The following is a 56285-nucleotide window of genomic DNA, read 5'->3' as shown; positions in this document are numbered from 1 at the left end:
GCGCACACGAGCCGCGGCAAGTGCCAGACTCGGGCTGCCCAGCGTCGCCATCTCGACCCAGCGGTCCAGTTGCGCATCGCCGTAGGCACGCCACCATTGCGCTGCGGGCCAATGGGCGTCGAGGGCAGCGCCCTGAATCGCCTGATCCGTGGCCAGGCTGTCGGCGTGCAGGACAGTGCCCTGCGGTTTGATTCCATGTGTTCCGATACAGCCGTTGAGGACCAGCGTAAAAGCCAGGATACCGACGGGCCAGAGCCCTCTGATGATGCGACGCGGCACAGCTGCAAGTTCCCGAACGAAGGTGACACACCTTGAATGGCGGCGATTCTAGGCGGCGCTCGACGCGGCGATAAGCGGGGAGATTTGTGAATCTTTGTTACTGAAACGGCGATAATCCTTTGGTCTGGATACATGCATCCGTTACTTCATGTCACAATTTGCCATCTACTCAGAGAAGTACCCATGGACACCCTGCAAAACATGCGTGCCTTCAGCTGCGTGGCGCAAGCGGGCAGCTTCACTGCTGCCGCCGCCGTGCTGGACACCACCACCGCTAACGTCTCGCGCGCGGTCTCCAACCTTGAAGCACATTTACAGACGCGCCTGCTCAATCGCACCACCCGACGCATTGCCCTCACCGAAGCAGGCAAGCGTTATCTGTTGCGCTGCGAACAGATTCTCGCCTCGGTAGAAGAAGCCGAGGCCGAAGCCAGCGACGCTCATGCCCGCCCGGCCGGGCAGCTCAAAGTGCATTCGATGCCCGGCGTCGGCCAGCATTATGTGATCGACGCCATCGCCCGTTACCGGCGTAACCACCCGGACGTCGCGTTCGATCTGACCATGACTCACCGCGTGCCGGACTTGCTGGAAGAAGGCTATGACGTGTCGATCGTGCTGGCCAGCGAACTGGCTGACTCGGGCTTTGTGTCTCAGCGCCTGGGCATTACCTACAGCATCGTGTGCGCGTCCCCCGAGTACGTGAAAACGTTCGGCATGGCCCACAAGCCTGCCGACCTGCTGAATCATGCGTGTCTGCGTCTGGTGAGCCCGGTGTTCCCGCTGGACAAGTGGCTGTTCGACGGCCCGGAAGGCCAGGAAATGGTCACCATCAACAGCTCGCCGCTGCTGGTCAACTCTGCGGATGCGATGAAAACTGCGATTTCCAGCGGCATGGGGATTGGCATTCTGCCGATCTACTCGGCGATCGAGGGGCTGCGCAACGGCACACTGGTGCGCGTATTGTCCGATTACCGCTCGCAAGAGCTGAACCTGTACGCCATCTACCCTTCACGCCAGTATCTGGATGCGAAGATCAGAACCTGGGTTGAATACCTGCGCGGTTCCCTGCCGGAAATTCTCGCTGCCGATGAAGCCGATCTGCATGTGCAGGCTCTCAAGTCATCGTACTGACATCGTACAACTGCAAAAAGCGGCTGCCAAAGAGCGGGGAGGAATGTTAGCGTGCTACTCATTCAACCGCTCGAGAGTGACTGCCCAATGAAAAAAACCGTACTCGCCTTCAGCCGTGTTTCTCCTGAAATGGCCGAGCGCCTGGCGCAAGATTTCAACGTGATCGTGCCCAACCCCAAACAGGGTGATATCAACGCGCAGTTTGCAGAAGCCTTGCCTGAATCCCACGGGCTGATCGGCGCAGGCCGCAAGCTGGGTCGCGAACAACTGCAGAACGCCACGAAGCTGGAGGTGGTGTCCAGCATTTCGGTGGGCTACGACAACTACGACGTCGACTACCTGAGCGAGCGCGGCATTCTGCTGACCAACACGCCGGATGTACTGACCGAAAGCACCGCCGACCTGGGCTTCTCGCTGATCATGAGCAGCGCTCGCCGGGTCGCCGAACTGGATGCCTACACCAAGGCCGGACAGTGGACGCGGAGCATCGAACCGCCGCACTTCGGCACCGATGTGCATGGCAAGACGCTGGGGATCGTCGGCATGGGTAACATCGGCGCAGCCATTGCCCGCCGTGGTCGTCTGGGTTTCAACATGCCGATTCTGTACAGCGGCAACAGCCGCAAGACCGAGCTCGAACAGGAGCTGGGCGCACAATTTCGCAGCCTGGATCAATTGCTGGCCGAAGCGGATTTCGTCTGCCTGGTCGTGCCGCTGAGTGAAAAGACCAAACACTTGATCGGCCGCCGCGAGCTGAGCCTGATGAAGCCCGGCGCCATCCTGGTCAACATCGCCCGCGGCCCGATCGTCGATGAACCCGCGCTGATCGAAGCGCTGCAGAACGGCACCCTTCGCGGTGCCGGTCTGGACGTCTACGAAAAAGAGCCGCTGAGCGAATCGCCGCTGTTCCAATTGAAGAACGCGGTGACCCTGCCGCACATCGGCTCAGCCACCACCGAAACCCGTCAGGCCATGGCCGACCGCGCCTACGGCAACCTGCGCAGCGCGCTGCTCGGTGAACGACCACAGGATCTGGTCAACCCGCAGGTGTGGAAAGGCTGAAGCCCGCGCCTCTGCCGATCTGCCGGAAAGGCACGATAGCCACCAACTCAGGCCAGTTTGCCGCCGACCACGACGGCAACCGGTCTGATCTTCCTGAACACCAGCACGTTGCCGACCATCACCAGCACCAGCCCCAGCAAGGCAGCCAAGGTCCACTGATAGCCTTCCACCCAGGCGGAGATATTCAGCGCCACGACCGGGAACAGCACCGTGCAGTAAGCCGCACGCTCCGGCCCCATGCGCCCGACCAGGGTCAGGTAGGCAGTGAACGCAATCACCGAGCCGGGGATCACCAGAAACAGCAGTGAGCCTACGTAGCGCGTGTTCCATTCGAAGGTGAACGACGTGCCGCTCAGCAGGCAATACATGCCCAGTATCGTTGCCCCGTAGAACATCCCCCACGCATTGGTGGTCAGCGGACGCAGACCGGCTTTCTGCTGCAGGCTCGACAGCATGTTGCCCGCCGAGAAGCACAGCGTGCCGAGCAAGGCCAGTCCCAGGCCGATCAGGGTCTGCCGGCTCGCGCCATGCGCGGACATTTCAGGCCAGAACAGACAGGCCAGACCGATCAGGCCCATGGCGCCACCGGCCAGTACATTGCTGGCGATTTTCTGACGAAAGAACACCCGTGCGTTCAGCGCATTCCACAGTGTCGAGGTCGAGAACACCACCGCGATCAGGCCACTGGGTATCCACTGGCTGGCCGTGTAGAAGCACATGAAGTTGACGCAGAACAGGCACACGCCCTGCGCCAGGCAAATCAACTGGCCACGACGATTGACCGGCTGCAGACGCTTGCTCAGCAACAGGAATGCAAACAGCACCAACGCTGCCAGAGCAAAGCGATAGACGATCGATACCGGAATCGCGACATCGCCGAGTTGGAGTTTCAGAGCGATCCAGGTGGTGCCCCAGATCAGCACGGTCAGCAGATAAAGCGAGAGGTTCATGGTGCAGGCTCCTTGATGAGCCATCAGTCTGCTGCGTGCCGGTCTGCCAGCGCTTGCACAATCTTGCGCATTTGCTTCAAGCGCTACTGGCAGCGGCGTCGCCAGCGAGTAGGATACAAATCCTAGAGGAATCGTCATGCCCACCATTGAATCCATCCAGGTCTTTCAGGCCCTGAACAGTTCGCCCAATGCCCATCTGGAGCAAAGCGCGCCGCTGGGCGACGGGTTGGTGGCGGCGTTGTGGAACAATCGGCATGACTCTCAGGAATATCACGCACCGACCCACCATACGCTGTCGTGCTATATCGAGGACGGTACCGGGACCTTTCGCCGCGGCAGACCCGACCAGAAAGGCGCGCCGGGCAAACTGTGCATCTTGCCTGCCGGCCATGAGTCCGCCTGGGTAGTGAATGGCGAGATCCGTCTGGCGCATCTGTATTTCAGCCCGGAACAGTTTGCGCTGGGCTGCGTGACCCTGCTGGACCGTGAGCCGCGCGAGATGCAACTGCGGGAAAACACCTTTCTGGAAGACCCCGCACAGGCGGCACGCTTCCGGCAGCTGATTCGCCTGAACTGGGCAGAACCCGGCGAGCGCCTGCTGACCAGCAGCCTGGCGCACGAGATGGTCAGCCATGCGCTGCTCAGCCAGGCTGGGCTGCGCGAAGGGCTGCGCTTGAAAGGCGGCCTGGCGCCGCACCTGCGCCGGCATCTGGTGGACTTCATCGAAATGCATCTCGCCGACCCGCTGAGCCTTGGCCAACTGGCCGGCCTGTGCGCGCTGTCGGAATACCACTTCGCACGCATGTTTCGCGAAAGCTTCGGTTTGCCGCCGCACCAGTACCTGCTGGCGCGGCGTATCGAGCGGGCGCGCCAGTTACTGCGCGGCACCGGCAAGCCGCTGGGCGAGATCGCGCTGGCCTGCGGGTTCGCCAGCGCCAGCCATTTCAGCAACCGCTTTCGTCAGGCCACAGGGGCGACACCGGGTGAATACAGAACGGCGTTAGGCCAATAACTGACCTACCGCGGCCAACGGGCTCAACAGCGCCCCACACCCCGCCAGTGCCAGCACCCAACGCGGACGGAACGACAGCAACGCAACCAGCAACACCGCGCTGCCCATCAGCGCAGCGAACCAGTACACCGTCCCCATCATCCAGCCACAGTCATGAACCGCAGCCCACGACGACAGTAACAGCGCCCCCCAGCCAGCCAGTTTGAGCAGCCATCGCCGCTGTTCGGTCAACGGCCCCTTGAGCAGTTCACCGTAATGTCGGGCCATGGACAGACACAGGCACGTGAACCCCACATAACAGAGCAAGGCCGCCAGCAGCATCAGGGGGCCTCCTGAGGCACGACCGGCAACGAGACGCGGGAGGTTTTACCGGCAGGCGCAGCCTTGAACTTCAGCGCCGCCCAGCCCAGGAACAGCCCGGTGACCAGCACCGTCAGGTCAAAAGCCGCCAACACCCGGTTTCCTGACATCAACGCATCCAGCAGATAGCGACCGCAGATCAGCAGATCGAGCACCGGCAGACCGGCGAACAGCAGCGCGCCGAGCCACAGTTGTTCTCGCCATGCGCTACGCCCCTTGCGCAGCGCAGCATGCATGACTGACACGGCCCAAACCGTGAAGAACACGCTGACCTCCCAATCAGCACGCCCGGCGAATCCGCCAGGCAGCAAACGATTGGCCCAGAAAAAGCTGGCCACGGCGATCATCAACCCGGACATGCTGGCAATGTTCAGCACTTCGACCACACGCAGTTCCAGCGGCAGCACGCCGGTCTTGGCGTGTTTGAGCTGACGCTTGCCCAGCCACATCACCAAGCCGGTGCCGATCATTGCAGTCCCGGCGACACCAAAAATGAAGTACAGCCAGCGCAGCAACGGTTCGGCGAAATGGCCCACGTGCAGGCCATACATCCCGCTGGAAATCAGCAGCGCCAGCGGGCGCTCGGGCACTTCGTTCAACAGTTCGCCGCTGGCACCGCTGAACGTCAGCGCCCCGCCCCGGTCCGGCACAATGCTGCCCTTGTCGTCACGCGTCAGCAGAATCGAAGCGGTGCTGTCGCCCGGATTATTAACGATAACCCGACCCACCTGACCGCTGTCCCATTTCGCATTCGCTGCGTTGACCAATGGCGCAAGCGCCACCAGCGGCGCAGCGGTGCCTTCGCGCTTGACCGTTTCCGGAAACGGATAGGCTTCGCTGTAGAAGGCCTGGACGGTGTCGTACTGGCTGAGAATGCTCGCGGGCATCACCATCGACATGAAGATCACCAGACTGCTGTAAGTGATCATCAGGTGAAACGGCAGCACCAGCACGCCCAGCGCGTTATGCCCGTCCAGCCAGGAACGCTGGCCCTTGCGCGGACGAAAGGTGAAGAACTCTTTGAAAACCTTCTTGTGAATGATGATGCCGGTGATCAGCGCGACCAGCATCACCATCGCGGCGCTGGTTGCCAACCATCGGCCCCAGGGATATGGCATCTGCAGTTGATAGTGAAACCGGTAGAAGAAATCGCCACCGCGTGTGTCACGCGCCTGCACCTCACTGCCGGTCTGCGGATCGAGCAGCTTGCGTACGAAGTTGTTGCGCTGGCCCTGTTTGCCTTCGGGCAGCCAGCCGACCATCAGGCCGGGCGTGCGCTGATCGGGCAGACTGATGAACCAGCGCGTAGCCCCGGCGGCATGGCTTTGCAGATAAAGCTGAGCCTGTTGCACGCTGGCGCCTGCATCAAGGGCGCGCACCGGAATCTCCGGCTGCATCCAGTGGGTAATCTCGTCCTTGAAATAGGAAAGCGTGCCGGTCAGAAAAATCGCGAACAGCAACCAGCCAAACAGTAAACCGACCCAGGTGTGCAACCAGGCCATCGACTGGCGAAAGCCCTCCTTCACAGCAACCACCGACCACAGGCGTAGGCCGCGCCCAGCAGTGCACAGGGCGTCAGCACCCCGACCCACGCCTGCAGCGCCGTGCGGCAGGCAAAACACCAGAGCACCGCGCCCAGATAGGCGAGAAACGAGAACATCATCCCCGTCACCACCGCTTCGGCGCGGGTAATCGGCAGCCATTGTGCGATGCAGGTACTGAACAACGACGCCAGCAGGTAACCGGCAAATACCGCAGCCAGTGTCCGCGAGACAATGGCAAGGCGATAGGCAGCCGTCACGCCCCTGGTTCTGGCTTTTGCCGTGCGCTTTTCCGGCAACGGGCGGCTTGCGGTGGTGACATCCATCAAAGGGTCTGCATTGATTCATGAAACCAGGGAAGCCGGTCACAAGCGGCCAGGAAGGGGTCGCAACGAAAGCCGGCGGTGTGCGCCATTCATCCCGAACGGGACAAATGAACCGCAATATTAATGATAAATATTCTCATACGCAAAAGAGTCTGCCAGAATCCACGCCATCAATGAGTCCCCGTGGATTGTTTCCCGTGATGCCCGTCGCCCACTCCGCTCTCAATCACACTGTCGAAGGCCTGTACAGGGCACACAACGTCTGGCTGACGACCTGGTTGCGGCGCAGGCTCGGCTGCCCGCACAGCGCGGCAGATCTGGCGCAGGACACCTTCATCAAGGTCCTGGGCGCACGCGATACGTCGCAGATTATCGAACCGCGTGCCTTTCTGACGACGATTGCCAAGCGCGTGCTGTGCAATCACTACCGGCGTCAGGACCTGGAGCACGCCTACTATCAGGCACTGGCCGCACTGCCGGAGAGCGTGGCGCCTTCGGAAGAAGAGCGGGCGATCATTCTCGAAACCCTGGTGGAACTCGATCAACTGCTGGACGGCCTGCCGACCCTGGTCAAGCAGGCGTTTCTGCTGTCGCAGGTCGACGGTTTGAGCCATGGCCGGATCGCTGCCGAACTGGGTATTTCCATCGCCACGGTCAAGCGCCATCTGCACAAGGCCGCCCTGCGCTGCTATTTCGCCCTATGAACACCAACAGCGAGTCCCTGAACAAATCCGACATCTCGCCCGCCGTGGCACAGCAGGCCGTTGGCTGGCTGCTGGAAATGCAGGAGGGCACGCTGGATGCCCGCCGTCAGCACGCCTGGCAGCTGTGGCTCAATGGCAACGTCGAGCATCAACGGGCGTGGGCGCACATGCAGCGGGTCAATCAGCGCCTGAGTGGACTGTCCTCGCCGCTGGCGCACGCGGCACTCAATGCGCCGAAGTCCGCCAGCCGTCGGCATGCGTTGAAGCTGCTGTTGCTGCTCGGCGCAGGCTCGGCAGCGGGCTGGAGCCTGCGCGAGCAGATCGCCCTGCAACCTTTGCTGGCCGACTACGACAGTGGCGTGGGTGAACAGCGCAAAGTGGCGTTGAGCGACGGCAGTCAGGTGCAGTTGAATACTGCCAGCGCGGTGGATGTGCGTTTTGATGCTCAGCAGCGCCTGATCGAACTGCTGCAGGGCGAAATCCTCATGACGGCCTCGGCGGACACGCGCCCGCTGAACCTGTTGAGTGCCGAAGGCTCGGTCAGGGCGTCGACAGGCGCCAGTCGTTTCAACCTGCGTCAACTGAATGGGCGCACGCAGTTGGCCGTGTTTGCCGGAGCCCTTGAAATAGTCCCTGCCGGCAAGAGCGGCCCCGGTTTGATGCTGCTGGCCAGCCAACAGGTGACGTTCAGCCGTGATGCCTGGGACAAGGTTCGTCCGCTGGACGCAGGCAGTGGCGCCTGGGCGGACGGGATGCTGGTGGCGTCGCGCATGAGGCTGGTGGATTTTCTCGCAGAGTTGGGCCGCTACCGCCGCGGTCGTCTCAATTGCGATGCGAAGGTTGCCGGGCTGCTTATTTCCGGCAGTTACCCACTGGCCGACAGCGAGCGCATCCTCGACATGCTCGAACGCGCCCTCCCGGTGCGCGTGCAACGCTTCACGCGGTATTGGGTGAACGTGCAGGCGCGGGTTTGATCGTGATTGCTCGTTTCCACGCCGGGTCCTCATGGTGACGTACACATCCTGAAGAGCCCGAAATACGGGACTGAAACTCCGCTGACTATCGTCCCCATGCTCCGCGTGGGAATGCCGTTCGTGACGCTCTGCGTCACACAGCGGTTTTTGGATGACAGCTGGATTTGCGCTGGCCGGCTAAAATTTTTCAAAAAGCGTGAGCCGTTTTTCGATCCTCGCGTGACAGACAGGGAAAGCCTCTCTCAACCTTCCGGTCAAAGGACTCCTGCATGTCAGCCCGCCCTACTCAACTTTCACCGCTGGTGCGCACATTGCGCCATGTCATTTTCGGTGCCAGCCTCTCGGTCGGCAGTCTGTCGATGGTGCAGGCTGCAGAGGTCGCACCCAAGGTGTATCACATTGCGCCGAGCGAGCTTGAAGCGGCGCTGAGCCAGTTCGGTCGTGAGTCTGGCGTGCTGATTTCGTATGGTTCGCAGATCACCAGCGGCCTGAAAAGCCGTGGCCTGGAAGGTCAGTACACACCTGAGCAGGGCCTCAACGCCTTGCTCGAAGGCACCGGCCTGCAGGCCATGGCCGATGGCAATAACGGCTTCACCCTGCAACCGGTCAATGCTGTTGGCGCGCCGATCGAGCTGGGTGTCTCCACGGTGGTAGGCGACTGGCTGGGCGCGGCGCAGCAAACCAACGTTTTCGAACATCCCGGCGCACGTGACGTGATTCGTCGTGAGGAGTTCGAGCGGGTCGGAGCGACAGCGGCGCGTGAAGTGCTCAATCGCATTCCGGGCGTCAATGCGCCGGACAACAACGGCACCGGCAGCCACGACATGGCGCTGAATTTCGGCATTCGCGGCCTCAATCCACGCCTGGCGTCGCGCTCTACCGTGCTGATGGACGGTATCCCGGTGCCATTCGCGCCCTATGGCCAGCCGCAACTGTCGTTCGCACCGATCAGCATGGGCAACATGGACGCAGTCGATGTGGTGCGTGGCGGTGGCGCAGTCCGTTACGGTCCGCAGAACGTGGGCGGCATCGTCAACTTCGTGACCCGCGCGATCCCTGATGCACCTACTCTCAAGGGCGGCATACAAACCGAGACCAGCCCGTCGTCCAGCCACGACGGCTTCAAGACCACCGGCAACCTGCTGGCCGGCGGCACCGCAGACAACGGCCTGGGCGGTGCGATTCTGTATTCCGGCGTGCGCGGCGGTGACTGGCGTGAACACAGCGATACCGAAATCGACGACCTGATCCTCAAGGGTAAATACCAGATCGACGAAGCCAACAGCCTCAACGCCATGGCACAGTACTACGATGGCGAAGCGCAGATGCCCGGCGGCCTGAGCGTCAAGGACTACGACGCCGACCCTTACCAGTCGACGCGCCTGAAGGACAAGTTCTGGGGCCGTCGCACGATGTTCAACTTCGGCTATCGCTACGAACAGGACGCGCGCGTCTTCACCGCCAACACGTTCTTCACCAAGACCCTGCGCAGCGGCTATCTGGATCAGGGCAGCTTCGTTTCCCTGTCGCCCCGCGAATACTGGGTACGCGGTCTGGAAACGCGCTTCTCGCAAGGCTTTGCGCTGGGCGAAACCTGGCATGAAGTCGGCGTTGGCTACCGCTACGTCAACGAAGCCGGTCACGAACTGCGCTACCGCGAACCGGTCACCGGCAACCTGCCGACCACCGCCAGCCGCAACGACCGCGACACACGCGGCGCGACCGAAGCGCATGCGTTCTACATCGACGACCGCATCGATATCGGCAAGTGGACCATCACGCCGGGCGTTCGCTACGAGATGATCGACACCGCGCAGAACAACAACCTCACCAACGCACGCTACCAGGGCGATTACAGCACTGCGTTGCCGGCGTTGAACGTGCTTTATCACCTGACCGACACCTGGAACCTGTACGCCAACACCGAAGGCTCGTTCGGCAGCGTGCAATACAGCCAGATGCCTAACCGCGTCACCGGGGATGAAGTCAAACCGGAAAAAGCCCGCACCTGGGAACTGGGCACACGCTACGACAATGGCAACCTGCGGGCCGAGATCGGCGCATTCCTGATCAATTTCGACAACCAGTACGACAGCAACCAGACCAACGACACGGTGATCGCACGCGGCGAGACGCGCCATCAGGGCATCGAGACCAGCGTCAACTATGCACTGGAAGGCCTGAGCCCGATGCTGGCCGGCTACGATATCTACGCGACCTACGCCTTCGTCGACGCCACGATCCGCGAAGACGGCCCGAACAAGGGCAATCGCGTGCCGTTCTCGTCAAAGCACAAGGGAACGATGGGCGTCAGCTACACCGAAGGGCCGTGGAAGCTCAATTTCGACAGCTCCTTCCAGAGCGACCAGTTTGCCGACAACGCCAATACCTCGACTGAAAGCGCCGATGGCAGCACCGGCAAGATCCCTGGGTACATGCTGTTCAGCACCCGAGCCAACTACGATTTCGGCCCGCAACTGTCTGACCTCAACGTAGCGGTCGGGATGAAGAACATCTTCAACCGCCAGTACTACACCCGCTCGTTCGACGACAACAACCGCGGCAAATACGTCGGCGAACCGCGCACGGTGTACGTACAGACGTCGGTCGCGTTCTAGTTTCGGACGCCAGAGCGCCAGAGCAGTGTTCTCCCGGACACCTCTCGTTCCTCACGCTCCGCGTGGGAATGCCGTTCTGGACGCTCTGCGTCCGTTCCTGATTCGCAGCCTCGCGCCAGGGCAGCCATTTTTTGCTGCGAAATATTTCTTACACATTGGGGTTGAATTGTCAGGCCATTGCCGCCAACACTGTGAATGAGCGCAAACGAAATCGATTCCGCCAGGAATCGTGCAGTCCAGCCTCGCACGAGCAAGCCCTAATAAGGATTAACTATGCAAATCCAGGTCAATAGCGATAATCACATCGAAAGCAGTATCCGACTGGAGGAGTGGGTTCGTACCACCGTTGAAAGCACGCTCGAACACTACGATGAAAACCTGACCCGCGTGGAAGTCCACATCCGCGACGAAAACGGCGACAAGCCTGGCCCGCACGACATCAAGTGCCAGATGGAAGCTCGCCCCAAAGGACACCAACCCATTTCTGTTTCCCACAAGGCCGATACGGTAGATCAGGCTGTGGATGGCGCTGCTGTAAAACTCGATCACGCCCTCGAGCATCTGTTTGGCAAACTGCGCGGCAAACGAGGCGCCGCACCGACCATTGCCGAACAGGATGAAGATCCGGTCAGTCCGGACGCGCTGCTCGAAGAAGAATTTCTGGAAAAAGAGCAGGAGAAAGAAGCCGCTCGTCTGACCTGATGCTTCACTGACACGTTTTGCAAGAAAAGGGCGAACCGGCAACGGTTCGCCCTTTTTGTTCGCCATGGGTTCACGCCCCAATCAGTACGCACCACAAACGCTCGCTGCACAGCTTTGGCCACCTTGACCCGTCGCTAGCCTCGCCGCCATTTCGATCGCCGGGTGCCGTCCATCGAATTTAACATTCAGCGCCGTGCAGCCGAGCGCTGTACCTGAGCACCATCGGCGAGCAAAAAAACATGCTGCTCGCTTCCATGAGCAGGCAAGTCAGCCAGTCATACCGACAAGCGTTCAACACTCATCCCGCAGCTCCGCAGCACGACGCTCAACGTCAGAACCTGGACAGTGGGCGAGTACGGTTTCGACCCCGTCTTTACGAATCTCTGACGTCAAGATTCGGTTGTCGGAGTGTCAGACAATCACTCGAAAAAGTCATAAGCAAAACGCATTCGCGAGACGAGCAGGCCATGTCCGGGAGCTGTTTTTCGCCCGGCTTGGAAAGCACTTTTCTCAACCGAACTGAACGGCTCGACCTGTGGCAAAGCCAACCAGGAAGCGGCTGCGGAGTGCGCCCGCTCGGCGGCTTCTAGCGCATCGCCCCTGCAATATGGCCCGAACCATGCAAAGCCCTGTAGTACGCGCCACGAGGCAGGCCATCAGGACGGCCACTTTCTGGCGCGAACTGAACGTCGTGAATGCGTCAAAGCTTCTCTAAACGAAACCCTGTCATCAACGCGAAAGACGACAGCAACACCGTCAGCAGCAAGCGCAGGAGTAACGCAACCGCTGATCAGTCGTCGAGAACCAAAAGGACTAATACCCGGTCAACTTATGCAGACCATTGAGCAGGTGAATGATATGGACAATCCTTTTCAGATGATCACGGACACGTTTCACCCTGACTATCGGGTGAATCTGAGCATTCAAGGGCTGGACGGCAGCATCATGCTGACCTTGTCCAACGAATGCGGCGTCGTTGCCAAGCGCTTGATCAGCGCTGCCCAACGCAATGATCCACAACGCTTGCGCAAGCTGATAGAAAGCGTGCAATTCGGCATCGCCATCGAACGTGGCGACAGCGCGATCAAGATCCTTGCAGCGATGACTGACGGCGCGACGCTGAAAAAGACACCTGTCCCGGCCAATGGTCTGTGGCCACAGAGCCAGGCAACGGTGAATGCCGGGGTTTGATGCACGCCTGCCCTTCCCCACTGTGCAGTGCCGTTGTTGGCACTGCACAGAGCAAGACTATCCCGATGCCGCTCAATACTTTCCAGCCTGCTTGAACGGGCTTTCCCCCCAGTAAAACCGGCCTTTCGCTATCATTCCCCCTTCCTCCTCTTCAGCAAAAGTACAGATACATCCTGCTACAACAATCCTTGCGCAGAAACATTCGAGCGACTGGGCACTGAGCTCAGCGCCACTGCACCTGCGGTTGATTCCGAGGAGGCAACATGTACTTACGTTATGGGGTATTGATCGCATCACTTGCGATAGCGTCAGGCTGTGTCGAGGAGCGCGTGGTTCATGAACGGCCGCATGTCCATCACGAATACGTTGAAGAAGTGATCGCGCCACAACCGCCACCGGAACGCGTCGTCGAGGTGGAACCGGCGCCTCGTCCCGGCTATATATGGGCACGCGGTTACTGGCACTGGAACGGCCAGCGTTTCGTGCCGGTGCATGGCCACTGGGAAGCAGAGCGTCCCGGCTATCACTATGTACATCCGCACTGGGAAAGCGCCGGTGACGGCTGGCACTGGCGTGCCGGGGTCTGGCTGAACTGATTGGGCTCCTGTCCAGCAACATTGCTGGCGGCATCTTGCACAGATGCCGCCACTGCCTTCGATCAGATCTCGCCCTTTTCTTCCGTCACTGCACCTTTGACGGTGCTGGACGAATCGGGAATCTTCGCTGACGGGTACTTGTACGACGCATAGCGCACCACCAGAATCGCAAACGCCAGCAACAGGATGCCGCCACACAGGTAGATGATGCCGATGTCCGGCGGGTTGTGATGGGACACGTCGGAAATCAGCAGCCGGGTCAGTGCAGTGATCGCAACATAGATCAGGAAGCGCACGGGCATGTGGTTGGTCTTGAAATAAATCCCGGTCATCGCCCCCAGCTCGAGGTAGATGAACAGCAGCAGGATGTCATCGACCGTGACGTTGCCTTTCTCGACCATCCCCAGGAATGCGACCACTGACGCCCAGGCAGTGATCGCACCGATCGCGAACAGGGCGAGAAAGTGGAAGCTCTCCACACACAGGTTGCCCAGTGACTCGGCCTGCGCATGTACGCGGTGTCTTATCTTTACTGCCCATTTATTCCCCATGACGCGTTACCTCTGAACCTTCGTTTATGCCGACCGGATGATGCCGGGTACTCGTGACACCCTTGTGGCCTGCTTTTTAAAGCAGGAACAGGGCCATAGGCTATGGTTGAGAGCGCGGCGGGTTGTCGCAAGGCACATTTGCAGCGCAAAAAAGATGCGTAAACGCCACTATTCAGGCGGGGCTTGATTGGCACATGGCTTTTACTGTATAAAAACACAGTAATAGCGAAATCGCTTCCGCTGTTGCGTCGCAGGCCTGCCTCCCTAAAGGTCTTCACGCAGTGCCCCGCTACACCTGACCGGCGCGCTGGTCATGCACGATCAATGCTTTGCATACCCGCTGGTCAGAGCACGACGCCCTGAACGTCCGGGTCTAGCCCTTTCAACACTGGATAAGACGACGAGGCCAAAATGGCTGTTGAAACCCTTTACCGCAGTACCCGCGATCTGGAGACTACTTTCGTGGACCGTAAACTCGCCGATGCGCACGACCAAATGCTCGAGCTGGCCGAGCTTCTCACCGACGTCCTGATCAAGAACGTGCCGGGGATCTCGGAGAAGCATGCAGAGGACGCGAGCATTTACATGGCCAAGAATCGCGCCGTATTCGCCGCGGCGTTCAAGAACAACGCGACCGCGCTCAGCGAGCTGTCAGAACCGGCCGAGGCGAAAGACTGATTCCGCTGTGGGCTGCGACTCCCCTCATTGCGAGGGGGTCGCCAATCATTCTCATTTAATGGCTGGGCAATCACCCGTATTGCTGCTACAACTCAATACTGTATATGCCGCGCAAACTTGAACAGCATCTAAGCTAATTCCTAACATCCCGTCTGCCGCTCAGCGTGTCAAACTCGGTACATAATCAAAGTTCCCAAGCGTCATTATATCAGCGTCATTTTTGTGAACCCCTTCTCTCTTCCTGTCATTAAACAGGCGTCAGGATTCTGCTGTAGTGACGCACACCTCGCTGCTGATATTTTTGTTGGAACTTTTTGCCATCATCCAGAATTACAGCGAATAACCCAGCACTCAAAACAGCAGGAAAAGCGTTACCAAGAGCCCCCGAAGACCCCGCATTCATTGGCCTAAGCGCCTTTTTTCAAAAAATACAACCCTGTACTGACCGTGGTGAAAAACTAAAGTTCCTACCCATTGTTACTTTGAAAAATACTTAATAAAACGTTTTGCTTTATTATCTTGTTCTGCTAATAATCCCGACAATTCCGGGTAACAAGGCATATTGCTACATTCACACTGAAGTGAACATCGAGCCACAAACTCCGATCTTTCCGCCCGAGAAACTCATCAACTCGCAGTCTCACCAAGCTGTTCTCAGCCTGGTTTTTGCTGCTGTGCGGCGCGCTAAAGGCGCGGGAGGAAATAATGGCTGGTCTGCACCCCAGAATGAAGGTCCTTTCCATTTTCGGTACTCGTCCGGAGGCCATCAAAATGGCTCCCCTGGTCAGAGCATTGGCTGCAGAGCCGGGTATCGACTCAAGAATCTGCATTACCGGGCAGCATCAAAGCATGCTGCAACAGGTGCTGGACATGTTCGAGCTCAAAGCCGACTACAGCCTCGATGTGATGCGCCCGGATCAGACGCTGAATTCTCTGACGGCCGCGCTTTACGCGGCGATCGACCCGATTCTGGACGAGATGAAGCCGGACAAGGTGCTGGTTCATGGCGACACCACATCAGCGATGGTGGCGGCCATGTCGGCTTTTCATCGCCGCATCCCCATCGGCCACGTTGAAGCGGGTCTGCGCACCGGCGATATCCGTCAGCCGTGGCCTGAAGAGATGAATCGTCGCTGCATCGATCTGATTTCCGATCACCTGTTCGCGCCTACCGCCGAGTCGCGCCGCAACGTGCTGGGCGAACGCCTGCAGGGCATCTCGTTCGTGACCGGCAACACCGTGATCGACGCCCTGCACCTGACGGCCCAGCGAATCGACAGCAATCGCCAGTTGCGTCATGCCCTGGATCGCCAGTTTTCGTTCCTGGTGCCCGAGCGCAGGGTATTGGTGGTGACCGGGCATCGCCGTGAGAACTTCGGCGACGGCTTCCTCAACATCTGCAAGGCGCTGGGCGAACTCGCCAGGCGTGACGACATACAGATCGTGTACCCAGTGCATCTGAACCCCAACGTATTGGGGCCGGTGACCGAGCACCTGGGCGACCTGCCCAACGTGCACCTGATCAAACCGCTGGACTACCTGTCGTTCGTGCGCCTGATGCAACGTGCCCACGTCATCCTCACCGACTCCGGTGGCGTGCAGGAAGAAGCGCCGTCGCTGGGCAAGCCGGTGTTGGTCATGCGCGATGTCACCGAGCGCCCGGAAGCGGTCGCAGCGGGGACCGTGCGCCTGGTGGGCACCGAAACGGACGCCATCATTCGCGGCGTGAACGCCCTGTTTGACGACGACGCCCTGTGGCAGAACGCATCCCGCGCAGCCAATCCTTATGGCGACGGCAAAGCCAGCTCACGGATCGTCGATGCCCTGATGGGCCGTCCGGTGGATGAATTTGTCGCCGAGCTGCCGCGTCAGCGCCAGGACCCGGTGGACATGCAACTGGATACGCGAATCAAGCCTCAGCACGAACATGCAGAGTTGCGCTCGATGGCCAGTTAGCAAAAAGGACGCGCAGGCAGCGCAAACAAACCCTAAAACAATCCGCAGGAAGCAGTCCGCAAACGATACGGGCACCCGGTTCAGACCGAGTGCCCGAAAAACGTTGTAGCAGACCGGCAGCCTGTATCAAGACCCAATGGCCTTGAGCCTTTACCGAGATCTGCACGATGAAATCTTCCGTTGCCGTAAACATGGGCGCGTTTGGCGTACTTGCCTGCGGGATGAGCCTGCTGGCGCTGATGCCTGCATTCGCCCTGGCTGCCGAAAGCCCCCTGACCCAGGCGATCAACCGAATCACTGCCGACAATCGCCAGGAGCGCGTGATCGAGCTGAGGGAGCTGGGTATCGATCGCCCGATCATCCTCAATGCTACCGACGCACGCCGCGAGCTGTACCTGCCGGTGCCGGCCAATGTGCCATTGACCGAGGCCACGCTGAATTTCGATGCCAGCTACCTGAACGGCGAGGCTGGCCGCAACACGCTGCTGCTGTCGCTGGACGGATATCCGGTACGCGCGCTGGGCCTTAATGAAGAACAGGGCAACGCCAGCGCGACGCTGGGTGTCGACAAGGCAGCACGGGAAAGCGGTTCGGTACGACTCGGGATCGCCTGGTCGTCGGTGATCTCGAAAGTGCTTTGCGAAGACGAACGTGCGATCGGCAACGTGTTGCGCATCGACCCGCACACGCGCCTGACGTACAGCTATGATGCCAGCCAGTTGCAGGACGTCGGCGCGGTATGGAATGCACTGCCCGGCAAACCCGGCCTGCTGGTCGCACCCGGCACATTGTCGAACGCCAGCTACGATGCCGCTTGGCGTCTGGGCGTAGCGCTGGAGCGCATCGGCAAGCAGGCACGCATCCTGCCGTTTCCTGCGGTGCAGGACAGCGTGGACCTGAGCGGCCTGACTATTCCAGCGGAACTCAAGCAGATTCCGGCGTTTGCAGGGCTCGAAGGCAAGGGCCAGTACACCCTGCGCGACCCGGCGGAAATCGGTGCATTGTTGATGCTTGGCCAGACACCTGCGTTGCAGGCCGACCTGGCGATCAGCGATCCACAGCTGCTCAAGGCCATCGACGACGCCATGGACGCTCTCCAGGCGCAGGTGCAGGGTCTGGATGCTTCGGCGGCCAGCGCACTGGGCCAGTGGCGCGAGCGTCACATCAAGAAGCCGCTCGCCAACAGCACCGGGGATGACGTAAGCCTGGCCCTGCTGGGCAATCGTGCGCTGCTGATGATCAAGCCGGAGTCGGCCAACAAGGCCATTGGCCTGTTCAGTTCGGCGTGGAACAAACTGGCGCGCAATCGTCAGCTGACCATTGGCGAAGAAGCCGCCATGCCGCTGAGCGAAGACGGTCGCGTCGCGCTGACCCGTCTGGGCGGCAAGCCCGGCACGGTGGATGTGCTGGCAAAAACCGACTGGAGCGCCTCGTTCCCGCTGGGCAGCGTTGCCTATGACGGTCGCGTACCAGTGACTGCGATGATCGATATCGCTGCCGCCCCGGGCGCATCGGGTACACCACCGGTTGCCACGCTGTTCCTCAACGATTACTTGATCGGTGCGATGCAACTGACTGCCGATGGCAAGAAAGAGCGCATCGAAGCCCGCATTCCGCAGTACGCACTGGCGGCGCAGAACGTCCTGCGCGTGTCCTTCCAGCGTCAGCCGGTCAGCAACCAGTGCCTGGAAACGCCGCAAGCGTTCCCGATCTCGGTATTGCCGACCAGCCACATCGTGCTGGACAAGGTCACGCCTGACGAAAACTTCTCGGGCATGGCGGCACGCTTCGCCACCGACACGCAGATCATGGTGCCCAAGGGCTACCTTGAGCGCCCGGCCAGCAGCCTGCCGCAAGTCATCCGCATCGCCAGCGCTTCCGGCGTCTCGCCGTTGCGTGCACAGCTCAGCGTCAGCGATGACGCCAGCGTCGCCGTGACACCGGCCAAGGCGTTCCTGGCCTTCGAACTGCCGGTCAAGGACGGGGCCGAGTCGGTCAAGGCCAGCAACGACGGGCACCTGCTGATCAACCACAAAGAACAGACGCTGCTCGACCTCAAGTCGCTCAACCACCTGGCTTCGCTGCAAGTGATCGAAGCCGGCGGCCAGCACGGCATGGTCTATCGCTCGTTGGGCGGTCAGGCCCCGGTTTTCGAACGTCCGTTACTGCTGGAACGTGGCAACGCCGCGGTGCTGGCTGACAGCGGCCCGATCGCCACCTTCGACGCCAAGGACCCGACCGGCAGCCAGATGATCGAGGAGGAGGAAAGCACCGGCATCGACGCCTGGCGCAAACCATCGCTGCTGTGGCTGATCCCGGCCGGCATCGTACTTTTTCTCATTCTGTTGCTGGCTGGCCGTAGCGCCCGTCGCAATCGCTCGTAACAGGCCGCCGCAATGACGTCGCTCTATTGGCCTTACTGGCTGGCCCATTACTACAGCGTGCTGGAAGTCGCGACGATCGTTGTCGGGCTGATCATTCTGGTATCGAGTATCGATGACCTGTTCATCGATATCTGGTACTGGTCGCGGCGGCTGTACCGCAAGTTCACCGCCGAACGTCGCTACCGGCCACTGACTGCCGAGCAGTTGATTGCCCGCGACGAGCAGCCGCTGGCAATCATGGTCCCGGCCTGGCTGGAATACGACGTCATCGCGCCGATGATCGAAAACATGGTGTCGACGCTCGACTATCAGAACTACGTGGTGTTCGTCGGCACCTACATCAACGACCAGCGCACCATCGATGAAGTGGAGCGGATGCGTCGCCGCTACAAGCAGTTGCACCGCGTGGAGGTGCCGCACGCCGGCCCCACCTGCAAGGCCGACTGCCTGAACTGGGTGATCCAGGCGATTTTTCTGTACGAAAAGACTCACGCCGTACAGTTCGCCGGGACCATCCTGCACGACAGCGAAGACGTGCTGCACCCGCTTGAATTGCGCCTGTTCAATTACCTGCTGCCGCGCAAGGACATGATCCAGTTGCCGGTCGTGTCGCTGGAACGCAACTGGTACGAATGGGTGGCCGGCACCTACATGGACGAGTTTGCCGAATGGCACGGCAAGGATCTGGTGGTACGCGAAAGCATGACTGACACCGTGCCTTCGGCTGGCGTCGGCACCTGTTTCTCGCGGCGTGCGCTGATGGTGCTGGCGGATGAAAACCAGAACCAGCCGTTCAATACCGAAAGCCTGACCGAGGACTACGACGTCGGCGCGCGATTGGCTAAGTACGGTATGCAAGCGATCTTCGTACGCTTTCCGGTGCAATTTCGGGTGCTGCGCAAGTCCTGGTTCCGCAAGCCTTATGAGTCGACGCTGGAAATGCCGCTGTGCGTGCGCGAATTCTTCCCGGACACCTTCCGCACCGCCTTTCGCCAAAAGGCGCGCTGGACGTTGGGTATCGGCTTGCAAGGCTGGGAGCAAATGGGCTGGACTGGCTCGTTGGCCAACCGTTACCTGCTGTTTCGGGATCGTAAGGGCGTGGTGACATCGTTCGTCAGCATCCTCGCTTACTTTATCCTCATTCAATTGCTGGCGTTGATTGTGCTGCGCTCCAGCGGACTGTGGAACACCAGCTTTCCGACCCCGTTTGAAACCACAGGTCTGATTCAGTACCTGCTGGTGGCCAACGGCATCGCATTGCTGTGGCGGATCCTGCACCGCTGCTACTTCACTACCGTGCTTTACGGCTGGCAGCACGGTTTGCTGTCGATACCGCGCATGGTGGTCGGCAACTTCGTCAACTTCATGGCTGCAGCGCGCGCCTGGCGGATGTTTCTGGTGGGCAAGGTGCTCAACCGCAAGCTGGTCTGGGACAAGACCATGCATGACTTTCCGTCTTCCGACCTGATTGCCGTAGCGCCACGCCGTCTGGGTAGCGTGCTGCTGTCCTGGCAAGCCATCAACGACGAAAAACTGCAGACCGCACTGGCTGAACAACAGACCCGTCAGCTGCCGCTGGGCAGGATTTTGCTTAGCCACGGCTGGCTCGACGATGAAACCCTGGCTGAGGCCATCGCTTTTCAGAACGACCTGCCACGGGTATTCGACATTGCCGGCAAACGTGCGACAAACGATGTGCTGGCCGATGAGTTCTGCCTGCGCTGGCGTGTCGTGCCGTTGCAAATGAATGCGCTGGGTCGCCAGGAAATTGCCGTGGCCAGCCCGCTGCCGCCTGATGGTCTGCAACAGATTACCGAGCAACTGGGTGCCGAGCCGGTGCAGTTGATTGCCCGTGAAAGCGACATCGTCGCGCAGTTGCGTCAGCTTCAGGTGGTCGAGGGTCAGCCGCTTCCAGCCAGAGCGCCACTGCTCGGCGATCTGCTGATCGAGCAAGGCCTGCTGGACCGCGAAGTGTTCCAGAAAGCCATGCTCGGCTACCGCCCGCATGTGCATGGCCGGATCGGCGATTACCTGGTCGACATCGGCGTGCTGTCCAGAGAAACCATCGAACAGGCTGTGGCACGTCAGCACAACCATTACCGATCTGACGATCAAACGGAGCAGCCACTATGAAGCGCCCCTTCATCCTGTCGCTGCTGGTGAGCGGCCTGGGTCTTGTTGCACCGCTCAGCCAGGCGGAAACACTGCCCTTGCCGTTGACCGGACCCGCCTATGCCATCGCCAACGAAGCCTACATGGCCTACAACCGCAAGGACTACGACCTGGCCATCGCCAAGGCGCGCGAAGCGTTGCGTCAGCGTGCGGATGCCGATCAGTTGCGTGATCTGATTGCCCTGGCAGAACGTGACAAATACCGCCGCGATCACCCGGCCCGCTTCCCCAAGGCGCGCCCCAAGCCTGGCTACCTGGAAGGCAATCAGGCGCTGCGTGCCTACGCCAACCGCGACTACGACGGCTCGGCCAGTCATGCACGCAAGGCCATTGCCCAGGCACCTAAGAATCTCGATTACCGCATGATGCTGATCGAGGCGCTGCAACGTCAGCAGCGTCTGGACGAAGCGCAGGCAGCGATCAACGAGGCCGAGCAGGCACTGGGGCCGCAACAGGTCCTGACGCGTCGTCGGCAGGCGATTCAGGAGCAGGTGGCGGTCGACAAGGCAGCCACTGGCTATAAAGCATTGGCACGCGGCGATAACGACACCGCAGTCAGCGAGGCGCGGGAGGCTGTGCGCAGTTTTCCCAAACAGATGGCCTACCGCAAACTGCTGGTCAGCGCATTGATCGCTCAAGGGCAGTATGCCGAAGCGCGCTCTGCGGCCACCGAAGCGCTGGCGCTGAATGGTAACGACGCTACCCTGCTCGTCCAGCGCGGACAAATGCGTCAACGCCTGGGCGATCAGGATGGTGCACGTCAGGACTTCGCTCAGGCAATGGCGGTCGGCAACCTGCCGCTGCGTGAGCAGGCCTCGTTGTATGCCGCCATGGGCCAGCCGAGTGAAGCACTGCAACGTCTGCAGCAAGCTCGCGATGCGGGCGAACTGCAACCCGGCGATGAAGTGCAGATTGCCTATTTCCTCAGTCAGGCGGGCGATGATCAAGGCGCACTGGATACGTTCAAGCGTGTCGACCGTCAGTCCGGTCTCAAGCCCCGCGAAGTACAGGATGCCGCCTACAGCGCGATGCGCACATCGGATGATGCGCAAGCCATCGCCTATTTCAAACGCGTCCTCGATTATCAGCAGACCGGCGATCTGCAGATGCCCGCGCAACAGGTGTTCGACACCCGACGCGCCGTGTCTGATCTGTCCCGTGAATGGGGCCTGACCAACACCACGACTTATCGCGGTGCCAGCACCAGCAGCGGCCTGAGCGGCGCGCCCGGCGGCAGCAATGACAGCGTGCAGAACAGCACCGAAGTGTTCTGGCGACCCTTCGGTTACCGTAACGCGCGCTTCGTCGAGCTTTACGGACGCGTCACCGACACGCTGTGGAGCAAGGAAGGCTACTCCGACACAGGCGCGGACGCCTTGCAGGGCGCGCTCGGTATCCGGGTCAAACCGTTCAGCGCAGTCAACGTGATCGGCGCCTTCGAACGCACCTTTCCGCTCGGCAACTCGAACGCCGACGGCGACTGGCTGGTGCGCCTGGGCTACGGCTCGAGCATCGGCACCGACCTGCGCGTCGATGTACCGAGCTGGTGGACTTCGCAGCTGTACGCTGAAGGCGGGCGCTATCTGCAGGACAAGCGCAACTATTTCAACAGTGAATGGCAGGTCGGGCGCAGCTTCCGTCTGGACAGTATCAGCCCGCGGCTGGTGGTATTTCCCCACGTAGTCGCCGCAGTGGACTACGATTCAAAGATGCGCAGTGAAGTCGACAGCCTCGGCCGTAGCAGCACATCCTCCGGTAACGCTGGCGGTCTTGGTGTCGGTACGGGCGTGCGTTACTGGTTCCGTGAGGACAAATACAAGGCACCGCAGTCGTATGTCGATTTCTCCGTGCAGTATCGCGAGAAGGTATTTGGCGATGACCGTGCAGAAGGCGTCTTCGCGCGCATGACGTTCTCGTGGTGATCCACGCCCGTCATCCATCAGGGAGTAATGTTTGAAGGCTCTGGCCGCACTGCTGCGACAGGCAACATTGATCAAGACCTCGGTGGCCGCCCTGCTGGTGGGGGCGATCGCCCTCGGCACCAGCGAGCTGTATCTGCTGATCCAGCCCAAGGGCCCGGGGGTTGTCGGCATCGTCTGGCAACCGGATAACGCAACGGTAGGCATAAGCGGCAACTGGGACAGGCTCGGCGCACGGCAACTGCTCGTGCAGTGGACGGCGGTCGATGATCAGGCGTTCATACCGGGCACCCCGATGAGCAGTGTGCCGGTGTTGCCGGACTGGACACGGATCGGTAAGGAGCCGTGGGCCCAGGAAGTGATCCTCGGACTGGCCGGGTACTTCAGCGAAACCCGCTCGCGGGACAATATCGAGCAGCTGGCGGTGCTTTCGGCGCAACTGGCCAAGGTGAAAACGCCGCTCAATGTCACCGGCTGGTACTTCCCCGCCGAGGTCGACCCCAGCTGGAGTCGTGCCAAGGAGTTACCGGCACTGCTGGCGAAACTGCCCAGACCACTGTGGATCAGCGTCTACGACGGCGCCAATATCGGGCCCGCCGCCACAGCGGACTGGCTGAAAACCTGGCTGCCGGACGATATCGGTGTGTTCTTTCAGGATGGTGTGGGTGTCTATGCCCGCACCGCTCCGGTTGCCCGCACCTACGCCGACGCCCTGCGCAAACGGCTGGGCAAGAATCGCGTCAGAATCATCGTCGAAGCCTTTCGCCCGCAGGTAGGCGGCGGCTTCCGCCCGGCAACGGCGGCCGAACTGAAACCGCAGATTGCAGCTTTCGATGGCTATCCGCTGTACCTGTTCGACGGTCCTCACTATGTGACACCCGACCTGATAGAAGCCCTGAACAAGTAGAAACACGTGGCGCTGGACGAAATTCGCGCACAGGGCTACAAAGAGTCTTCGCACTGGATTTCGAGCCGCACGGAGTGGTCCATGACGCCACGTCAGCATTGCCTGGCCTGCCTGCAACAGACACCGCCCTCGGTGTTTGAAGCTGCGTTATGGGTGTCGACCGAACATGACGCACATTTCGAGTGGCATGAGGTAATGAGCGAAATGGCCCAGTTGCAGCGCCAGATAAATTCAGCGCTGCCTGTCCTGCCTGCGCCTGAACTTGCCCAACCGCTGTTACGGCAACTCAATGCCCTGGGCTTTCAGCAGAATGACTGGAACCCTCCCAAACCCGATTCGGCCCTTCTGCACAAGATCGTGCTGCAGCGTCGAGGTCAGCCACTGGGGCTGGCAATGATTGCGCTGGAGATCGCACGGCGCCTGGACATTACCCTGGAAGGCGTGAATTTCCCGGGTCACTTCCTGTTGCGCGTGCCGGGTGCCGATCATCTGCTCGACCCCTGCAGCGGGCGCAGGCTCTATCCCGCTGACTGCCGCGAGCTGTTGATCAGGCAGTTCGGCCCAACCATGCAGCTGCGCGCCGAGCATATGACTCGCGCCACCCCGACCAGCATGCTGCAACGGTTGTCGCGCAACCTGCGGCATCTGCACCAGATCAACGATAATGTTCTTGCGGCGCTCAAGGATGCCGACCGCATCGTCGAACTGGGCCAGGCCACCAGCAGCGATCACCTGGCCCGCGCCAGCCTTTATCAGTTGCTCGAATGCCCGCAGGCCGAACGTTTCGATCTGGAACGCGCGCTATTGCTCAGTGAAGACCCGATGCAAAGGCTCCAGCTTGCCGAGCGCCTGAGCCGCTTACCGTTAAACCACCGCGTTCATTGAGCAACCTGCTCATTCGCTGCGAATTGTTACCCGCCAGGTAATGCTGCATATCCTGTGCGGGGATTTTTCGGGCGCGTGATGGCGGTTAACCTGCGCGCGTTAAATCGACGTGGATTTGCAAGCTCCCTTGATCCTGCGTTTTGTTTGGCCGCCGTGCAGGTCTCTGTGCAGCGGCCTTTTTTATTGCCCGCAGATTAATACGCTCCGCGTTTATATCGTGCAGCCTGCCTCAGCCCTTGGCATCCGGCGTTCTTTTGATCAGCCCCTTGTTTTCCATGTCCTTGATCTTGCGCATCTCGTAACTGTCGCCCGACTCGGCAAACACCTGAAGATTCTGCATGATATGGATGGTCCTGATGTAATCAGGCAATAGCGCCTTGGCATAGGGATCGCCGCTCAGCGCCTTCTCTTTCATATCGATGATCCGATTGGCAAAAAACTCCAGCGCGTTGATTTCCTTGCTGGGGTCGACCAGTTTGCCTTTCTTGTCGAACTCATCGCCTGCGCGACTCATCAACTCGGCGGTGTGATTATCGATCATGCCGAACTTGTATAAAATCATCCCCGCTCTGTTGAGATCCTTGGGGGTTATCTGTTCGGGATTGAAGCCCTTGAACAGCGGCTTCATCTTGCGCTTTTCCATCGCCAGCGCATTGAGCGCAATCGAATTTTCACCCACCTCCTGAAGCACCTGGGTTACCTGTGCCGCAGCCTTCTTGACCTTGACTCGTTCAGGAGGCGCGGCGACGCTTACCGGTGGAAGTTCGCCCCATATTGATTTGGCCATGTGTCACTCCAGATATGAATGTGTTCGAACTTCATATCGGAGTGGAAGATGCTTAATTAATAGACCTGCAAAAATCCATACTCGACCTACAGGGCAAAAAGACAGTTCTTACCTAACACAGTGAAACTTCCCATATACAATTAAGCAACCCGCTTAAAGATGCGCACACGTTCAACAAACACTCTCGTCTTGCGTCAGCTAGCAAAGGCGGGTTATTTAACGTACTTCTGCAGGTTGACCATCATCTCTTTCAACGCTTCGCCAGTGTCGGCAGGATGCGCTGCGTTGGCGAAATCACCAATCGCCTGCCACTGCTGCGCAACGTCTTGCGGGCTGAAACCTGTCTGCGGGTCGAAGCAGGCCCCCTGACTGCGCTGCCAACGGACCTTGCCGATCCAGCCGCCGCCCACTTCGAACAGGTCGCCACTGCTCTGACATTGTTCGCTGCACAGGTACACCACCAGCGGGCTGACCAGTTCGGGCTTGAGCAGCTCGAAGACATTAGCGGGGATCAGGCCCTCGGTCATGCGTGTGCCGCCCGTTGGCGCTATGGCGTTGACGAAGATGCGGTTCTTGCGACCTTCCAGCGCAAGGGTGCGGGTCAGCCCGTAAAGCCCCAGCTTGGCCGTCGCGTAATTGGCTTGCCCGAAGTTGCCGTAGATACCGGACGTCGATGACGTAAAGATCACCCGTCCGTAGTTCTGCTCGCGAAGGTAAGGCCAGGCGGCATGGGTGACTTTGTAAGCACCCTCGACATGGACGCGATAGACCAGATCCCAGTCGGCGTCCTGCATGTTGGCGAAGGTCTTGTCACGCAGGATGCCCGCGTTGTTGACCAGCACATCGATGCGCCCGAATGCGTCCAGCGCATGCTGCACGATGTGGCCGCCCTCGGTCACCGAATCATGATTGGCTATCGCTGTGCCGCCTGCCGCGCGAATCTCGGCGACGACGCGATCTGCGGCAGACGCGCTGGCACCTTCGCCATGCGCCGAACCGCCCAGGTCATTGACCACCACCCGCGCGCCATGTTTCGCAAACAGCAGCGCATGAGCCCGACCCAGCCCACCCCCTGCGCCGGTCACAACCACGACTTTATCGTCAAAACGTACTGACTCGCTCATCGCTGGCTCCATGCCTCAGGAATACGTTGCGATGAGTGTCGTCCACGTCCGGCACAGCCACAATCAACACTGCTGTGCTGAATCATGCCCGATAAAGACGCGCGATGTTTTCAGCCCAGGTGCTTGATGAACGCTTCCAGCCAAGGCTCGGCGTCGGTTTCCGGGGTGACGCTTTCGCTTCCGTCCAGACGCAACATATCCTGGACTTCGGTAACGCCCATTTCAGCGAACAATTCGCGCATCTGCTCACCGCCCGCGCAGAAGGTGTCGCCGTAACTGGCATCGCCCAGTGCAATCACCGCGCCGGGCAAGCCGCGCAGTTCGCCTGGCAGACCGTCGCGCAGCGCTGAATAAAGAGGCATGAGGTTGTCGGGCAACTCACCCATGCCGGTGGTCGATGTCACGGCCAGGATCGCCTGAGGCTCGAAGGCGAGCAGCTCCGGCAACATGAGCCGGGGATTGACGAGCGTCTCATGGCCGGCGGCACGCAACAATGCAGCGGCGTGTCTGGCGACTTCCTCGGCCGATCCGTAGACCGTTCCACACACGATGGCGACTTTCATGGTTATTCCTGCAGCAGCTTAAAAAAGTGAAACATTATGCCTTAGAATGCCGTCTGAATTTTCTACGGACCATTCTGCCTTCGGTCTGCCCGGAGAAACACAGCAGAGTTGAAACACTTGAATGAAAAAATATGATGAATGGTCCGAACACATTACGGAATCAATGGTCTTTGTTCTCAATAACCGGTTAGACCGAGCCTCCGCCCATGCAACCTGATTCACTACTCACCCAGGCTGAGCTGGATTTTATCCAGAGCATGCACCGCAACCCTCAGCTGAACGTACGTGACAGTACGCGTAGCCTGCTGGTCAACGGTGGCATCCAGATTCAGGATCTGCTGACCAGACTGGCCGCTCATGAGCAGGTCACGATCCATGCGCAGTTCGAGAATCAGCAGATGAATTTCCCGCTGCATCTGGTCGAGGACGAATTCCACGCACTGCATCTGGAACTCGGCGCGCCGAGTATTTTCGAGGAAGGCCCGAAGATCCGCCCATGGCGGCTTGTGCTGGAAGAACCCATCCCTCTCGAAACAGAAAAGGGTGCATTGACGGCACTCTGGGTTCATGAGTTGTCGTTCAAGGGTGTGTTGCTCGAGTACCGCAAGGAAGGCAAGCTGCCGAGAAACTTTTCCGCCTGGTTCAACCCGCCGGGTCAAGCGCCCATTCCGATGCGCGGCAAGCTGGAGCGAATGATCGGGCAAAACGTCGGTGCCTATCATTTCAGCAAGCATGGCAAGGACGATGCCGAGCGCTTGCGCCAGTACATCCTGCAAGAGCATCGTCGCAAGCATCCATCCTTGCACAAGTAACCTGCCTGCCCGACAACGCTCTACCGGTCTATCAGCGTTTCAGGAATAATCCTTGCTTGCTGTTTACGTGAAGCTGTCGCGACCCACCATCCCGGATCGCGGCATGTGACCTCCCTACCCGGGAATTTCACGCCTCTACCGGAGATATACAATGTCTACCTCACCCGTCACCTTGATGGTTGCACGCCGCGTGGCGCAGGGTCGCTACCATGAAATGATGGCCTGGCTGCACGAAGGCGAACAGTTGGCCACGGACTTTCCAGGGTATCTGGGTTCAGGGGTATTGGCGCCGCCGCCCGGCGACGACGAATTTCAGATCATTTTCCGCTTCACCGATGAGCACACCATGCACGCCTGGGAGCATTCCGCCTCCCGACGCTCCTGGCTGGTGCGCGGCAGCGGTCTTTTCGCACAACCTTCGGAGCATCGGGTCAGCGGCATCGACGGCTGGTTTGGCGCAATCGATCAGCGTCCGCCACGCTGGAAACAGGCTGTCGCGATCTGGCTGGCGTTTTTCCCCGTGTCGCTGATCTTCAACTTTCTACTCGGCCCGTTGCTCAATCATCTGGACCTGTTACCGCGCATCATGATCAGTACAGCGGTGCTCACCCCGCTGATGGTCTACCTGTTCATCCCGCTGTCCACGCGCCTGCTCGCACCCTGGCTGCAGAGCACGCCTGCACCGGCACGCCCGACGCAATCACCTTCCCCTCGCTAGACTCATAAAGACCTGTACACCTTTACACCTCGGTACAGGTCTTGGTCGCGTCCCAGCCCCGCTCGTTCCCTCAGCCTCCCCGTGCTCAGCGCCTTCGAGCACTGCCTCGGCGAGTTTCATGATGTCCAGGGTTGTACAAAAAAATTCTCTGGTATAACTTTGCCTGTAAACCGGAAGAAACAATCGACCGTACAATCCCCGTCCACTACGGATAACCGATACGTGAGCTGTCGATGGCAATGTCTTCTGCACCTATCCTGATCACCGGCGCCAGCCAGCGCGTGGGCCTGCATTGCGCCTTGCGTCTGCTGGAACACGGGCAACGGGTGATCATCAGTTATCGCACCGAGCACGAAAGTGTGACGGAACTGCGCCAGGCTGGCGCGGTGGCCATCCACGGGGATTTTTCCTGCGAAGCCGGCATCATGGCTTTTGTCGAGCTGTTGAAAACCCAGACCTCAAGCCTGCGGGCCATTGTCCACAACGCTTCCGAGTGGCTGGCAGAAACACCGGGCGATGAAGCCGACAACTTCACACGCATGTTCAACGTGCACATGCTGGCGCCCTACCTGATCAATCTGCATTGCGAGTCGTTGCTGACCGCCAGCGAGGTCGCTGACATCGTGCATATCAGCGATGACGTGACCCGCAAGGGCAGCAGCAAGCATATCGCCTACTGCGCAACCAAGGCCGGCCTGGAAAGCCTGACGCTGTCCTTCGCCGCCAGGTTCGCCCCACTTGTCAAAGTCAACGGCATAGCACCGGCGCTGTTGATGTTTCAACCCAAGGATGATGCGGCCTACCGCGCCAACGCCCTGGCCAAGTCGGCCCTGGGCATAGAGCCTGGTGCAGAAGTGATCTACCAGAGCCTGCGTTACCTTCTGGACAGCACCTATGTCACCGGCACAACACTGACCGTAAACGGCGGACGGCACGTCAAGTAAGCCGCCCCGAGGATCATTCTGATGAGTTCGTCCCTGCCCCAGCACTATCGAGACATTCTGCTCGGCCTTGGTGAAGATCCAGACCGCGAAGGTCTCCTGGATACGCCGAAACGCGCCTCCAAAGCCATGCAGTATCTGTGTCATGGCTACACCCAGAGCGTCGAAGAGATCGTCAATGGCGCCCTGTTCGCCTCCGACAACGATGAAATGGTCATCGTCCAGAACATCGAGTTGTACTCGCTTTGCGAGCACCACCTGCTGCCGTTCATAGGCAAGGCGCATGTGGCGTATATTCCGACCGGCAAGGTACTGGGCCTGTCGAAGATCGCACGCATCGTCGACATGTTTGCCCGCCGTCTGCAGATTCAGGAAAACCTGACCAAACAGATTGCTGATGCGATTCAGAAAGTCACCGGAGCCGCCGGTGTGGCTGTGGTCATCGAAGCCCAGCACATGTGCATGATGATGCGCGGCGTCGAAAAGCAGAATTCAACCATGAACACGTCAGTGATGCTGGGGGCCTTCCGTGACTCGAGCACCACACGCATGGAGTTTCTGCAATTGATCGGACGGAGCAGACAATAATGGCAAGACTCGAACCTGGCACCGCGCGCATCCGGGTCAAGGACCTGCGCCTGCGTACCTTCATCGGCATCAATGAGGACGAAATCCTCAACAAACAGGACGTGCTGATCAACCTGACGATTCTCTATGCCGCTCAGGAAGCGGTCCGGGATAACGACATCGAGCATGCCCTCAACTATCGCACCATCACCAAGGCCATCATCCAGCACGTCGAGGGCAATCGTTTTGCCCTGCTGGAAAGACTGACCCAGGAAGTGCTGGATCTGGTGATGAGCCACGAGGCGGTGACCTACGCTGAAGTGGAGGTCGACAAGCCGCATGCCCTGCGCTTTGCCGAGTCGGTATCGATCACGCTCGCCGGTCAACGCTGAAACTCTTATCATGACGTCAACCGTCCACTGAAAAGAGCCCGTCATGACCGAGCAAGAACGCCTCGAACTCGAAGCCGCAGCCTTCCGCCGACTGGTCGCGCATCTGGACAGCCGCAAGGATGTCCAGAACATCGACCTGATGAACCTGTCCGGCTTTTGCCGTAATTGCCTGTCCAAGTGGTACAAGGCCGCCGCTGACGAAAAGCACATCGACCTCAGCCTCGATGATGCGCGCGAAGTGGTTTATGGCATGCCATACAGCGAGTGGAAAGCCCGCTATCAGAAAGAAGCGAACGCCGAACAACAGGCGGCGTTCGTCAAGGAAACCAAACAACATGACTGATCTGAATTCCCTGCGCACCCGCCTGCGCAGCGGCGAGCATGCGTTTGCCGACACCCTGGCGTTCATCACCGAAGGCTACGACTACCAGCCTCAGGCCTTCAGAAACGGCGACGTCGACAATGCTGCCGGGCAAAACGAAGGGTCGTGCAAGACGCTGGGCCTGGCGCTACTGGAAGGCTTGACTGACGAGGAGGCACTGCTGGCGTTCGGCGAGCATTACCGCTCGGTACAAGCCACACCTGAAGGCAGCGACCACGGCAATATCCGTGCGCTGATCGCGAATGGTCTGGCGGGTGTGAAGTTTGAAGGCGAGCCGCTCAAGCGCAAGGCTTGATCGGCTGGGTTGAAATCACATCGTTCTAGTGCCCATACCTAGGCACTCCACGCTATACACGCGTCCTGGTAAACCCGGAAAACGGGGTTAAACACAGCATGAGGCAGAGTACAGCCCACTGTGGGAGTGAGCTTGCTCACGAAGGCATCGGTTCAAACACCCTGTTTCCGGGGAATGTGCTGACCTCCTCGCGAGCAATGCGGATCGCTCCGCTCCCATAAGATTTGTGTATAGCGATGAGCGCTTGGGCACGAGAGCAAATCAGAACGATACGTCAGCCAGCCCGTCCAGGTAGCGCTCGACGTCCAGTGCCGCCATGCAGCCGGCACCGGCCGAGGTAATGGCCTGGCGATACACGTGGTCAGCCACGTCGCCGGCAGCGAATACGCCTTCGACGCTGGTCGCCGTGGCGTTGCCTTCACGGCCACCCTGCACAACCATGTAACCGTCTTTCAAGGCCAGCTGACCGTCGAACAACGAGGTGTTTGGTGTGTGGCCGATCGCGATGAACACACCGTCGACTTTCAGCTCGCTGCTGCTGCCGTCGTTGTTCTTCAGGCGCGCACCGGTCACACCCATGTTGTCACCCAGAACTTCGTCCAGTGTGGCGTTGAGCTTGAGTTCGATCTTGCCCTCGGCGACACGTGCGTGCAGCTTGTCGATCAGGATCTTCTCGGCACGGAAGGTTTCGCGACGGTGAACCAGGGTCACCTTGCTGGCGATGTTGGCCAGATACAGCGCCTCTTCAACCGCCGTGTTACCACCACCCACCACTGCGACTTCACGGTTGCGATAGAAGAAGCCATCGCAGGTGGCGCAGGCAGACACACCCTTGCCCATGAACGCTTCTTCCGATGGCAGGCCCAGGTAGCGGGCGCTGGCGCCGGTGGCAATGATCAGAGCATCGCAGGTGTAGGTTGCGCTATCGCCCTGCAGGCTGAACGGCTTGCCAGCCAGGTCAACGGAATTGATGTGGTCGAAGACAATTTCAGTCTCGAAACGCTCGGCATGCTCGCGCATGCGTTCCATCAGCGCAGGACCGGTCAGACCGTGCGGGTCGCCTGGCCAGTTATCAACTTCTGTAGTCGTGGTCAATTGGCCGCCAGCCTGCATGCCGGTGATCAGCAGAGGCTTGAGGTTGGCGCGAGCGGCGTAGACCGCAGCGCTGTAACCGGCAGGGCCGGAACCGAGAATGATCACTCGGGAATGACGTACGTCTGACATGACACACTCCTATCGACCGACCGTTTACGCCGCGGTCGGGACGGCTGGATAAAAAGGACCACCGAAACGCTTGGGGAAGCGTCGTTTGGTTCGGCAGGTCCTGAAAATTCTGACCTGAAGGACAGGTCCTAGATTGCCGAACAGCCTATCGGGGCCGCAGAGGTTAAGGAAATATCGTTTCACAATCCACCCTATAGGTCACTTCTATAGCGCGGGCGCTTGAAAGCGGCGCCATCCGGATATTCTTCGTCGAAGGATACGCCACAAGTCTGACATGCTCAAAAACCGTCGGCGCTCCGCTCTTTCATGGCCATCACAAAGCCGGTAAGGTCACGCCTTTCAAGCACTCGGAGACTCCCATGCCCGCTCCCGCCCTTACCGGCCCGCAATACCTGAGAGAGGGCCTGAAACTGGTCCTCAGCCCTGGCTTGCGCTTGTTCGTTCTACTGCCATTGAGCATCAACGTGGTGTTGTTCTGCGGCCTGATCTATCTGGCGGTGCACCAGTTCGAGCTGTGGGTCGACACCTTCATGCCGACCCTGCCCCACTGGCTGAGCTTTCTCAGTTATATCCTCTGGCCACTGTTCGTGGCGCTGGTGCTGCTGATGGTGTTTTTCACTTTCACCATGGTCGCCAACATCATTGCCGCACCGTTCAACGGGTTTCTGTCCGAAAAGGTCGAAGCCGTGGTTCGTGGCGTAGACGAATCGCCCGATTTCAGCTGGGCCGAACTGGTTGCCATGGTGCCCCGCACCCTGGCCCGCGAAGCACGCAAGCTGGGCTACATGCTGCCACGCATGCTCGGCCTGTTCATCCTGTCGTTCATCCCGGTCGCCAACATCATCGCCGCCCCGCTGTGGCTGTTGTTCGGGGTGTGGATGATGGCGATCCAGTACATCGACTACCCCGCCGACAACCACAAGCTGGGCTGGAACGAAATGCTCGGCTGGCTGAAAAGCAAGCGCTGGCAAAGCCTGAGCTTCGGCGGCATTGTCTACGTCGCCTTGCTGATCCCGGTGGTCAACCTGCTGATGATGCCCGCGGCAGTGGCCGGTGCAACGCTGTTCTGGGTGCGCGAGCGCGGCGCGGATGCGTTGCCGGTGACCCACGCACGAGGCTGAATGCCGACCTGCCGGGCCGCGCCATGCGGTTCGGCACACCCGAAGAAAAATCACACGCATATAAATATGCACCGCAACTCACCCCGCCAACCAAGGCTAAATGGGGCCTCAATCAATCCGTTCATGTGAAGCCAGCTTCCATGAAACTCAGCGACACATGAACTTAACAAGGAAGTTAAATCATGAATGCTCAAGTAAATCCTGCTGCACTGACCACCGACAACGCAACCGCTCAGGAAAAGATCCGCGCCTTTCTGGTCAGTGAACTGGCCGAATGGTCGATCAATCCGGACAACGTTTACATCAACGGTGTGAACGCCCCTGAAGAAGGCGTGGTCATCAGCTCCAATTCGCTGACAGCCGAAGCCGCGAACCGTGTTTTCGAGAAAGATGCCCCTGCCTATTCCACCCGTACCGCCGGCCTGTTCACCGTTGCCTATTCGTATGCCGATGAACATCGTCTGGATGCACCGGACCTGGCCAAAGTGGGCGAAGTGATCGGCCAACTGGTTCGTGATCTGGGCTGATCGCCCTGCTTGACCGGCTAAGTGACGAAGACGCCTGAGAGCGTGCCGAACAGATAATGAGTTATCTGTTCGGCACTCCAGCATTAAAAGGGAAACTTCTTACAGCTATATATCAGCACTCTTACAAGCAGCTTATAGAACTCCATTCCGTGTAACGGCAGCGACTTGCCGCAACCCGACACTGCTTGCCGAGATATGAAAAAACATTACACGTAGGAATATTGCGTAGGACATATCTTCCCGACCTCTAATACAAGACCGCAACGACGTAGGAACAACCAATACATTAAATATGGCATTACCCTTGCTTTCCTGATTAAAAAACAGGAGTAATCGCTATGGAAATAAAAACAGAATCTGCCGCAGAACAACTCTCCTCCTACCGACCCGCATCCCTCGAAAGACTACCGGAAAACCGTTCAGGTCAGTTTGCAAGCCTGTTGAACGCTGCCATCACACAGACGGAGAAAAAACCTCCAGCCGCATTACCCGCAACACTCGGCAGTTCAGCAATGTCCCGCTCAACTCGCTTCATGGATAGCATGACGATCGAACAACGCAGATCCATTGTGGAGGATAAAGAATTCGTGCCTATGCCTGCAGCAATGGAACGTGCGCGAGGGATTTTCAAATGACCCACACCGACAATGTTTCGCCATTCCTGAACGTTACACCGTTAGGTGTACGGTACAAAACAACACCACGCCCCCCGGCATCAACACCTGAAAGCTTCGCTAGCGTACTTCAAGAAGCCGTCCGCGAAAAAGAAACACCTCATTGCGCAAGGACAATCCTGCGAGGAGGAGAGCTCAGGCCCAAGCTGATGGCACAAGCTCAAAGCAGTCCGGTCGAAGCGAGCTTCCTGGCCAGACACTATGCGTACAATTCATTGACTGGCGAGGGAGTGGATCTATCTGATTACCCCGTGATTCGTTACTGCGCCACGGGCAAGATAGTCACACCCGAGTCGAGCGCTTACTTTCAGAAAATCGGGGGGTGTATGCAAAAAGAGCGAACCGCCCTTTATGAAGAAGAATATTTGAAAGGTACGCCTGCGGCCAGGATACTTGAAAAGATACTAAACTTTAACGACGCTCTTCCTCTCGCATTTCGTGACATGGCAAATTGGTAGCCTGAGCGCCCTCCCTGTCTGGGGGAGGGCGCTTGTGAGATTACCAATCGACAGTTATTCGCCCTTGCTGTCCAGCGACTGGCACCCTTCCCGCCTCTCCAACCTTCATCGTGTAATAGAACTTGCGACGTGCAGACTGATTACCGAAAAACGTTGTGGACCCCGTTCGCTGACGTGATACGTTCAGGCATACGCTGACACCTTGGCACAAGTAGACCTCAAGCCCCTGAGGCCAGCCCAACACGCTCCAGTTCCAACTGACACTTTTGATCGTCGCTGTCACAGGCGCATGCCTGCTTACTGGCAGCTCAGCGGTGTGAACATAGCCTTTTGAATGAATAACCGGCAGAGCAACCGACGATTGATAGTTTCCAGCCAGTGCAAGGTTCGAAAAGGCTAAAAGTGCCAAAGCAATTCCTGAAGCCGAACGAGCCCATTTCAATTTATTGTCGTTAAATTTCATTTCACTTCCCTAGTATATTGATAAGCAGGAACAACTAAAAATCCAGCCATTCCAAACCAACGTTAACGAACCACACGATTCGATAACCCGACATTACTAGGCAAACAGATAATATCAACACGTATCAGAACGGACTACACGCTTTTAGGAAACGATGTGAACACCTGTAGGAAGCCAATGAACTTTATCGTGAGTTTTATTGAAATCATTGTACAGCTTATGCGTTTACCTATTAACTATCCCGCGCAGCCTCACACCAACCTCCTCACCTTACCGACGCCCTATCACCAATCCATCACACAACCGCCACATAACCGAAATGTAACCCGCCGAAACTGCTCCCATGAGCCAAATTCTTAATGTCACCCTGATTACTGAAACCTTCACTCCCGAGATCAACGGCGTTGCCAATACCCTGGGGCGTCTTTGTGAAGGGTTGCGGTTGCGCGGGCACCGGGTCGAGCTGGTGCGGCCACGTCAGAACGACGAGATCGGCGCGGGCGCTGCGGAGGACCTGCTGCTCTGCCGGGGCTGGCCGATACCGGGTTACCCGGGGTTGCAGTGGGGTCAGTCTTCTATGCACAAGCTGTTGCGCCGCTGGCAGCGGCGTCGACCGGATGTGTTGTACATCGCCACTGAAGGCCCGCTGGGTTTGTCGGCGCTACGGGCAGCTCGGCGCTTGGGAATAGCGGTGATCAGCGGCTTTCACACCAACTTTCCACAGTACACGCAGCAATACGGCATGGGGTTTATCACTCGGCTGCTGACCCACTACCTACGCTGGTTCCACAACCGCTCGCGCATGACGCTGGTGCCGAGCATCAGCCAGAAGGTGGAACTGGAGCGGCGCGGCTTTGAAAGGATCGAGTTATTGTCTCGTGGTGTCGACAGCCAGATGTTCAACCCGTCCAGGCGTTCGCAGGCTCTGCGCGAAAGCTGGGGCCTGCAAGCAGGTGATATCGGCGTCATACACGTCGGCCGCCTGGCACCCGAGAAAAACCTGGGCTTGCTCAAAGCCAGCTTCGAAACCCTAAAGGACAGTTACCCGCAACGTAATATCAAACTGATTGTTGTCGGCGATGGACCGCAGCGCCATCAGCTTGAGGAGCAGATCCCGGATGCGATCTTCTGCGGCACTCAGCGCGGTGAAGTGCTGGCCATGCACTATGCCTCGGCAGATATGTTTCTGTTCCCCAGCCTGACCGAAACGTTCGGCAACGTGGTCCTTGAAGCGCTGGCCTCAGGCCTCGGCGTGGTCGCCTACGATGAAGCCGCAGCCGGGCAGCACATCCGCCATGGCCACAACGGTGCGTTGGCCATGCCGGGTGACGAGGCGGCATTCATCGACGCGGCGCGCTGGTTGCTGGAAGACAGCGAAACATTGCGCCGGGTGCGCCTCAATGCTCGTCAACACGCCAGTCGCCAGGGCTGGACGGCGATAATCGATCAGTTCGAACGGCAATTGCGTGAAGCCTGCCCGGGCGAAAAACCTGTAAATGCCAAAGAGATCAGGCCGGTAGCCAGCAAGAAGATCAGACCAGTGTCATCAGTGCGTCTCGACTGAAAGGCAGGATGTCCTGCTCGCGGCCCTCGCGCACTTTCAATGCCCAATCCGGATCGACCAGCAACGCACGTCCTACCGCCACCAGATCGAACTCGTCGTTGCCCAGCCGCTTCAGCAGATTTTCCAGGCTGGCCGGCTGAGCGACCTTGTCGGTGTTGACCATGAACTGCAGGAACTCGCCGTCCAGTCCGACGCTGCCGACAGTAATGGTCGGTTTGCCGGTCAGCTTGCGCGTCCAGCCCGCCAGGTTCAGGTCGGAGCCTTCGAACTCAGGCTCCCAGAAACGCCGGGTAGAGCAATGAAAGATATCCACACCAGCGTCGGCCAGAGGCTGCAGAAACTCGCCCAGCGCCTCGGGCGTTTGCACCAGACGCGCGGCGTAATCCTGCTGCTTCCATTGTGAGAAACGGAAGATGATCGGGTAGTCCGGGCCCACTGCGGCGCGCACGGCCTTGATCAGTTCGAGGGCAAAACGTGAGCGGTTGGCGAGGCTGCCGCCGTACTCGTCGCTGCGCTGATTGCTGCCTTCCCAGAAGAACTGATCGACCAGGTAACCGTGAGCCCCATGAATTTCGACACCGTCCATGCCAATTGCCTTGGCATCGGCGGCAGCCTGGGCGAAGGCCGCCACGACTTCGTCGATGTCCTGCTTGCTCATGCCATGCACCAGCACCTGACCGTCCTTGACCTTCTCCATCGGCCCGTAGGCAGGCACGCTGCCATCCGGCTCGGTGCCAGGACGGCGAACTGCGCCGACGTGCCAGAGTTGCGGAACGATGCTGCCGCCCTCCGCATGTACTGCTTCGACCACCTTGCGCCAGCCGGCCAGTGGCGCGTCACCGAAAAACTGCGGGACATTCGGATAACCGTTGGATGCCTTGTGATCGACCGTCGTACCTTCGGTGATAATCAGCCCGACACCTGCCGCCGCGCGCCGCCGGTAGTACTCGACGACCTTCGAGTTGGGCACGTGCCCTGGCGAAAACGAACGGGTCATGGGGGCCATGACCACACGCGATGACAGCTCCAGGCTGCCCAGACGGAAAGGCGTGAACAAGGCTTCTGCCGACATGCGCAACTCCTGTGAAATGGTCGATTGCCATCAGGCGCGCAGAGTATCGCCGGGCGTCTGCGGTGGCCCAGTACTATTGATCTGGCTGATTTGAGTTCAGAAGCGACGAGCGAGCAAGAAAGCCGGGCGAATGCGAAATGCTACCCCGGCTATACGATCAGCCTTGCGCCAGGGCCTTTTCAATGGCCTGGATCACGGCAGGATCATCCGGAGTGGTACGCGGAGAAAAACGTGCGCTGACACCACCGTTCTTGCCGACCAGAAACTTTTCGAAGTTCCAGGTGATATCCCCGGGAAACTCGGCACCCTCGCCCGCCAGCAAACGGTAAAGCGAGTGACGATCAGGGCCGTTGACGTCGAGTTTTTCACCCAGCGTAAACGTCACGCCATAGTTGAGCTGGCAAAACTCGGCGATCTCTTGCTCGGTACCTGGTTCCTGCCCGGCAAACTGGTTGCACGGCAGACCCAGTATCTCCAGGCCTTGGTCCTTGTACTGCTGATAGAGGTTTTCAAGTGCCGCGTACTGCGGTGTCAGCCCGCATTTGGACGCGACGTTGACCACCAGAACCACTTTGTTCCTGAAATTCGCCAGCGGCAGTTCCTGGCCACCCAGCGCTTTCAATTTGATGTCGTGAAAAGCACTCATGAGAACCCCTTTTGAAACAAGTCGCCCCAGGCTACAACCCGAAAAAAGGCACCGTGACCGCACGCGTAACGAAAGTCGTCATCGCAGAACAGCCAGGGCGCCTTTTCAGTGCCTGAGCTTAGCAGCACAAATCAGTGTTGATGGCCGCCTTCACCATGAACATGGCCGTGCGCCATTTCTTCTTCACTGGCATCACGAATAGCCACAACCTTCACGTCGAAGTTCAGACGCTGACCCGCGAGCGGATGGTTGCCGTCAACGGTGACATCGTCGCCTTCCAGATCACGGATAGTCACGATCTGCATGCCGCCATCCGGGCCGGAAGCGTGAAACTGCATGCCGACTTCGAGCTTGTCGACGCCTTCGAACATGCTGCTGCTCAGGGTGCTGACCAGTTCGGCCGAGTACTCACCGTAGGCGTCTTCGGGCTCGACGGCAACGTTCAGCTGGTCGCCTACTTCCTTGCCTTCCAGTGCCTTTTCCAGGCCCGGGATGATGTTGCCTGCACCGTGCAGGTAAACCAGCGGCGCACCACCGGTAGAACTGTCGATGACCTCACCAGCGTCGTTGGTCAGGGTATAGTCAATGGAGACAGCCTTATTGGCGGCGATCGGCATGGGGACAAGACCTTTTGCTTAAGATTGAAGAACGGGCAAGTTTAACCAAGCAATCGCCCGAAAGCGAACGCAACTCTGACGGACGGCCCGCTTTGAAAGGTTCAATCGTTATCGATCTGAGACAGGACGAGCAAGGTCACTGGTTCGCGCTGCTGTCGTGCGGCCACACCCAGCACCTGCGTCATGATCCTCCGTGGCAGTCACGCCCTTGGGTACTCGACCCTGCACAGCGTCAACAGATGACCGGTAAAGCCTTTCGTTGCGGCTGGTGTGCGAACGCCGCAGATAACGATAGTCTTGCCGCAGAGAAATCGCGTTAGACGGTTTCCGGACTTTTTCGGTCGGCAGCGCTTCCCTATGTGCTGCGACCCCTTGCACTGCTCAATCGAGAAGCCAGTATGCAGACTTTTTTTATCGCCCCCACTGACTTTGGCGTGGGGTTGACCTCCATCAGCCTGGGACTGGTGCGCACGCTGGAGCGCGCCGGCTTGAAAGTAGGCTTTTTCAAACCGATCGCCCAGCCACACCCCGGCGATCTGGGCCCCGAGCGCTCGACCGAACTGATGGCTCGCACCCACGGCCTCAAGCCACCCAAGCCTCTGGGGCTGGCGCATGTCGAACGCATGCTAGGTGATGGTCAACTGGATGAACTGCTCGAAGAGATCATCAATCTTTATCAACAGGCAGCGGTCGGCAAGGATGTGCTGGTGGTCGAAGGCATGGTCCCGACCCGCAGCGCGAGCTATGCCGCGCGGGTCAATCTGCATTTGGCCAAGAGCCTGGATGCCGAAGTCATTCTGGTCTCCGCCCCGGAAAATGAAGTGCTCGCCGATCTGTCGGGCAGGGTCGAATTGCAGGCCCAGCTGTTTGGCGGCCCCAAGGACCCCAAGGTGCTGGGGGTGATACTCAACAAGGTGCGCACCGAAGAGAGCATGGAAGTCTTCGCCTCGCGCCTGAAAGAGCACTCGCCGTTGCTGCGCAGTGGCGACTTTCGCCTGCTGGGCTGCATTCCGTATCGCGCCGAACTCAACGCACCGCGTACCCGCGATGTGGCCGAGCTGCTCGGCGCGCAGGTGCTGAACGCAGGCGACTACGATCAGCGCCGCATGACCAGAATCATCATTTGTGCCCGTACCGTGCTCAACACGGTTCCATTGCTAAAGCCGGGTGTGCTGGTCGTAACGCCGGGTGACCGCGACGACATCATCCTGGCGGTGAGCCTTGCAGCCATAAACGGCGTACCGCTGGCCGGCCTCCTGTTGACCAGCGATACCGTGCCCGACCCACGCATCATGGAGCTGTGTCGCGGCGCGCTGCAGGCGGGGCTGCCGGTGCTGTCGGTCAGCAGCGGCTCGTATGACACGGCCAATCGCCTGAATCAGTTGAACAAGGAAATCCCCATCGATGACCGCGAGCGCGCGGAAAACATCACCGATTTCGTTGCCAGTCATCTGGACGCCAGCTGGCTGCACCAGCGCTGCGGCACGCCCCGCGAGCTGCGCCTGTCGCCCGCGGTGTTTCGCTATCAGTTGATCCAGCGTGCGCAGGCGGCCAACAAGCGCATCGTACTGCCTGAAGGCAACGAGCCGCTGACCATCCAGGCCGCCGCCATCTGCCAGGCGCGCGGTATCGCGCGTTGCGTGTTGCTGGCCAGACCCGAGGAAGTGCACGCCGTTGCGCAGGCGCACGGCATCGAGCTGCCGCAGGGGCTGGAAATTCTTGATCCGGACCTGATTCGCGAACGCTATGTTGCGCCGATGGTGGAACTGCGCAAAAGCAAAAGCCTGAATGCCCCCATGGCCGAGCAACAGCTCGAAGACCCGGTGGTGATCGGTACGGTGATGCTGGCGCTGGACGAGGTAGACGGGCTGGTGTCCGGCGTCATTCACTCCACCGCCAACACCATCCGGCCAGCCCTGCAACTGATCAAGACCGCGCCAGGCTGCACGCTGGTGTCTTCAGTGTTCTTCATGCTCTTTCCCGAGCAGGTGCTGATGTACGGCGACTGCATCATGAACCCCCATCCGAGCGCCAGCGAGCTGTCCGAGATTGCCTTGCAGAGCGCCGATTCGGCCACTGCGTTCGGCATCTCGCCGCGCGTGGCGATGATCAGTTATTCCAGCGGCAACTCGGCCAGCGGCGAAGAGGTCGAGAAGGTCCGCGAAGCGACGCAACTGGCACGCGAAACCCGCCGCGATCTATTGATCGACGGGCCGCTGCAGTATGATGCGGCCGCCAACGAACAGGTCGCCCGACAGCTGGCTCCGGACAGCGCGGTCGCAGGACGCGCCAACGTGTTCGTGTTCCCGGACCTGAACACCGGCAATACCACGTACAAGGCGGTGCAACGCAGTGCCAACTGTGTGAGCCTCGGCCCGATGCTGCAAGGCCTGCGCAAACCGGTAAACGATCTGCCGCGCGGCGCGCAGGTCGACGACATTGTCTACACCATCGCGCTGACAGCCATACAGGCCGACACGCTGTCCTGATACCTGACACGAGTGCCGCAGAGCAGTCTGCGGCTTCCGATAACTTGCGGAGCCATCTCCTTCATGGATTTCCTGCCTGCCCCGTTACGCGGCGTCATTGCCTCGCTGTTGCTGGCGCTGAACACCATCGTCTGCTGCACGGTGCTGTTCGCGGTCACGATCCTCAAGATCTGCCTGCCCTTCTCTGCGGCACAGCGTTTCACCGACTGGCTGATGAGCCATATCCATGAAACCTGGATCGGCAACAACAATGCCTGGATCAAACTGCTGTGCCACACCCGCTGGCACCTGAGCGGTCTGGAAGGGCTGGATTACAAGCACTCGTATCTGGTCACCAGCAATCACCAGAGCTGGGTCGACATCATGGTCTTGCAGTACGTGCTCAACCGGCGTATTCGCCCATTGAAGTTTTTCCTCAAGCAGGAGCTGATCTGGGTTCCGGTGATCGGTCTGGCGTGGTGGGCGCTGGGCTTTCCATTCATGAAGCGCTACTCCAAGGCGTACCTTGCCAAACACCCGGAAAAGAAAGGCAAGGACCTGGAAACCACCCGCCGCACCTGCGCGAAGTTTCGCCATAACCCGGTGGGGATTTTCAACTTCGCCGAAGGCACGCGCTTCACGGCCGGCAAACACGCGCAACAGAACTCGCCGTTCCGCCACCTGCTCAAGCCCAAGGCCGGCGGCATTGCTTTCGTGCTGGATGCGATGGGCGAACAGCTGGAATCGATCATCAACGTGACCATCCATTACCCTGGCGGACAACCCGGCTACTGGGACCTGCTGTGCGGTAACGTGAGGGAAGTGGTTGCGCACTTCGAAGAGATCAAAATCCCGCAGCAGTTTCTCGGCAAAAATTACGACCAGGACGACGAATACCGCCTGGAATTCCAGCAGTGGATCAACACGCTCTGGGAACAGAAAGACCGGCTGCTGGACAGCCTGCATGAGCAGTATCCGGCGCAGCATGGATAGTGACTCGTGGGAGCGAGCTTGCTCGCGAAGAGGCCATCACCTTCGCGAGCAGGTTAGCTCCCACTTCTTTGCCCCGCCGTCAACCAGCCTGCGAGCGGAGCGGCATTGATCAGTACTGCTGACCCGGAATCGGCTTGAGGTTTACCTCGACACGGCGGTTCTGGGCGCGACCGTTGACGTCGGCGTTGCTGGCAATCGGTTGGTCAGGCCCTGCACCGCGCACTGACAGGTGCGATTGATCGACGCCTTGCGAAGTCAGGTAAGTCGCGACGCTCTGGGCACGCTGTTGCGACAGGTCCATGTTGTGCTGGCGGCTGCCGGTGCTGTCGGTGTACCCGACGATTTCAATGTTGTTCTGGTTGAACTGCTTGAGCGAACTGGCCAGGTTGTTGAGCGGCGAATAGAAGCTGCTGGCAATGGCCGAAGAGTCCGTCGCGAAGGTGATGTTACCCGGCATGATCAGTTTGATCTGGTCACCCTGACGCTGTACCTCGACACCAGTATTGGCCATGCTCTCGCGCAACGCAGCTTCCTGCTTGTCTGCGTAATAGCCGTAACCCGCCGATGCGGCACCCGCCACTGCAGCGCCGATCAGGGCACCCTTGCCGCGATGATTGTGATCGATGGCCGCGCCAGCGACCGCACCCGCCAATGCGCCGAGCCCGCCGTACTTGGCCGTTTTGCTCATACCACCGGAGCTTTGCGCCTGGCCTTGATTGTCATAGGGATTGGATGTTGCACAGCCGGAAAGCATGGCTACGGCGGTGGCAACAATGATCAAACGACGCGAGGTAAACATTCAGGAGCTCCTGGTTTTGACGAACGCTGGTAACCGGATTAGAGCATACCCGCTATCAAAAATTCCTTAACCCGTGCTGAACCGCCCGTCTTGCGGGCTTCTGCGCGCATCGCTCAGCGACGCTCCTCGCGAATGTAAGGTTCACCCAGCGCACAGGGCTGGCTGCTCGATTGCCGCTTGCCGCTCGCCACCCAGACCATGACCAACAGGGTGACCGCGTAGGGCGTCATCAGGACGAAATACTGAGGCAGGCGCACGCCGGTTGCCGCCAATTGCGGAATCAGTGCCTCGATCCCGCCGAACAGCAAGGCGCCAGCCAGCGCACGCCAGGGCGACCAGCGTGCAAATATCACCAGCGAAACCGCAATCCAGCCGCGCCCGCCAGTCATGTCGGCGATCCACATCTTGGTGCTGAGCACGGCAATGAAACCGCCGGCCAGCCCCATCAACGCAGAACCAACGACAATCGCTGCCAAGCGGTAACCAAGTACGGAAATACCTGCAGCATCGGCGGCCTGCGGGTTCTCGCCGACCGCGCGCAGACGCAGCCCGGTGCGCGTACGATCGAGCAGCCAGACCACCGCGATGAAAATCACCACGGTCAGGTACACCAACGGGTTCTGCACAAAGACCCGGCCCACCACAGGCAGCTCGGACAACGGCCACAGCTCGACCGCCTGCAAGCCGCTGACCGGGCGGTTGGTCCAGCCCAGCAGCGTGCCCAGCAACCCGGTCAAGCCCTGACAAAAGAACACCAGCGCCAGCCCAGTGATCACCTGATTGATCCGCAGCACCAGCACCATCAGCGCGAACAGCAACGACACCAGACCTGCCGCCGCCATCGACGCCAGCAGCGAAAGGCCAGGCGAGCCGAGGCTCAACTGCATGCCGATGCCCGCCAGTGCGCCGACCAGCATCAGCCCTTCGACGCCCAGCGCCAGTACACCGCTGCGCTCGATGAGGATCAGGCCCAGCGCTGCCAGGGCGAACGGCACGGCAAAATCCGGTGCGCTGCCCAGCCAGTGGGAAATAAGCTCCATCAACGTTCTCCTGCCTGAATGCGCCGCAGGCGATGGCGGATGAAAAAGTCCGAGGACGCGACGCAGATCACCAGAATCGCCTGGATCAGTTGCACCATCGAAAACGGAATCTGATAGAACACCTGCAGATTGCGTCCGGCGACGAACAGCATGGCGATCAGCAGCGCGACCACGGTTGCGGCCACTGGGTTGTTGCGGGCCAGAAAAGCGATGAGAATCCCGGAAAACCCGTAGCCCTGATAGAACGATTGGGTAAGGCGCCCCTCCTGCCCCGAGGTCACGACAAAACCTGCGAGCCCCGCCAGCGCGCCCGACAGCAGCACGGTGCCGATGATCATCTTGCGCACCGGGACGCCCACGGCCCCGGCGACCTTAGGGTTGGCATCGACGAAGCGCAGGTACAACCCCGCTCGCGAAACACCAACGAACCACAGGGTCAGACCGGTGACCAGCAGCGCCAGAGGGATCGCCGCGTTATACCCGGCAAACAGGTCGGGCAGCCGCTCGAAGCTCTGGAACGCGGGAGAATAGGGAAAGTTGTCTCGCGGGTCCTTCCAACTGCCGTACACCAGGTGCAGGAGGAAATTGGCGGCGATGTAATTGAGCATCAGCGTCGAGATGATTTCGTTGACCTGCCACTTGAGCTTCAGCAGCACCGGGCCCAGGCTCCACAGCAATCCGCAGATAACGGCTGCCGCCATCATCAGCGGCAAACGCAGGGCCTCCGGCCCCACCTGAAACAGCGAGATCGCCGTAGCGCCAATCGCCCCCCAGATCATCTGGCCTTCCAGCCCCAGGTTCCAGAAACGCGCCCGAAACGCCATGCAACCGGCGAGCCCGACCATGATCATTGGCGATGCCTGAAACAGCACTGCCTTGAAGTTTTGCCCATCGAACACCGTCTGCACGACGAATTCGTTGAGCAACTCGTCAGCAGGCACGCCAGCAAGAATCAGAATGGTGGTGCAGATCGCCAGCCCGATCAGCAACGCCAGGGCAATGATCAGCGCCTGCAATAGCCAGCCGGTCTGCTGACGAAGTTCCAGGGTGTAGCGCCGCGCCAGCAACGGTTGCCGTGCGGATTTCATCGGATGTACTGATTCAGTCATGGCTCACCATCGCTTTGCCGATGGCTTGCCGGTCGGCAGGGTGCGCGAACTCGGCGACGATGCGCCCGCCGTTCATCACGCCGACACGGTCAGCCAGGGCCAATACTTCGTCCAGATCCTCGCTGATCACCAGCACCGCAGCGCCCGCGTCCCGAGCCGCTCGCAAGCGGGCATGCACCGCCTGTGTGGCACGCACATCCAGGCCCCGGCTCGGGCTGTGCACCAGCACCAATTGCGGGTCGCGGCTGAATTCGCGGGCGATCACCAGTTTCTGGGCGTTGCCTCCCGACAACAACGCAGCTTTCTGATCGAGAGAGCGCACGCCCTGTACGTCGAAGTCCGCCACGGCGCGCTGCGCATCCTGTTTCAGACGCTTGTAGCCCAGGCGCCAGAAAGAGCCGTATTGCCCGCTGTGGAGGTTGCCGATGGCAAAGTTCTCGGCCACCGACAGCGACCCGGCCAGCGCCGCGCCGTAGCGGTCGGCCGGGATCGAGGCAATGCGCAACTGCCGACGCTGATCGGCCGACGCGCCGCGCAGATCGCCAAACCCGGTCATGTGGATTTCACCCTCAGTGGCTTGCGGAAGCCCCATCAGGGCATTGGCCAGTTCAGCCTGACCATTGCCGCCCACGCCTGCGATGCCGTAAATCTGCCCGGCGTGCAGGCTCAGGTTGACACCGTTGAGCGTACTGCTGCCGACGCTGCGCAAGTCCTTGACCTGCAAACGCACCTCGCCGGGTATCGACGGTTGATGTTCGGCAACCGGCACGGATTCACCTACCGTGAGCTGCACCAGTTGCTCGACACTCACCTTCTGCGGGTCAAGGGTTTGCACGGTGCGCCCGCCACGCATCACGGTTACCCGGTCGGCATAGCGTTTGACGTCAGCCATCTTGTGCGTGACCAGAACCACCGCCGCGCCTTGTCGGGCGAATGCCTGAACAGTCAGCAGCAGACGCTCGGCCTCCTGATCGGTCAGCACTGCTGTCGGTTCATCGAGGATCAGAATCCGCGCACCGGCCAGCAGCACCTTGAGGATCTCGACACGCTGCTGCTCGGCGACTGACAGGCTGTCGACGGTACGCGCCGGATCAATCGCAAAACCCAGCGCCTCGGCCTTGCCGACAATCTCCTGTTCCAGCGCACGCAGACGCTTGCGATAGCTGCCTTCGCCAGGTTGCTCGGGCAGCGCCAGGAGAATGTTCTGCGCCACCGTGAACGGTTTCACCAGCTTGAAGTGCTGGTGAACCATGCCGATCCGGTAGCGGCTGGCGTCCCTCGGTCCCTGAAGCTGAACCGGGTTGTCGTCCAGCAGCAGGGTGCCGGTTTCCGGTGCGTACAGCCCGGCGGCGATGTTCATCAGTGAGGACTTGCCTGCACCGTTTTCGCCCAGCAGCGCATGAACTTCCCCCCAACAGGCGGTGAAGTCGGCATCGATCAGCGCCTTGAAGCCATCGAACGATTTGCTGATGCCGGTGAGTTGCAGCGCATTGACCTGACTCATTGCTGAGTCTTCACGCCTTCGACGAACCAGTCCATTTTCCACAGGTCCGGGTCAGACAATTGCTGACCGGCCGCCACTCGCTCCTTACCGTCACGATCGGCCAGCGGACCGCTGTAGATGATTTTCCTGCCGGCCAGCAGCTCGGCGCGCTCGGCCTCGATCTTCTTGCGGTCTGCATCGGAAATGATCGTGTCCGCAGTCAGCTTGATATCGGTACCGCCCTGCTGCATCGACAGCAGCGCGCCGTTGGCGGGCGGCGTCCAGTTGCCGGCAATGATTTTCTTCAGCTCCGGCCCGAGGAAGCGATCCCAGACCCACAGCGAAGAGCAGACCGTCGCCTTGGGAGCGAACTCGCTCAGGTCACGATGGTGGCCGGTGCCATGAATGCCCCGCTCCTGTGCGACGATCTGCGGTGTCGGGCTGTCGACGTGCTGACCGACCACATCGGCACCGTTGTCGATCAGCGCCATGGTGGCCGCGCGCTCCTTGACCGGATCGTTCCATGCACCGGTATAGACCACGTTGACGGTGGCCTTCGGATTGATTTGCCGGGCGCCCAGTTCATAGGCGTTGATGGTCCAGTTGACCTGGCCGAACGGGTTAGCGGCGACGAAGCCCAGCTTGCCGGTCTTCGAGGCCGCACCAGCGGCCATACCGCACAGGTACTGGCTCTCGTAGGTACGCCCGTAAAACGATTCGAGGTTGGGCGCATTGGTGGTGCCCGAGCCATTCAGGAACGCGACTTTCGGGTATTTTTTGGCCAGTGCAAGAAAGGTGTCGGAGTAGCCGAACGCAGTGCCGACGATGATGTTGGCACCGCGTGCGATGAGGCGGTCGACCACCGGCGTAATGGCCGCGGCGTTCTCGGGCACGCTCTCGACGTACTGGATCTTGGTGTCCAGATCCTTTTCAAGCTTCACACGTGCTTCGTCGAAGGCCTGAGTCCAGCCGCCATCATTGCGCGGGCTGATATACACCATGGCGATTTTCGGCTTCCCTTCGAGGGTCAATCCTTCAGCCTGAGCGAGGCCGACCGCTCCCAACGCTACGGCCGCACACAATGTCCCGGGCAACAGTTTCTTGTACATAGACGTTTTCCTGAGGGTAATGGCCGATGAGGACCGCACACGCAGGCATTAGCAGCATCCATGCCAGTACAGGAAAAACGCTACGGAACAACGACCTGACGCCATCGAGACGAATAAAACAGATCAAATGGTCCGAATCAGAGCACTTGGTTTGTGCAGGACGTCCGCGCACTGCGCAGGCGGGGTGCGCGGGTCAGGGCCGGCGCCCCCCGTTCACACCTTGCGCGGCAGGATCCCGTCCAGAACCATGCTGCGCAGGCTCGCCAGCACTTCTTCGAAAAACGCCGGATCATCCAGTGTCTTGCCGGTCACGGCCTCGACCTGAGTGCGGAAGTCGGCGTAATGCTGAGTGGTCGCCCACAGAGTGAAAATCAGGTGATGCGGGTTGATGGGGGCCAACTGGCCGCTGTCGATCCAGTGCTGAATCACCGCCACCTTGGCCTGCACCGTGTCACGCAACGGGTGCTGCAACTCGCCCTGAATCAGCGGTGCGCCCTGCATCACTTCCATGCAGAACAGCCGTGATTCGGCCGGATGATCGCGGGACATCTCCAGTTTGGCCTTGATGTAGGCACTGATCGCCTGCACCGGCTCCTTGTCGGCGGTGAAGTGCACCAGCGGGCTCAGCCATACCTCAAGCAACTGGCGCAGCACGTTCAGGTACAGGTCGTCCTTGCTGCTGAAGTAATACAGCAGGTTGGTCTTGGAGACGTCCGCCAGGCTCGCGACCTGATCCAGGCTGCTGCCGTGCACGCCATAGCGGGAAAATATCTCCAGCGCCGCATCGAGAATCAGCGTGCGCTTGCCTTCCATCAGGCGCATGCGCCGCTTCAGGGATGTCGCACTGGGTTCGCGGGTCGTCTTGACCACGGTCTCCGGCTTGACCTTGCGTACGCGCTTGTTCGCCGGGTCCGCCAGGGGAGGTTTCTTGTTCACGCACATCCATCCAGTGATGCCGAAATGAGCGGGCATCTTAACGGGCGCAGCTGTTTTGTCGATACGGATTGCCTGCGCCGTCAGCCCTGCCCCATCTGCGTGCGCCCTGCACAAACCAAGTGCTCTGATTCGGACCAAATGGTCTGAAATAAACCATGAAAACTTTCAAGCCTTTGAATAAAAACAACAAAATTTTCTGGCCCGCTTAATGCAGAAGGTGATCAAGAGACGATTGAAAGACGATTCAAGTGCCGCCAGTCGCGCCTTGGCACGCATCGACCCACGCAGAGAGGCCTCATATGGACATTGGTATCTTCATCCCCATCGGCAATAACGGCTGGCTGATTTCCAGCAATGCTCCGCAGTATATGCCGACCTTCGAGCTGAACAAACAGATCGTGCAGAAGGCCGAGGGCTACGGCTTCGACTTCGCGCTGTCGATGATCAAATTGCGTGGCTTCGGCGGCAAGACGCAGTTCTGGGAACACAACCTGGAGTCGTTCACGCTGATGGCCGGCCTGGCCGCAGTGACCAGCCGGATCCAGCTGTTCGCCACGGTTGCCACCCTGACCATCCCGCCCGCCATTGCCGCGCGCATGGCCTCGACCATCGATTCGATCTCCAATGGCCGCTTCGGGATCAACCTCGTCACCGGCTGGCAGAAGCCGGAATACGAGCAGATGGGCCTGTGGCCGGGCGACGAGTTCTTCCACACACGCTATGAATACCTGGCCGAATACGCTCAGGTTCTGCGCGACCTGTGGGCCACCGGCAGCAGCGACTTCAAGGGCGAACATTTCAGCATGCAGGACTGCCGCGTCAGCCCTCGCCCTCAGGCCGACATGAAGCTGATCTGCGCCGGTCAAAGTGAAGCGGGCATGGCGTTCTCGGCGCAATACGCTGACTACAACTTCTGCTTCGGCAAAGGCGTCAACACCCCCACGGCTTTTGCGCCAACCGCACAGAAACTGATCGAAGCCAATGAAAAGACCGGCCGCAACGTCACTTCCTGTGTGCTGTTCATGATCATCGCCGACGATACCGACGAAGCTGCACGGGCTCGCTGGGAGCACATCAAGGACGGTGCCGATGAAGAAGCGATCGCCTGGCTGAGCGAGAAAGGTTCGGCGGATAAAAGTGCCGGTTCCAATCTGCGGCAGATGGCCGACCCGACCTCAGCGGTCAACATCAACATGGGCACGCTGGTGGGGTCGTGGGCCACAGTGGCAAGAATGCTCGACGAAGTCGCCAGTGTGCCGGGGACCCAAGGCGTGATGCTGACGTTCGATGATTTCGTCAAAGGGGTCGAAGACTTCGGCGAGAAAATCCAGCCGCTGATGACCAGTCGCAAGCACATTGCGCAACTCAAGGAGGTGGTCTGATGACGACCTCGGTAACCGTCGTAGGCGTTGACCTGCCGGACGTGCAGCCCGCCCGCGAGCTACCCGCCCGTCCCGAACCGCTGTGCATGAAACCCGGCGAAACCGCGCTGGTAGTGGTCGACATGCAGAACGCCTACGCATCGCTCGGCGGGTATCTGGACCTGGCCGGGTTCGATGTCAGCAGCACCGGGCCGGTCATCGCCAATATCAACAAGGCCTGTGCCGCCGCACGTGCGGCAGGCATTCCGGTGATCTTTTTCCAGAATGGCTGGGACCCGGCCTATGTCGAGGCCGGTGGCCCCGGCTCACCTAACTGGCACAAGTCCAACGCCCTGAAAACCATGCGCAAGCGCCCTGAACTCGAAGGGCAACTGCTGGCCAAGGGTGGTTGGGACTACCAGTTGGTCGACGAGCTGACGCCACAGCCTGGCGACATCGTGGTGCCGAAAATCCGCTACAGCGGCTTCTTCAATTCCAGCTTCGACAGCGTGCTGCGCAGCCGCGGCATTCGCAATCTGGTGTTTACCGGCATCGCCACCAATGTCTGCGTCGAGTCGACCCTGCGCGACGGTTTTCATCTGGAGTATTTCGGCGTGGTGCTGGCTGACGCGACCCATCAGGCAGGCCCCGAATTCGCTCAGCAAGCCGCGCTGTTCAACATCGAAACCTTTTTTGGCTGGGTTTCCAGCGTCGATGACTTCTGCACCACTTTCAGCCCTGTCGGGCAACCTTCGTGAGGATATCAGTATGACCAAAAAAGCGATCATCCCTGCCGGCACCAGCAAACCCATCGCGCCGTTCGTACCGGGCTCCATGGCCGACGGCGTGCTCTATGTCTCGGGCACGCTGCCGTTCGACAAGGACAACAACGTGGTACACGTCGGCGACGCCACCGCGCAGACCCGTCACGTGCTGGAAGCCATCAAAACCGTGGTCGAGACCGCGGGCGGGACGATGGACGATGTCACGTTCAACATGATCATGATTCGTGACTGGGCCGACTACGCCAAAGTCAACGAAGTGTATGCCGAGTATTTCGCGGGCGAGAAACCGGCCCGTTACTGCATCCAGTGCGGCCTGGTCAAACCCGAGGCGCTGATCGAAATCGCCAGCATCGCCCACATCGGCTGAATCGCGACTGTGGGCAGTTGACGCCCACCCGGAGAAAACCCATGTTCCATGAGTTTCATGCCTGCCAGCATGCCGATGCACCGACCCTGGTGCTCAGCTCCGGGCTGGGCGGGTCCGGTCGCTACTGGGCGGATGACCTGGCACTGCTGACCCGCGATTACCGCGTGCTCGTCTACGACCATGCCGGAACCGGACGCAGCCCTGCGGTGCTGCCGGCGGATTATTCGATCCGGCACATGGCTATCGAGTTGCTGGCCCTGCTCGATTCACTCGGTATCCAGCGTTGCCATTTCATGGGCCATGCGCTGGGCGGCCTGGTGGGTCTGGAACTCGTCCTGCTGCGTCCGGAACTGTTGCAAAGTCTGGTACTGATCAATGCCTGGAGCAGCCCGAACCCGCACAGCGCGCGCTGCTTTTCAGTGCGCAAGAAACTGCTGTTGAACAGCGGACCTGAGGCCTACGTACAGGCTCAGGCGCTGTTCCTCTACCCGGCGGACTGGATCGCCGCCAACGGCCTGCGGCTGGCCGATGACGAAGCCCACGCGCTGGCGCATTTTCCCGACACCGACAACCTGCTGCGGCGTATCCATGCCCTTGAAACCTTCGACGTGGAGGCCAATCTTGCACGCATCCACACCCCGACCCTGTTGATTGCCAACCGCGACGACATGCTGGTGCCCTGGCAGCAATCCCGGCACCTGGCCAACGCGCTGCCGAATGCAACGCTGGCGCTGCTGGACTATGGCGGCCATGCCTCGAACATTACCGATCCACAGCCCTTCCAACGCGCCTTGTTCGATTTTCTCGGCACACAACCCTGAAAGGACTCATTTCATGACTACTTCCTCTGCAGCTCCCACCATTCTGCCTATCGCTGCTGTCAGCCAGCTGGCGTTTCGCGAGGCGATGTCCAGCCTGGCCGCCGCCGTCAACGTCATCACCACCGATGGCCCTGGCGGACGTGCCGGCTTTACCGCGACCGCCGTGTGCAGCGTGACGGATCAACCGCCGACGCTGCTGGTCTGCATCAACCGCAGTGCATCGGTGTATGACGCTTTCATGGAGAACGGCACGTTGTGCGTCAATACGCTGGGCAACGGTCAGCAGGACTTGTCCAACCTGTTCGGCGGCAAGAGCTCACAGCAGGAACGCTTTGCCTGCGGCCAGTGGGAACCCGGAGTGACCGGCGCGCCGATCCTGGACGGTGCGAAACTGGCGCTCGACTGCAAGGTGAGCCAGTCGATCAGCGTCGGCACGCATGACATCCTGTTCTGCGAAGTCGTGGATATCAGGCATCAGAGCGGCGCAGACGCATTGGTGTACTTCGCCCGTCGCTATCATCACCTGCCGAGCGAAACGCCAGTGTCATGAAGGCTTTGCCGGCTGACTGGCGGACTTGCAGAATGAACCCACCGGAATGCACCAAATAGGCATGATTTTTTGCGACACCTCCGTATACTGGCATTGTGAGATCAGGATGATCCTTGCAGTCAATGAGGTGAAGTCATGTCGGTCCATAGCGCCTGCATCCTGCTGATACCCGCCAGCAGCCCATCGTATGCTCGTCGCGCTTACCCGCCGCCTGGCATGCCTATGCACGCGGGTGGCTGAGCATGCTGAAGAAAATACCTGTGGCTGAGCTTGCCCTGGGCATGTACATCCACAAAATCTGCCGCCGCTGGACCAATGATCCATTCTGGATAGGCCTGGTCGAAGTCATGCTCGATGACATTGAAGTGCTCAGGCGCATCCAGCAATCGGGCACCCAGGAAGTCTGGATCGAAACCGGCAAAAGCCGTGTACTGGCACCCGAGCCCTCGGCCGCCTCGACAGCGCCATCGGCCAGCGACGATACGACTCCGACCAGTCTCGAAAAGGAAGTTCTACGCGCCAGGGTGATCTGTGGACGGGCCAGAGATGCGGTCATGTCCATGTTTACCGAAGCGCGCATGGGCCGGGCCATGGATGTCGGCAATGTGCAATTGCTGGTGGAAGAAATCTCCAACTCGATCCTGCGCCATCCGCACGCGCTGATCAGCCTGTCACGCCTGAAGACATCCGACGAATACACCTACATGCACTCGGTGGCGGTCTGCGCGTTGATGGTTGCGCTGGCCAAACGCATGGGCATGCCTGACGATCAGGTCCGTGAGGCCGGTGTGGCCGGGCTGATGCACGATGTCGGCAAAATGATGATCGCCCCGGCGGTGCTCAACAAACCGGGCCGCCTGACCCGCGACGAATTCGAGATCATGAAGGCCCACCCCGAGCTGGGTGTGAAGATCCTCATGGAGACGCAGCCCGTGGCAGCGTCGGTGATTGACGTCTGCCTGCATCACCACGAAAAGGTCGACGGGTCGGGCTACCCGCATGGCCTGAAAGGCGACCAGATCAGCATCTTCGCGCGCATGGGCGCGGTCTGCGATGTGTATGACGCGATTACTTCCGACCGCCCTTACAAAAAGGGCTGGGGCGTTGCCCATTCGATTCGCGAAATGGCCTCGTGGAAAGGGCATTTTGACGATGTGGTGTTTCAAAGCTTCGTCAAGACCGTGGGTATTTACCCGATCGGCACACTGGTACGCCTGGAGAGCGGGCGCCTCGGCGTGGTGGTCGAACAAGGTCAGGCATCGCTGCTTAAACCGAAAGTGAAGGTGTTCATGTCGGCGCGCACCGGCAAGACGTTCGCCGCGCAAGTCATCGACCTGACTTGCCCTTCCGACCCGGACGGGATCGTCAGAATCGAAAAACCCACCGACTGGGGGCTGGAAGAAGTCGATACGCTGTGGGCGGGCAGCCCGGCCTGAGCGGCCCGGTGAACGCCACCGCTGTCAACCCAGCAAGCCCAGCGTCTTGGCCCTCGCCACCGCTTGAGTACGACGCTCGACCCCCAGTTTGCTGTTGATATGACTGGCGTGGGTCTTGACGGTGTGCAGAGAGATGAACAGCTGCTCGCTGATCTCCTGATTGGAACAGCCCTGTGCAATCAGTTGCAGCACTCCCAGTTCACGCACGCTGAGGCAATCGCCGCCATGTGCCGGCTCGTGCAACGGCGTGCAACAGACCGGGAGTTTTTCCAGCAGCGCAGCTCGAACCCGACAGGGTGGCAGTTGCAGCAGTTGCTCATGCAGCCACTGGGGGTGCTCGGCAATCAGCGCCTTGAACGGTATCAGTGCGCCGCCGGACGCTGCGGGCAGGCTGCGCAGCAACAATTCCCGCGCCTCATCGCGTCGCGCCTGGCTCAGCAGCAGGCCGATCTGCTGGGTCATGGCGATCAGTCCCAGCAGTTTCGCCCCCACCTCCTGAGCGCGCAGCTCAAGCGCCCGCAAGCGCTGCTCGCAGGCAACGCCGTCACCCTGTAGTCGTTCGAGTACGGCACGCTGCAACTCGATGTGTTGCGGCAATTGTGGATGGCATTCAGGGGCCGCAGCGCCGAGACCGCCGTTGTAGGTTTGCGTCAGGCGCAGCAGCCACGCTTCGGCAAGGTCCATGCGCCCCTGCAACAGCCACAGCTCGCATTTGACCAGGGTAATCATCGCCAGGTAGTAGATCGGCGGCACGTCCCAGATGTGCATCAGACGTTCGGCCTCGGCAAGTTCGGCGAAGGCTTCGGCAAAGCGGCCGGCGCAGCCTTCCATGGTGGCGATCACGCAATGACCGATCAGCACGCTGATGTCGCGGCAGGCGCGCGCCTCGGCCAGCCCGGCCAGCAATAACGCCCGCCCCTCGTCCACCTTCAGACGCAGGGTCAGCAAGTAGCCTTCATACAGCGTCAGACGCGCGCGGACCGCGTACAGCCGAACGGTGGACAAGCCCTTGAGGCGTTGCTGCCCCTGCCGTACTTCCTCGAGCGCGCGCAGAATCTCGCCCCGTGCCTGCAGGACTCGGGCGCGGTCGTAATGCGCCAGCGCCTCGAACAACGGATTGGCGACCCGCTGAGCCAGCTCCAGCGCATCACGATTCAACACGCGGGCGCGCCACAGATCACCG

At 59.8% G+C, this 56285-nt stretch carries 58 protein-coding genes (2 of these 58 only partly in view); 37 read left to right on the top strand and 21 right to left on the bottom strand.

Annotated features, from left to right (window positions below; genetic code table 11):
* Positions 1-279, bottom strand: the 5' end (the start) of a protein-coding gene (locus BT119_RS09710) for an efflux transporter outer membrane subunit (protein ID WP_072365536.1). The gene continues 1218 nt to the left of window position 1, outside the view; only the first 279 of its 1497 coding nucleotides appear in the window; the start codon lies at positions 277-279; its stop codon lies off the left edge, out of view.
* 183 nt (positions 280-462) lie between these two features.
* Between BT119_RS09710 and BT119_RS09705 the strand changes: the two genes are divergently transcribed.
* Together BT119_RS09705 and BT119_RS09700 are read left to right on the top strand one after the other, a co-directional pair.
* Positions 463-1410, top strand: a complete 948-nt coding sequence (locus BT119_RS09705) for a LysR family transcriptional regulator (protein ID WP_017277809.1) — start codon at positions 463-465, stop codon at positions 1408-1410.
* 87 nt (positions 1411-1497) lie between these two features.
* A complete protein-coding gene (locus tag BT119_RS09700; RefSeq protein ID WP_054080669.1) occupies positions 1498-2472 on the top strand; it encodes a 2-hydroxyacid dehydrogenase in 975 nt (324 codons plus the stop codon).
* A 47-nt stretch (positions 2473-2519) separates the two neighbouring features.
* On the opposite strand, the gene BT119_RS09695 is transcribed toward BT119_RS09700, so the two are convergent.
* Positions 2520-3422 carry a DMT family transporter gene (locus BT119_RS09695; RefSeq protein WP_072365534.1) on the bottom strand — a complete coding sequence of 301 codons (903 nt, stop codon included), beginning with the start codon at positions 3420-3422 and terminating at the stop codon, positions 2520-2522.
* 136 nt (positions 3423-3558) lie between these two features.
* Here BT119_RS09695 and BT119_RS09690 point away from each other — a divergent pair, with 136 nt between their 5' ends.
* Positions 3559-4434 (top strand): AraC family transcriptional regulator, encoded by an 876-nt coding sequence (locus tag BT119_RS09690; RefSeq protein WP_024663438.1) that lies wholly within the window; start codon positions 3559-3561, stop codon positions 4432-4434.
* Here BT119_RS09690 and BT119_RS09685 read toward each other — a convergent pair.
* From BT119_RS09685 to BT119_RS09675, 3 genes are read right to left on the bottom strand one after another with little or no spacing between them, the layout of a single operon-like run.
* Entirely contained in the window at positions 4423-4755 is a 333-nt protein-coding gene (locus tag BT119_RS09685) for a DUF3325 domain-containing protein (RefSeq protein ID WP_072365532.1), read from the bottom strand. The genes BT119_RS09690 and BT119_RS09685 overlap by 12 nt on opposite strands.
* Positions 4755-6296 carry a PepSY-associated TM helix domain-containing protein gene (locus BT119_RS09680; protein ID WP_058416381.1) on the bottom strand — a complete coding sequence of 514 codons (1542 nt, stop codon included), beginning with the start codon at positions 6294-6296 and terminating at the stop codon, positions 4755-4757. The genes BT119_RS09685 and BT119_RS09680 overlap by 1 nt, the downstream gene beginning before the upstream one ends.
* A 20-nt stretch (positions 6297-6316) precedes the next feature.
* The gene (locus BT119_RS09675; protein WP_003365446.1) at positions 6317-6661 is read right to left on the bottom strand and encodes a DUF3649 domain-containing protein; all 345 of its coding nucleotides are present in this window, start codon (positions 6659-6661) and stop codon (positions 6317-6319) included.
* Positions 6662-6861: 200 nt separating this feature from the next.
* On the opposite strand from BT119_RS09675, the gene BT119_RS09670 reads away from it, so the two are divergent.
* The 6 genes from BT119_RS09670 to BT119_RS09640 all read left to right on the top strand — a co-directional run bounded on the left by BT119_RS09670 (position 6862) and on the right by BT119_RS09640 (position 13446).
* The gene (locus BT119_RS09670) at positions 6862-7365 is read left to right on the top strand and encodes a sigma-70 family RNA polymerase sigma factor (protein ID WP_024663435.1); all 504 of its coding nucleotides are present in this window, start codon (positions 6862-6864) and stop codon (positions 7363-7365) included.
* The gene (locus BT119_RS09665) at positions 7362-8339 is read left to right on the top strand and encodes a FecR domain-containing protein (RefSeq protein ID WP_003349772.1); all 978 of its coding nucleotides are present in this window, start codon (positions 7362-7364) and stop codon (positions 8337-8339) included. Before BT119_RS09670 ends, BT119_RS09665 begins: the two co-directional genes overlap by 4 nt.
* A 269-nt stretch (positions 8340-8608) precedes the next feature.
* A complete protein-coding gene (gene fecA, locus BT119_RS09660) occupies positions 8609-10957 on the top strand; it encodes a TonB-dependent Fe(3+) dicitrate receptor FecA (RefSeq protein ID WP_072365528.1) in 2349 nt (782 codons plus the stop codon).
* A gap of 273 nt (positions 10958-11230) precedes the next feature.
* On the top strand, positions 11231-11659 hold the full coding sequence (locus BT119_RS09655) for an HPF/RaiA family ribosome-associated protein (RefSeq protein ID WP_003365451.1): 429 nt from the start codon (positions 11231-11233) through the stop codon (positions 11657-11659).
* 858 nt (positions 11660-12517) lie between these two features.
* Positions 12518-12850: a DUF3509 domain-containing protein gene (locus tag BT119_RS09645; RefSeq protein ID WP_032609541.1), complete on the top strand. Its 333-nt coding sequence runs from the start codon at positions 12518-12520 to the stop codon at positions 12848-12850.
* Between the two features lie 263 nt (positions 12851-13113).
* Positions 13114-13446, top strand: a complete 333-nt coding sequence (locus BT119_RS09640; protein ID WP_003365453.1) for a YXWGXW repeat-containing protein — start codon at positions 13114-13116, stop codon at positions 13444-13446.
* A 62-nt stretch (positions 13447-13508) separates the two neighbouring features.
* Here the strand turns inward: BT119_RS09640 and BT119_RS09635 are convergent, their stop codons facing one another.
* The gene (locus BT119_RS09635) at positions 13509-13997 is read right to left on the bottom strand and encodes a phosphate-starvation-inducible protein PsiE (RefSeq protein ID WP_003316964.1); all 489 of its coding nucleotides are present in this window, start codon (positions 13995-13997) and stop codon (positions 13509-13511) included.
* 411 nt (positions 13998-14408) lie between these two features.
* Between BT119_RS09635 and BT119_RS09630 the strand changes: the two genes are divergently transcribed.
* From BT119_RS09630 to BT119_RS09600, 7 genes are all read left to right on the top strand, one after another.
* Positions 14409-14675, top strand: coding sequence for a YebG family protein (locus tag BT119_RS09630; RefSeq protein ID WP_003365454.1), 267 nt, complete (start codon positions 14409-14411; stop codon positions 14673-14675).
* A 705-nt stretch (positions 14676-15380) separates the two neighbouring features.
* On the top strand, positions 15381-16631 hold the full coding sequence (gene wecB / locus BT119_RS09625; protein ID WP_003365455.1) for a non-hydrolyzing UDP-N-acetylglucosamine 2-epimerase: 1251 nt from the start codon (positions 15381-15383) through the stop codon (positions 16629-16631).
* Between the two features lie 167 nt (positions 16632-16798).
* Positions 16799-19015: a cellulose biosynthesis cyclic di-GMP-binding regulatory protein BcsB gene (locus tag BT119_RS09620; protein ID WP_032609504.1), complete on the top strand. Its 2217-nt coding sequence runs from the start codon at positions 16799-16801 to the stop codon at positions 19013-19015.
* 12 nt (positions 19016-19027) lie between these two features.
* On the top strand, positions 19028-21148 hold the full coding sequence (locus BT119_RS09615) for a glycosyl transferase family protein (protein ID WP_003433646.1): 2121 nt from the start codon (positions 19028-19030) through the stop codon (positions 21146-21148).
* Positions 21145-23109, top strand: a complete 1965-nt coding sequence (locus tag BT119_RS09610) for an NfrA family protein (RefSeq protein WP_072365526.1) — start codon at positions 21145-21147, stop codon at positions 23107-23109. Before BT119_RS09615 ends, BT119_RS09610 begins: the two co-directional genes overlap by 4 nt.
* A gap of 31 nt (positions 23110-23140) precedes the next feature.
* Positions 23141-24013 carry an alpha-amylase family protein gene (locus BT119_RS09605; RefSeq protein WP_003365460.1) on the top strand — a complete coding sequence of 291 codons (873 nt, stop codon included), beginning with the start codon at positions 23141-23143 and terminating at the stop codon, positions 24011-24013.
* An 81-nt stretch (positions 24014-24094) separates the two neighbouring features.
* A complete protein-coding gene (locus BT119_RS09600; RefSeq protein WP_003365462.1) occupies positions 24095-24898 on the top strand; it encodes a SirB1 family protein in 804 nt (267 codons plus the stop codon).
* A gap of 229 nt (positions 24899-25127) precedes the next feature.
* Here BT119_RS09600 and BT119_RS09595 read toward each other — a convergent pair whose 3' ends face one another.
* The 3 genes from BT119_RS09595 to BT119_RS09585 form a co-directional block, all read right to left on the bottom strand.
* Positions 25128-25685, bottom strand: coding sequence for a hypothetical protein (locus tag BT119_RS09595; RefSeq protein WP_003365464.1), 558 nt, complete (start codon positions 25683-25685; stop codon positions 25128-25130).
* A 212-nt stretch (positions 25686-25897) separates the two neighbouring features.
* Positions 25898-26809, bottom strand: coding sequence for an SDR family oxidoreductase (locus BT119_RS09590; protein WP_003433651.1), 912 nt, complete (start codon positions 26807-26809; stop codon positions 25898-25900).
* Between the two features lie 110 nt (positions 26810-26919).
* A complete protein-coding gene (locus BT119_RS09585; RefSeq protein ID WP_003433653.1) occupies positions 26920-27372 on the bottom strand; it encodes a flavodoxin in 453 nt (150 codons plus the stop codon).
* Between the two features lie 206 nt (positions 27373-27578).
* Between BT119_RS09585 and BT119_RS09580 the strand changes: the two genes are divergently transcribed.
* The 7 genes from BT119_RS09580 to BT119_RS09550 all read left to right on the top strand — a co-directional run bounded on the left by BT119_RS09580 (position 27579) and on the right by BT119_RS09550 (position 31479).
* Positions 27579-28184, top strand: coding sequence for a hypothetical protein (locus BT119_RS09580; protein WP_003365472.1), 606 nt, complete (start codon positions 27579-27581; stop codon positions 28182-28184).
* 151 nt (positions 28185-28335) lie between these two features.
* A complete protein-coding gene (locus BT119_RS09575) occupies positions 28336-28902 on the top strand; it encodes a putative antibiotic biosynthesis monooxygenase (protein WP_003346204.1) in 567 nt (188 codons plus the stop codon).
* A gap of 233 nt (positions 28903-29135) precedes the next feature.
* The gene (gene folM / locus BT119_RS09570; protein ID WP_003433655.1) at positions 29136-29846 is read left to right on the top strand and encodes a dihydromonapterin reductase; all 711 of its coding nucleotides are present in this window, start codon (positions 29136-29138) and stop codon (positions 29844-29846) included.
* A 21-nt stretch (positions 29847-29867) separates the two neighbouring features.
* Positions 29868-30431 carry a GTP cyclohydrolase I FolE gene (folE, locus tag BT119_RS09565; RefSeq protein ID WP_003346200.1) on the top strand — a complete coding sequence of 188 codons (564 nt, stop codon included), beginning with the start codon at positions 29868-29870 and terminating at the stop codon, positions 30429-30431.
* Complete coding sequence (gene folX / locus BT119_RS09560) at positions 30431-30802, top strand: dihydroneopterin triphosphate 2'-epimerase (protein WP_003316983.1); 372 nt, start codon at positions 30431-30433, stop codon at positions 30800-30802. The genes folE and folX overlap by 1 nt, the downstream gene beginning before the upstream one ends.
* Before the next feature lie 43 nt (positions 30803-30845).
* A complete protein-coding gene (locus BT119_RS09555; protein WP_003365478.1) occupies positions 30846-31145 on the top strand; it encodes a DUF1244 domain-containing protein in 300 nt (99 codons plus the stop codon).
* Positions 31138-31479, top strand: a complete 342-nt coding sequence (locus BT119_RS09550) for a HopJ type III effector protein (RefSeq protein ID WP_003433658.1) — start codon at positions 31138-31140, stop codon at positions 31477-31479. Before BT119_RS09555 ends, BT119_RS09550 begins: the two co-directional genes overlap by 8 nt.
* 261 nt (positions 31480-31740) lie before the next feature.
* On the opposite strand, the gene trxB is transcribed toward BT119_RS09550, so the two are convergent.
* Complete coding sequence (trxB, locus tag BT119_RS09545; protein WP_003316986.1) at positions 31741-32703, bottom strand: thioredoxin-disulfide reductase; 963 nt, start codon at positions 32701-32703, stop codon at positions 31741-31743.
* A gap of 359 nt (positions 32704-33062) precedes the next feature.
* Here trxB and cysZ point away from each other — a divergent pair, with 359 nt between their 5' ends.
* From cysZ to BT119_RS09525, 4 genes are all read left to right on the top strand, one after another.
* The gene (cysZ, locus tag BT119_RS09540; RefSeq protein WP_003433659.1) at positions 33063-33824 is read left to right on the top strand and encodes a sulfate transporter CysZ; all 762 of its coding nucleotides are present in this window, start codon (positions 33063-33065) and stop codon (positions 33822-33824) included.
* Positions 33825-34006: 182 nt separating this feature from the next.
* The gene (locus BT119_RS09535) at positions 34007-34351 is read left to right on the top strand and encodes a hypothetical protein (protein WP_072365524.1); all 345 of its coding nucleotides are present in this window, start codon (positions 34007-34009) and stop codon (positions 34349-34351) included.
* A 338-nt stretch (positions 34352-34689) separates the two neighbouring features.
* Positions 34690-34986 carry a hypothetical protein gene (locus BT119_RS09530; protein WP_003433663.1) on the top strand — a complete coding sequence of 99 codons (297 nt, stop codon included), beginning with the start codon at positions 34690-34692 and terminating at the stop codon, positions 34984-34986.
* Positions 34983-35483, top strand: coding sequence for a hypothetical protein (locus BT119_RS09525; RefSeq protein WP_054080661.1), 501 nt, complete (start codon positions 34983-34985; stop codon positions 35481-35483). The genes BT119_RS09530 and BT119_RS09525 overlap by 4 nt, the downstream gene beginning before the upstream one ends.
* A gap of 40 nt (positions 35484-35523) precedes the next feature.
* Here the strand turns inward: BT119_RS09525 and BT119_RS09520 are convergent, their stop codons facing one another.
* Entirely contained in the window at positions 35524-35946 is a 423-nt protein-coding gene (locus tag BT119_RS09520) for a flagellar protein FlhE (RefSeq protein ID WP_223272523.1), read from the bottom strand.
* A gap of 343 nt (positions 35947-36289) precedes the next feature.
* Between BT119_RS09520 and BT119_RS09515 the strand changes: the two genes are divergently transcribed.
* Positions 36290-37510, top strand: a complete 1221-nt coding sequence (locus BT119_RS09515) for a glycosyltransferase family 4 protein (protein WP_072365522.1) — start codon at positions 36290-36292, stop codon at positions 37508-37510.
* Here BT119_RS09515 and BT119_RS09510 read toward each other — a convergent pair.
* The 3 genes from BT119_RS09510 to BT119_RS09500 form a co-directional block, all read right to left on the bottom strand.
* Positions 37479-38582 carry an NADH:flavin oxidoreductase gene (locus tag BT119_RS09510; protein ID WP_044309923.1) on the bottom strand — a complete coding sequence of 368 codons (1104 nt, stop codon included), beginning with the start codon at positions 38580-38582 and terminating at the stop codon, positions 37479-37481. The two genes, BT119_RS09515 and BT119_RS09510, sit on opposite strands and share 32 nt — an antisense overlap.
* Before the next feature lie 157 nt (positions 38583-38739).
* Entirely contained in the window at positions 38740-39228 is a 489-nt protein-coding gene (locus BT119_RS09505; protein WP_003365493.1) for a glutathione peroxidase, read from the bottom strand.
* A 131-nt stretch (positions 39229-39359) separates the two neighbouring features.
* Complete coding sequence (locus BT119_RS09500) at positions 39360-39845, bottom strand: FKBP-type peptidyl-prolyl cis-trans isomerase (protein WP_003365497.1); 486 nt, start codon at positions 39843-39845, stop codon at positions 39360-39362.
* Positions 39846-39859: 14 nt separating this feature from the next.
* Here BT119_RS09500 and BT119_RS09495 point away from each other — a divergent pair, with 14 nt between their 5' ends.
* The 3 genes from BT119_RS09495 (at position 39860) to BT119_RS09485 (ending at position 43306) form a co-directional block, all read left to right on the top strand.
* Positions 39860-40165: a DUF3565 domain-containing protein gene (locus BT119_RS09495; RefSeq protein ID WP_175550566.1), complete on the top strand. Its 306-nt coding sequence runs from the start codon at positions 39860-39862 to the stop codon at positions 40163-40165.
* Between the two features lie 78 nt (positions 40166-40243).
* Entirely contained in the window at positions 40244-42334 is a 2091-nt protein-coding gene (pta, locus tag BT119_RS09490) for a phosphate acetyltransferase (protein ID WP_072365518.1), read from the top strand.
* Positions 42335-42397: 63 nt separating this feature from the next.
* Positions 42398-43306: an acyltransferase gene (locus tag BT119_RS09485; protein WP_054080659.1), complete on the top strand. Its 909-nt coding sequence runs from the start codon at positions 42398-42400 to the stop codon at positions 43304-43306.
* Positions 43307-43415: 109 nt separating this feature from the next.
* Here the strand turns inward: BT119_RS09485 and BT119_RS09480 are convergent, their stop codons facing one another.
* The 6 genes from BT119_RS09480 to rutR form a co-directional block, all read right to left on the bottom strand.
* The gene (locus BT119_RS09480) at positions 43416-44105 is read right to left on the bottom strand and encodes a YiaD family glycine zipper/OmpA-like lipoprotein (protein ID WP_003433676.1); all 690 of its coding nucleotides are present in this window, start codon (positions 44103-44105) and stop codon (positions 43416-43418) included.
* A gap of 113 nt (positions 44106-44218) precedes the next feature.
* A complete protein-coding gene (locus BT119_RS09475) occupies positions 44219-45145 on the bottom strand; it encodes an ABC transporter permease (protein ID WP_072365516.1) in 927 nt (308 codons plus the stop codon).
* Positions 45145-46254 (bottom strand): ABC transporter permease, encoded by a 1110-nt coding sequence (locus BT119_RS09470; RefSeq protein ID WP_042930348.1) that lies wholly within the window; start codon positions 46252-46254, stop codon positions 45145-45147. Before BT119_RS09470 ends, BT119_RS09475 begins: the two co-directional genes overlap by 1 nt.
* Entirely contained in the window at positions 46247-47758 is a 1512-nt protein-coding gene (locus tag BT119_RS09465; RefSeq protein WP_072365514.1) for an ABC transporter ATP-binding protein, read from the bottom strand. Before BT119_RS09465 ends, BT119_RS09470 begins: the two co-directional genes overlap by 8 nt.
* Entirely contained in the window at positions 47755-48846 is a 1092-nt protein-coding gene (locus tag BT119_RS09460; protein WP_003365515.1) for a BMP family ABC transporter substrate-binding protein, read from the bottom strand. The genes BT119_RS09465 and BT119_RS09460 overlap by 4 nt, the downstream gene beginning before the upstream one ends.
* Before the next feature lie 213 nt (positions 48847-49059).
* Positions 49060-49788: a pyrimidine utilization regulatory protein R gene (rutR, locus tag BT119_RS09455; protein ID WP_065349131.1), complete on the bottom strand. Its 729-nt coding sequence runs from the start codon at positions 49786-49788 to the stop codon at positions 49060-49062.
* Positions 49789-50081: 293 nt separating this feature from the next.
* On the opposite strand from rutR, the gene rutA reads away from it, so the two are divergent.
* The 6 genes from rutA to BT119_RS09425 all read left to right on the top strand — a co-directional run bounded on the left by rutA (position 50082) and on the right by BT119_RS09425 (position 55102).
* Complete coding sequence (gene rutA / locus BT119_RS09450; RefSeq protein WP_003433682.1) at positions 50082-51164, top strand: pyrimidine utilization protein A; 1083 nt, start codon at positions 50082-50084, stop codon at positions 51162-51164.
* A complete protein-coding gene (gene rutB, locus BT119_RS09445; RefSeq protein WP_072365512.1) occupies positions 51164-51901 on the top strand; it encodes a pyrimidine utilization protein B in 738 nt (245 codons plus the stop codon). The genes rutA and rutB overlap by 1 nt, the downstream gene beginning before the upstream one ends.
* Before the next feature lie 10 nt (positions 51902-51911).
* Positions 51912-52295 carry a pyrimidine utilization protein C gene (gene rutC / locus BT119_RS09440; protein ID WP_003365523.1) on the top strand — a complete coding sequence of 128 codons (384 nt, stop codon included), beginning with the start codon at positions 51912-51914 and terminating at the stop codon, positions 52293-52295.
* 41 nt (positions 52296-52336) lie between these two features.
* Positions 52337-53116, top strand: coding sequence for a pyrimidine utilization protein D (gene rutD / locus BT119_RS09435; RefSeq protein ID WP_058397483.1), 780 nt, complete (start codon positions 52337-52339; stop codon positions 53114-53116).
* Positions 53117-53129: 13 nt separating this feature from the next.
* Positions 53130-53666, top strand: a complete 537-nt coding sequence (gene rutF, locus BT119_RS09430) for an NADH-dependent FMN reductase RutF (protein ID WP_058397484.1) — start codon at positions 53130-53132, stop codon at positions 53664-53666.
* A 242-nt stretch (positions 53667-53908) separates the two neighbouring features.
* Positions 53909-55102, top strand: coding sequence for an HD-GYP domain-containing protein (locus BT119_RS09425; RefSeq protein WP_003433690.1), 1194 nt, complete (start codon positions 53909-53911; stop codon positions 55100-55102).
* Positions 55103-55126: 24 nt separating this feature from the next.
* Here BT119_RS09425 and BT119_RS09420 read toward each other — a convergent pair whose 3' ends face one another.
* Positions 55127-56285, bottom strand: the 3' portion of a protein-coding gene (locus BT119_RS09420) for a winged helix-turn-helix domain-containing protein (RefSeq protein ID WP_175550565.1). 1571 nt of this gene lie beyond the right edge of the window; the window shows 1159 of its 2730 coding nt (coding positions 1572-2730); its start codon lies beyond the right edge, outside the window; it ends in the stop codon at positions 55127-55129.

Source organism: Pseudomonas sp. NFACC10-1, assembly GCF_900119195.1.
In the GTDB taxonomy this organism is placed as follows: Bacteria; Pseudomonadota; Gammaproteobacteria; order Pseudomonadales; family Pseudomonadaceae; genus Aquipseudomonas; species Aquipseudomonas cerasi.
This window is presented reverse-complemented; position numbering and strand designations above follow the sequence as displayed.

Bases quoted from the DNA above. Each gene is read 5' to 3' on its own strand.
- rutR (WP_065349131.1), bottom strand. From the start codon at position 49,788: ATGTGCGTGAACAAGAAACCTCCCCTGGCGGACCCGGCGAACAAGCGC.
- BT119_RS09520 (WP_223272523.1), bottom strand. From the start codon at position 35,946: ATGAAATTTAACGACAATAAATTGAAATGGGCTCGTTCGGCTTCAGGA.
- BT119_RS09690 (WP_024663438.1), top strand. From the start codon at position 3,559: ATGCCCACCATTGAATCCATCCAGGTCTTTCAGGCCCTGAACAGTTCG.
- BT119_RS09665 (WP_003349772.1), top strand. From the start codon at position 7,362: ATGAACACCAACAGCGAGTCCCTGAACAAATCCGACATCTCGCCCGCC.
- BT119_RS09635 (WP_003316964.1), bottom strand. From the start codon at position 13,997: ATGGGGAATAAATGGGCAGTAAAGATAAGACACCGCGTACATGCGCAG.
- BT119_RS09705 (WP_017277809.1), top strand. From the start codon at position 463: ATGGACACCCTGCAAAACATGCGTGCCTTCAGCTGCGTGGCGCAAGCG.
- BT119_RS09530 (WP_003433663.1), top strand. From the start codon at position 34,690: ATGGAAATAAAAACAGAATCTGCCGCAGAACAACTCTCCTCCTACCGA.
- BT119_RS09700 (WP_054080669.1), top strand. From the start codon at position 1,498: ATGAAAAAAACCGTACTCGCCTTCAGCCGTGTTTCTCCTGAAATGGCC.
- BT119_RS09510 (WP_044309923.1), bottom strand. From the start codon at position 38,582: ATGTCGGCAGAAGCCTTGTTCACGCCTTTCCGTCTGGGCAGCCTGGAG.
- wecB (WP_003365455.1), top strand. From the start codon at position 15,381: ATGGCTGGTCTGCACCCCAGAATGAAGGTCCTTTCCATTTTCGGTACT.
- BT119_RS09600 (WP_003365462.1), top strand. From the start codon at position 24,095: ATGACGCCACGTCAGCATTGCCTGGCCTGCCTGCAACAGACACCGCCC.
- folX (WP_003316983.1), top strand. From the start codon at position 30,431: ATGGCAAGACTCGAACCTGGCACCGCGCGCATCCGGGTCAAGGACCTG.
- BT119_RS09595 (WP_003365464.1), bottom strand. From the start codon at position 25,685: ATGGCCAAATCAATATGGGGCGAACTTCCACCGGTAAGCGTCGCCGCG.
- rutD (WP_058397483.1), top strand. From the start codon at position 52,337: ATGTTCCATGAGTTTCATGCCTGCCAGCATGCCGATGCACCGACCCTG.
- BT119_RS09555 (WP_003365478.1), top strand. From the start codon at position 30,846: ATGACCGAGCAAGAACGCCTCGAACTCGAAGCCGCAGCCTTCCGCCGA.
- rutA (WP_003433682.1), top strand. From the start codon at position 50,082: ATGGACATTGGTATCTTCATCCCCATCGGCAATAACGGCTGGCTGATT.
- BT119_RS09655 (WP_003365451.1), top strand. From the start codon at position 11,231: ATGCAAATCCAGGTCAATAGCGATAATCACATCGAAAGCAGTATCCGA.
- pta (WP_072365518.1), top strand. From the start codon at position 40,244: ATGCAGACTTTTTTTATCGCCCCCACTGACTTTGGCGTGGGGTTGACC.
- BT119_RS09465 (WP_072365514.1), bottom strand. From the start codon at position 47,758: ATGAGTCAGGTCAATGCGCTGCAACTCACCGGCATCAGCAAATCGTTC.
- BT119_RS09675 (WP_003365446.1), bottom strand. From the start codon at position 6,661: ATGGATGTCACCACCGCAAGCCGCCCGTTGCCGGAAAAGCGCACGGCA.
- folE (WP_003346200.1), top strand. From the start codon at position 29,868: ATGAGTTCGTCCCTGCCCCAGCACTATCGAGACATTCTGCTCGGCCTT.
- BT119_RS09475 (WP_072365516.1), bottom strand. From the start codon at position 45,145: ATGGAGCTTATTTCCCACTGGCTGGGCAGCGCACCGGATTTTGCCGTG.
- BT119_RS09590 (WP_003433651.1), bottom strand. From the start codon at position 26,809: ATGAGCGAGTCAGTACGTTTTGACGATAAAGTCGTGGTTGTGACCGGC.
- BT119_RS09615 (WP_003433646.1), top strand. From the start codon at position 19,028: ATGACGTCGCTCTATTGGCCTTACTGGCTGGCCCATTACTACAGCGTG.
- BT119_RS09515 (WP_072365522.1), top strand. From the start codon at position 36,290: ATGAGCCAAATTCTTAATGTCACCCTGATTACTGAAACCTTCACTCCC.
- BT119_RS09480 (WP_003433676.1), bottom strand. From the start codon at position 44,105: ATGTTTACCTCGCGTCGTTTGATCATTGTTGCCACCGCCGTAGCCATG.
- rutC (WP_003365523.1), top strand. From the start codon at position 51,912: ATGACCAAAAAAGCGATCATCCCTGCCGGCACCAGCAAACCCATCGCG.
- BT119_RS09500 (WP_003365497.1), bottom strand. From the start codon at position 39,845: ATGCCGATCGCCGCCAATAAGGCTGTCTCCATTGACTATACCCTGACC.
- BT119_RS09640 (WP_003365453.1), top strand. From the start codon at position 13,114: ATGTACTTACGTTATGGGGTATTGATCGCATCACTTGCGATAGCGTCA.
- BT119_RS09630 (WP_003365454.1), top strand. From the start codon at position 14,409: ATGGCTGTTGAAACCCTTTACCGCAGTACCCGCGATCTGGAGACTACT.
- BT119_RS09670 (WP_024663435.1), top strand. From the start codon at position 6,862: ATGCCCGTCGCCCACTCCGCTCTCAATCACACTGTCGAAGGCCTGTAC.
- BT119_RS09680 (WP_058416381.1), bottom strand. From the start codon at position 6,296: ATGGCCTGGTTGCACACCTGGGTCGGTTTACTGTTTGGCTGGTTGCTG.
- cysZ (WP_003433659.1), top strand. From the start codon at position 33,063: ATGCCCGCTCCCGCCCTTACCGGCCCGCAATACCTGAGAGAGGGCCTG.
- BT119_RS09685 (WP_072365532.1), bottom strand. From the start codon at position 4,755: ATGCTGCTGGCGGCCTTGCTCTGTTATGTGGGGTTCACGTGCCTGTGT.
- BT119_RS09695 (WP_072365534.1), bottom strand. From the start codon at position 3,422: ATGAACCTCTCGCTTTATCTGCTGACCGTGCTGATCTGGGGCACCACC.
- trxB (WP_003316986.1), bottom strand. From the start codon at position 32,703: ATGTCAGACGTACGTCATTCCCGAGTGATCATTCTCGGTTCCGGCCCT.
- BT119_RS09580 (WP_003365472.1), top strand. From the start codon at position 27,579: ATGCAACCTGATTCACTACTCACCCAGGCTGAGCTGGATTTTATCCAG.
- BT119_RS09425 (WP_003433690.1), top strand. From the start codon at position 53,909: ATGCTGAAGAAAATACCTGTGGCTGAGCTTGCCCTGGGCATGTACATC.
- rutB (WP_072365512.1), top strand. From the start codon at position 51,164: ATGACGACCTCGGTAACCGTCGTAGGCGTTGACCTGCCGGACGTGCAG.
- rutF (WP_058397484.1), top strand. From the start codon at position 53,130: ATGACTACTTCCTCTGCAGCTCCCACCATTCTGCCTATCGCTGCTGTC.
- folM (WP_003433655.1), top strand. From the start codon at position 29,136: ATGGCAATGTCTTCTGCACCTATCCTGATCACCGGCGCCAGCCAGCGC.
- BT119_RS09470 (WP_042930348.1), bottom strand. From the start codon at position 46,254: ATGACTGAATCAGTACATCCGATGAAATCCGCACGGCAACCGTTGCTG.
- BT119_RS09485 (WP_054080659.1), top strand. From the start codon at position 42,398: ATGGATTTCCTGCCTGCCCCGTTACGCGGCGTCATTGCCTCGCTGTTG.
- BT119_RS09620 (WP_032609504.1), top strand. From the start codon at position 16,799: ATGAAATCTTCCGTTGCCGTAAACATGGGCGCGTTTGGCGTACTTGCC.
- BT119_RS09505 (WP_003365493.1), bottom strand. From the start codon at position 39,228: ATGAGTGCTTTTCACGACATCAAATTGAAAGCGCTGGGTGGCCAGGAA.
- BT119_RS09585 (WP_003433653.1), bottom strand. From the start codon at position 27,372: ATGAAAGTCGCCATCGTGTGTGGAACGGTCTACGGATCGGCCGAGGAA.
- BT119_RS09645 (WP_032609541.1), top strand. From the start codon at position 12,518: ATGGACAATCCTTTTCAGATGATCACGGACACGTTTCACCCTGACTAT.
- BT119_RS09575 (WP_003346204.1), top strand. From the start codon at position 28,336: ATGTCTACCTCACCCGTCACCTTGATGGTTGCACGCCGCGTGGCGCAG.
- BT119_RS09550 (WP_003433658.1), top strand. From the start codon at position 31,138: ATGACTGATCTGAATTCCCTGCGCACCCGCCTGCGCAGCGGCGAGCAT.
- BT119_RS09535 (WP_072365524.1), top strand. From the start codon at position 34,007: ATGAATGCTCAAGTAAATCCTGCTGCACTGACCACCGACAACGCAACC.
- fecA (WP_072365528.1), top strand. From the start codon at position 8,609: ATGTCAGCCCGCCCTACTCAACTTTCACCGCTGGTGCGCACATTGCGC.
- BT119_RS09525 (WP_054080661.1), top strand. From the start codon at position 34,983: ATGACCCACACCGACAATGTTTCGCCATTCCTGAACGTTACACCGTTA.
- BT119_RS09610 (WP_072365526.1), top strand. From the start codon at position 21,145: ATGAAGCGCCCCTTCATCCTGTCGCTGCTGGTGAGCGGCCTGGGTCTT.
- BT119_RS09460 (WP_003365515.1), bottom strand. From the start codon at position 48,846: ATGTACAAGAAACTGTTGCCCGGGACATTGTGTGCGGCCGTAGCGTTG.